At 71.5% G+C, this 57671-nt stretch carries 50 protein-coding genes (2 of these 50 cut by a window edge); 29 read left to right on the forward strand and 21 right to left on the reverse strand.

Annotated features, from left to right (window positions below; all coding sequences use genetic code 11):
* A protein-coding gene (locus FHS44_RS31010) for an ATP-binding protein (RefSeq protein WP_184721157.1) crosses the window boundary here: on the reverse strand, positions 1–382 show its 5' portion. Its footprint begins 80 nt before the window's first position; 382 of the gene's 462 nt are visible here — the first part of the coding sequence; it begins with the start codon at positions 380–382; the stop codon falls past the left edge of the window.
* 133 nt (positions 383–515) lie between these two features.
* On the opposite strand from FHS44_RS31010, the gene FHS44_RS31015 reads away from it, so the two are divergent.
* From FHS44_RS31015 to FHS44_RS31030, 4 genes are all read left to right on the forward strand, one after another.
* Positions 516–1295, forward strand: a complete 780-nt coding sequence (locus FHS44_RS31015) for a helix-turn-helix domain-containing protein (protein ID WP_312863882.1) — start codon at positions 516–518, stop codon at positions 1293–1295.
* Complete coding sequence (locus FHS44_RS31020) at positions 1286–1510, forward strand: DUF397 domain-containing protein (protein ID WP_184721159.1); 225 nt, start codon at positions 1286–1288, stop codon at positions 1508–1510. Before FHS44_RS31015 ends, FHS44_RS31020 begins: the two co-directional genes overlap by 10 nt.
* Positions 1511–1630: 120 nt before the next feature.
* Positions 1631–1861, forward strand: coding sequence for a DUF397 domain-containing protein (locus FHS44_RS31025; protein ID WP_184721161.1), 231 nt, complete (start codon positions 1631–1633; stop codon positions 1859–1861).
* Between the two features lie 109 nt (positions 1862–1970).
* The gene (locus tag FHS44_RS31030) at positions 1971–2195 is read left to right on the forward strand and encodes a DUF397 domain-containing protein (RefSeq protein WP_184721163.1); all 225 of its coding nucleotides are present in this window, start codon (positions 1971–1973) and stop codon (positions 2193–2195) included.
* A gap of 183 nt (positions 2196–2378) precedes the next feature.
* Here FHS44_RS31030 and FHS44_RS31035 read toward each other — a convergent pair whose 3' ends face one another.
* Complete coding sequence (locus tag FHS44_RS31035; RefSeq protein ID WP_184721165.1) at positions 2379–2789, reverse strand: hypothetical protein; 411 nt, start codon at positions 2787–2789, stop codon at positions 2379–2381.
* A 302-nt stretch (positions 2790–3091) separates the two neighbouring features.
* Between FHS44_RS31035 and FHS44_RS31040 the strand changes: the two genes are divergently transcribed.
* Entirely contained in the window at positions 3092–7075 is a 3984-nt protein-coding gene (locus FHS44_RS31040) for an nSTAND1 domain-containing NTPase (protein WP_184721167.1), read from the forward strand.
* Between the two features lie 110 nt (positions 7076–7185).
* Here the strand turns inward: FHS44_RS31040 and FHS44_RS31045 are convergent, their stop codons facing one another.
* Complete coding sequence (locus tag FHS44_RS31045) at positions 7186–9099, reverse strand: hypothetical protein (protein ID WP_184721169.1); 1914 nt, start codon at positions 9097–9099, stop codon at positions 7186–7188.
* A 388-nt stretch (positions 9100–9487) separates the two neighbouring features.
* Here FHS44_RS31045 and FHS44_RS31050 point away from each other — a divergent pair, with 388 nt between their 5' ends.
* The 7 genes from FHS44_RS31050 to FHS44_RS31080 all read left to right on the forward strand — a co-directional run bounded on the left by FHS44_RS31050 (position 9488) and on the right by FHS44_RS31080 (position 18923).
* Positions 9488–10642 carry an LLM class flavin-dependent oxidoreductase gene (locus FHS44_RS31050; RefSeq protein WP_184721171.1) on the forward strand — a complete coding sequence of 385 codons (1155 nt, stop codon included), beginning with the start codon at positions 9488–9490 and terminating at the stop codon, positions 10640–10642.
* 21 nt (positions 10643–10663) lie between these two features.
* Positions 10664–12229, forward strand: a complete 1566-nt coding sequence (locus FHS44_RS31055) for an ABC transporter substrate-binding protein (RefSeq protein WP_184721173.1) — start codon at positions 10664–10666, stop codon at positions 12227–12229.
* A gap of 1 nt (position 12230) precedes the next feature.
* Positions 12231–13208 carry an ABC transporter permease gene (locus FHS44_RS31060; RefSeq protein ID WP_184721175.1) on the forward strand — a complete coding sequence of 326 codons (978 nt, stop codon included), beginning with the start codon at positions 12231–12233 and terminating at the stop codon, positions 13206–13208.
* Entirely contained in the window at positions 13205–14023 is an 819-nt protein-coding gene (locus FHS44_RS31065) for an ABC transporter permease (RefSeq protein WP_184721177.1), read from the forward strand. Before FHS44_RS31060 ends, FHS44_RS31065 begins: the two co-directional genes overlap by 4 nt.
* Positions 14020–15795, forward strand: coding sequence for a dipeptide ABC transporter ATP-binding protein (locus FHS44_RS31070; RefSeq protein ID WP_184721179.1), 1776 nt, complete (start codon positions 14020–14022; stop codon positions 15793–15795). Before FHS44_RS31065 ends, FHS44_RS31070 begins: the two co-directional genes overlap by 4 nt.
* Before the next feature lie 137 nt (positions 15796–15932).
* Positions 15933–17303 (forward strand): transaminase, encoded by a 1371-nt coding sequence (locus tag FHS44_RS31075; protein ID WP_184721181.1) that lies wholly within the window; start codon positions 15933–15935, stop codon positions 17301–17303.
* Positions 17304–17714: 411 nt separating this feature from the next.
* The gene (locus tag FHS44_RS31080) at positions 17715–18923 is read left to right on the forward strand and encodes a cytochrome P450 (RefSeq protein WP_184721183.1); all 1209 of its coding nucleotides are present in this window, start codon (positions 17715–17717) and stop codon (positions 18921–18923) included.
* Here the strand turns inward: FHS44_RS31080 and FHS44_RS31085 are convergent.
* Positions 18913–20058, reverse strand: a complete 1146-nt coding sequence (locus tag FHS44_RS31085) for a PP2C family protein-serine/threonine phosphatase (RefSeq protein ID WP_184721185.1) — start codon at positions 20056–20058, stop codon at positions 18913–18915. The two genes, FHS44_RS31080 and FHS44_RS31085, sit on opposite strands and share 11 nt — an antisense overlap.
* Positions 20059–20302: 244 nt before the next feature.
* Here FHS44_RS31085 and FHS44_RS31090 point away from each other — a divergent pair, with 244 nt between their 5' ends.
* Positions 20303–20746 carry a CBS domain-containing protein gene (locus FHS44_RS31090; RefSeq protein WP_184721187.1) on the forward strand — a complete coding sequence of 148 codons (444 nt, stop codon included), beginning with the start codon at positions 20303–20305 and terminating at the stop codon, positions 20744–20746.
* Complete coding sequence (locus FHS44_RS31095; protein WP_184721189.1) at positions 20743–22035, forward strand: ArsB/NhaD family transporter; 1293 nt, start codon at positions 20743–20745, stop codon at positions 22033–22035. The genes FHS44_RS31090 and FHS44_RS31095 overlap by 4 nt, the downstream gene beginning before the upstream one ends.
* Here FHS44_RS31095 and FHS44_RS31100 read toward each other — a convergent pair.
* The 10 genes from FHS44_RS31100 to FHS44_RS31145 form a co-directional block, all read right to left on the reverse strand.
* The gene (locus tag FHS44_RS31100; protein ID WP_184721191.1) at positions 22032–23048 is read right to left on the reverse strand and encodes a FecCD family ABC transporter permease; all 1017 of its coding nucleotides are present in this window, start codon (positions 23046–23048) and stop codon (positions 22032–22034) included. The genes FHS44_RS31095 and FHS44_RS31100 overlap by 4 nt on opposite strands.
* Positions 23045–24097 (reverse strand): FecCD family ABC transporter permease, encoded by a 1053-nt coding sequence (locus FHS44_RS31105; protein WP_312863883.1) that lies wholly within the window; start codon positions 24095–24097, stop codon positions 23045–23047. The genes FHS44_RS31100 and FHS44_RS31105 overlap by 4 nt, the downstream gene beginning before the upstream one ends.
* Before the next feature lie 4 nt (positions 24098–24101).
* Positions 24102–25184: an iron-siderophore ABC transporter substrate-binding protein gene (locus FHS44_RS31110; protein ID WP_184721193.1), complete on the reverse strand. Its 1083-nt coding sequence runs from the start codon at positions 25182–25184 to the stop codon at positions 24102–24104.
* A 99-nt stretch (positions 25185–25283) separates the two neighbouring features.
* On the reverse strand, positions 25284–27047 hold the full coding sequence (locus FHS44_RS31115; protein ID WP_184721195.1) for an ABC transporter ATP-binding protein: 1764 nt from the start codon (positions 27045–27047) through the stop codon (positions 25284–25286).
* A gap of 26 nt (positions 27048–27073) precedes the next feature.
* Positions 27074–28768 (reverse strand): ABC transporter ATP-binding protein, encoded by a 1695-nt coding sequence (locus tag FHS44_RS31120; protein WP_184721210.1) that lies wholly within the window; start codon positions 28766–28768, stop codon positions 27074–27076.
* Between the two features lie 51 nt (positions 28769–28819).
* Complete coding sequence (locus FHS44_RS31125; RefSeq protein ID WP_184721212.1) at positions 28820–30064, reverse strand: pyridoxal phosphate-dependent aminotransferase; 1245 nt, start codon at positions 30062–30064, stop codon at positions 28820–28822.
* Positions 30065–30148: 84 nt separating this feature from the next.
* Entirely contained in the window at positions 30149–32200 is a 2052-nt protein-coding gene (locus FHS44_RS31130; RefSeq protein ID WP_184721213.1) for a dipeptide ABC transporter ATP-binding protein, read from the reverse strand.
* A complete protein-coding gene (locus tag FHS44_RS31135) occupies positions 32197–33111 on the reverse strand; it encodes an ABC transporter permease (protein WP_184721626.1) in 915 nt (304 codons plus the stop codon). The genes FHS44_RS31130 and FHS44_RS31135 overlap by 4 nt, the downstream gene beginning before the upstream one ends.
* 1 nt (position 33112) lies before the next feature.
* Entirely contained in the window at positions 33113–34090 is a 978-nt protein-coding gene (locus FHS44_RS31140) for an ABC transporter permease (protein ID WP_184721214.1), read from the reverse strand.
* Positions 34091–34147: 57 nt separating this feature from the next.
* Positions 34148–35857: an ABC transporter family substrate-binding protein gene (locus FHS44_RS31145; protein WP_221461515.1), complete on the reverse strand. Its 1710-nt coding sequence runs from the start codon at positions 35855–35857 to the stop codon at positions 34148–34150.
* Between the two features lie 413 nt (positions 35858–36270).
* On the opposite strand from FHS44_RS31145, the gene FHS44_RS31150 reads away from it, so the two are divergent.
* Genes FHS44_RS31150 through FHS44_RS31170 form a run of 5 tightly spaced genes read left to right on the forward strand, consistent with a single transcriptional unit; the run spans position 36271 to position 40155 of the window.
* Positions 36271–37224: a succinylglutamate desuccinylase/aspartoacylase family protein gene (locus FHS44_RS31150; RefSeq protein ID WP_184721216.1), complete on the forward strand. Its 954-nt coding sequence runs from the start codon at positions 36271–36273 to the stop codon at positions 37222–37224.
* The gene (locus FHS44_RS31155) at positions 37224–37988 is read left to right on the forward strand and encodes an SDR family NAD(P)-dependent oxidoreductase (protein ID WP_184721217.1); all 765 of its coding nucleotides are present in this window, start codon (positions 37224–37226) and stop codon (positions 37986–37988) included. The genes FHS44_RS31150 and FHS44_RS31155 overlap by 1 nt, the downstream gene beginning before the upstream one ends.
* Complete coding sequence (locus tag FHS44_RS31160; RefSeq protein ID WP_184721218.1) at positions 37985–38737, forward strand: SDR family NAD(P)-dependent oxidoreductase; 753 nt, start codon at positions 37985–37987, stop codon at positions 38735–38737. The genes FHS44_RS31155 and FHS44_RS31160 overlap by 4 nt, the downstream gene beginning before the upstream one ends.
* Positions 38734–39183 carry a RidA family protein gene (locus FHS44_RS31165; RefSeq protein WP_221461516.1) on the forward strand — a complete coding sequence of 150 codons (450 nt, stop codon included), beginning with the start codon at positions 38734–38736 and terminating at the stop codon, positions 39181–39183. Before FHS44_RS31160 ends, FHS44_RS31165 begins: the two co-directional genes overlap by 4 nt.
* Positions 39184–39243: 60 nt before the next feature.
* The gene (locus tag FHS44_RS31170; RefSeq protein ID WP_184721219.1) at positions 39244–40155 is read left to right on the forward strand and encodes a LysR family transcriptional regulator; all 912 of its coding nucleotides are present in this window, start codon (positions 39244–39246) and stop codon (positions 40153–40155) included.
* An 8-nt stretch (positions 40156–40163) separates the two neighbouring features.
* On the opposite strand, the gene FHS44_RS31175 is transcribed toward FHS44_RS31170, so the two are convergent.
* From FHS44_RS31175 to cseB, 4 genes are all read right to left on the reverse strand, one after another.
* The gene (locus tag FHS44_RS31175; RefSeq protein WP_184721221.1) at positions 40164–40772 is read right to left on the reverse strand and encodes a DUF6461 domain-containing protein; all 609 of its coding nucleotides are present in this window, start codon (positions 40770–40772) and stop codon (positions 40164–40166) included.
* 79 nt (positions 40773–40851) lie between these two features.
* Positions 40852–41754: a D-alanyl-D-alanine carboxypeptidase family protein gene (locus tag FHS44_RS31180; protein WP_184721223.1), complete on the reverse strand. Its 903-nt coding sequence runs from the start codon at positions 41752–41754 to the stop codon at positions 40852–40854.
* An 81-nt stretch (positions 41755–41835) separates the two neighbouring features.
* Positions 41836–43071 carry a sensor histidine kinase gene (locus FHS44_RS31185; protein WP_184721225.1) on the reverse strand — a complete coding sequence of 412 codons (1236 nt, stop codon included), beginning with the start codon at positions 43069–43071 and terminating at the stop codon, positions 41836–41838.
* Positions 43068–43733: a two-component system response regulator CseB gene (gene cseB, locus FHS44_RS31190; protein WP_184721227.1), complete on the reverse strand. Its 666-nt coding sequence runs from the start codon at positions 43731–43733 to the stop codon at positions 43068–43070. The genes FHS44_RS31185 and cseB overlap by 4 nt, the downstream gene beginning before the upstream one ends.
* A 129-nt stretch (positions 43734–43862) precedes the next feature.
* Here cseB and FHS44_RS31195 point away from each other — a divergent pair, with 129 nt between their 5' ends.
* Positions 43863–45986, forward strand: coding sequence for a tetratricopeptide repeat protein (locus tag FHS44_RS31195; RefSeq protein ID WP_184721229.1), 2124 nt, complete (start codon positions 43863–43865; stop codon positions 45984–45986).
* A gap of 1 nt (position 45987) precedes the next feature.
* On the opposite strand, the gene FHS44_RS31200 is transcribed toward FHS44_RS31195, so the two are convergent.
* Entirely contained in the window at positions 45988–47676 is a 1689-nt protein-coding gene (locus FHS44_RS31200) for a CDP-glycerol glycerophosphotransferase family protein (protein WP_184721231.1), read from the reverse strand.
* 220 nt (positions 47677–47896) lie between these two features.
* Between FHS44_RS31200 and FHS44_RS31205 the strand changes: the two genes are divergently transcribed.
* The 3 genes from FHS44_RS31205 to FHS44_RS31215 all read left to right on the forward strand — a co-directional run bounded on the left by FHS44_RS31205 (position 47897) and on the right by FHS44_RS31215 (position 50049).
* On the forward strand, positions 47897–48235 hold the full coding sequence (locus tag FHS44_RS31205) for a cupin domain-containing protein (RefSeq protein WP_184721233.1): 339 nt from the start codon (positions 47897–47899) through the stop codon (positions 48233–48235).
* Positions 48236–48340: 105 nt separating this feature from the next.
* Entirely contained in the window at positions 48341–48760 is a 420-nt protein-coding gene (locus FHS44_RS31210; protein WP_184721235.1) for a YciI family protein, read from the forward strand.
* Between the two features lie 11 nt (positions 48761–48771).
* Positions 48772–50049 carry an RNA polymerase sigma factor gene (locus FHS44_RS31215; RefSeq protein ID WP_312863897.1) on the forward strand — a complete coding sequence of 426 codons (1278 nt, stop codon included), beginning with the start codon at positions 48772–48774 and terminating at the stop codon, positions 50047–50049.
* Between the two features lie 11 nt (positions 50050–50060).
* Here the strand turns inward: FHS44_RS31215 and FHS44_RS31220 are convergent, their stop codons facing one another.
* Entirely contained in the window at positions 50061–51158 is a 1098-nt protein-coding gene (locus tag FHS44_RS31220) for an aldo/keto reductase (RefSeq protein WP_184721239.1), read from the reverse strand.
* A gap of 124 nt (positions 51159–51282) precedes the next feature.
* Between FHS44_RS31220 and FHS44_RS31225 the strand changes: the two genes are divergently transcribed.
* The 6 genes from FHS44_RS31225 to FHS44_RS31250 all read left to right on the forward strand — a co-directional run bounded on the left by FHS44_RS31225 (position 51283) and on the right by FHS44_RS31250 (position 57109).
* Entirely contained in the window at positions 51283–51888 is a 606-nt protein-coding gene (locus FHS44_RS31225) for a TetR/AcrR family transcriptional regulator (RefSeq protein ID WP_184721241.1), read from the forward strand.
* A gap of 111 nt (positions 51889–51999) precedes the next feature.
* Positions 52000–52392, forward strand: a complete 393-nt coding sequence (locus FHS44_RS31230; RefSeq protein WP_184721243.1) for a YybH family protein — start codon at positions 52000–52002, stop codon at positions 52390–52392.
* 1 nt (position 52393) lies between these two features.
* A complete protein-coding gene (locus tag FHS44_RS31235; protein WP_184721245.1) occupies positions 52394–53893 on the forward strand; it encodes an aldehyde dehydrogenase family protein in 1500 nt (499 codons plus the stop codon).
* Positions 53894–53933: 40 nt separating this feature from the next.
* A complete protein-coding gene (locus FHS44_RS31240; protein ID WP_184721247.1) occupies positions 53934–55145 on the forward strand; it encodes an acyl-CoA dehydrogenase family protein in 1212 nt (403 codons plus the stop codon).
* Positions 55142–55645 (forward strand): flavin reductase family protein, encoded by a 504-nt coding sequence (locus tag FHS44_RS31245; protein WP_184721249.1) that lies wholly within the window; start codon positions 55142–55144, stop codon positions 55643–55645. The genes FHS44_RS31240 and FHS44_RS31245 overlap by 4 nt, the downstream gene beginning before the upstream one ends.
* A gap of 417 nt (positions 55646–56062) precedes the next feature.
* Positions 56063–57109, forward strand: a complete 1047-nt coding sequence (locus tag FHS44_RS31250; protein WP_184721251.1) for a LuxR C-terminal-related transcriptional regulator — start codon at positions 56063–56065, stop codon at positions 57107–57109.
* Between the two features lie 24 nt (positions 57110–57133).
* Here FHS44_RS31250 and FHS44_RS31255 read toward each other — a convergent pair whose 3' ends face one another.
* A protein-coding gene (locus tag FHS44_RS31255) for a helix-turn-helix transcriptional regulator (RefSeq protein WP_184721252.1) crosses the window boundary here: on the reverse strand, positions 57134–57671 show its 3' portion. Its footprint extends 446 nt past the window's final position; the window shows 538 of its 984 coding nt (coding positions 447–984); its start codon lies off the right edge, out of view — the gene reads right to left on this strand; it ends in the stop codon at positions 57134–57136.

Raw genomic sequence — 57671 nt, forward strand, 5'->3', positions numbered from 1 at the left:
TGACGACGGTGAGGCCCCTGCCGGAGGTCGCCGTGGGGGCCGCGTTCCTGATCTGGGGGATCGTGTTTGAGGAGTCGCAGGTCTCGACCACCATCAGCTTTCCCTCCCGCATGACCGTGATGTGAACGGGAGGTGCGGCGGCGGGGTTCACGGCGCCGTGCACGATGGTGTTGGTGACGATTTCCGAGGTGAGGAGTTCGGCGGTTTCCGGAACGGTTTCCGCCGTGTTCCATTCGATGGCGATGTCGCGGACGAAGCGGCGGGCGGATGCCACGTTTCTGGCCTCGTGGGGAATGCACTTCTCGCCCAGTATGCAGAGGGCGGGGTCCACTATGTGGAGGCATCCGGTTCGTGCTGTGTACGCGTTGAGAATCTCTTCCATGGGGTTTCTCTTCCGGTCTCGGTTCTGTATGTTCAGGATGCCGAGAGCCGACTACGCTTGGTGATGAAACGATTACCAAGGTTGGGCTTTGGGGTTCAGGGCGTCGTCATTGAATTCCGGCAAGGGGGGCATCGTGGTCAACCTCTACACGCCTCAGGCGATATGGGGCAGGGAGCTGCGTCACTACCGGAGGGCCGCGGACCTCACCCAGGGACAGCTCGCCGAGCGCATCCACTTCAGCGAGTCCCTGATCAGCGGGGTCGAGACGGGGCAGCTCCCGGCCAGCCCGGAGTTCGCCGAGAAGTGTGACCGGGTCCTCGACACGGGCGGGGCACTCCACCGCCTCCTCGACTGGAGGAAGGGCCAGGTCTTCCCTTCCTGGTTTGGCAAGTGGCGCGACAAGGAGCGGGAGGCGATCGCGTTGCGTGCCTACGAGCCGCTCGTTTTCCCTGGACTGCTCCAGACGGAGGGCTACGCCCGTGTGCTGCTGCACGGTAACGAGGCGGCTGTGGAGGCTCGTTTGGAGCGCCAGGCCATCCTCGTTCGTGAGGATCCTCGGCCTCCGGTCTTCCGGTGCGTCATCGACGAGGCGATTCTCTACCGTCCGATAGGCGGTCCCGAGGTGATGAGGGCGCAGCTGGAGCATCTCATCTCGGTGGTCACCCCCCGGTTGAGTGTTCAGCTGGTTCCGCAGGGGATGCACTCGGGCCTGATGGGAGGGTTCGCGATCGCGACACTAGAGGGAGGAAAGGACGTACTGTATGCCGAGACAGCCGTGCGAGGAATCACCACAAGCGACGAGGAAGACGTTGCCGTGGCCGTGGAGCGTTTCGAGGCCATTCGGAGCGAAGCGTTGCCGATAAGTATGTCTATCGATCTCATCCAGAAGGCGGTAGAGGAAAAATGGAGTTGAGCGACGCCAGGTGGATCAAGTCGAGCCTCTCTGGTGACAACGGTGGGAACTGTGTTGAGGTTACGGAGCTGAACGGTGTTGGGCACGCTGATCTGGTCGCCGTGCGTGACTCGAAGGATCCTGAGGGCCCCAAGCTGTTCTTCACTCCTGCTGAGTGGAATGCCTTCCTCAACGGTGTGAAGGCCGGGCGGTTCAGCCGGTCTCTCGGCGGCTGAGAAACCCAAGGTCCCTCTCACCCCGGCTCTACCACGAACCACGGGGCTGGGGGTGGGAGAAACAGTTCCGCCTCCGCTGAGGATGCCGTTAGATCTCACCAAGAGGACTGCAGAGGAAAAATGGACGTGAGCAAGGTGCAATGGCGTAAGTCAAGTCTCAGTGGCAACAACGGCGGAAACTGTGTTGAGGTCGCGGAGCTGAAGGGGGTCGCCGAGGGGCGTGCCGACCTGGTCGCCGTGCGTGACTCCAAGGACCCCGAGGGCCCCGAGCTGTTCTTCACCCCCGCCGAGTGGGACGCCTTCCTCAACAGCGTGAAGGCCGGACAGTTCGGCTCGCCCCTCGGCGACTGAGAAACCCAAGGCCGCTCCTGCCCCGGCCCCCCAGTGCTGGGGTAGGAGAAACAGTCCCGTCTCCGCTGAGTATGTCGTTAGATCTCACCAAGAGGACTGCAGAGGAAAAATGGACGTGAGTAGGGTGCGGTGGCGCAGGTCAAGCCTCAGTGGCAACAACGGTGGTGATTGCGTTGAGGTCGCGGGGCTGAAGGGTGTTGGGCACGCTGATCTGGTCGCCGTGCGTGACTCGAAGGATCCTGAGGGCCCCAAGTTGTTCTTCACTCCTGCTGAGTGGGATGCCTTCCTCGACGGTGTGAAGGCTGGACAGTTCGGCCCCGTTCTCGGCGGCTGAGAAGCCCCAAGGCCAATCTCCCGCCCCGGCCACCGCGAACCACAGGGCTGGGGCGGGAGAAGCGGTATCGGCCTTCGCATCGATCTGAATGGCTGTGTCCATGTGGTGTCGGTCTACCCGGCAACCAGCACACGTCAGGAACTGCGACACCAAGTTCGGATTCGCTCTAACGGTGAATCACGGCTAGGTCCTGGGAAGTTCCTGAGACACCGTCACATTCATTATTGGGGCGATCGCGGTGAGCGTCGCGGGTCCGATGATTCGTACCCAGTAGAGTTCTGGCAGTCCATCGAATCGTGGCACCAGCTTTTCGGGCCCGGGAGGCCAGGGCTGATCGTTTCTCGGAAGGTAGGACACCGAGATCTCATTGACGAACGCTCCTTCCAGATCAGTTCCTTTGCTCATTGAGAAGTGCAGGACGTCTTCGAAAAGGATCGTCACCACTTCCCACTTCGGCGTTTGAAAGAGCTTCACGTCTAAATAGTCTCGTGTCCCGGCGACACTGAAAGTAACCGCGTCGATGAAACCTCCTGCGCAGCTTGAGAGAGTTTCTTGAAACTTCCTACAAGCCACCTCGGTCTTGCTTTCTGGCACTTTATACTCCCTCTGTGGTCGCGGCTTAAGGTGAGTTGGCTATTTTGTCCCAAAACTGCGTGCGACCCTTTTTGTTCTACCCTGTCTGAATTTTGCCCATCCGGGTTGTATGCCCGTCACCCAGCCGAATCGTAACCCCGCTGCGTTCTGGGGTCTGATGGGTAGATCCGATGCAATTTCTGTACAAGTCGGGACAGCGGGGTGAGGGCTCTATACACTCCACGTACGGCTGGCCTCGTGGCGAGGAGGGCGCTTTGCGCGAGGGGTTCCTGGAAGAGGACGAATCTGGCGTAAAGGGAATTGTGGCGCGGCGGGACTTCGCCAGGGAACTCTCTCTCGTGCGGGAGAGGGCGGGGCGCACGGTCAGAGAGGTGGCCCGCGCGACCGGTATTCCGGACAGCACCGTCGGTGGCTATTTCTCCGGGGCGCACCTGCCGTCGAGGAAAACGCTCGTTGACGTTCTTGGGGCCTGTGGCGTTGACGATCCGGACGCGGTCGAGGAGTGGGTCCGGGCGCTGGTGCGGATACGCCGGAGCCCGGGACGACGGCCCATCAGCGCTCCGGTTCCCTACCGGGGGCTGGCGAGCTTCCAGCCGGAGGACGCCGACTGGTTCCACGGCAGGGACGGCCTCGTCCGACTGCTGCGGGAGCGCGTCGCCGTACTCGCCGAGAACGGCGGCGGCGCGCTCGCGGTGGTCGGCGCGTCGGGGTCGGGCAAGTCGTCACTGCTGAGGGCGGGGTTGATCCCGGCGCTGATCAACGACGGATATGAGCTGGTTACGGAGCTGGATCACATCGGGCGCGGGCTGAACCCGGCGCCGGTCAGTGACCGGCATGAGCTGAATTCGGAGTCGACCAGTGATGGGCATGGGTCGAACCCGATGTCGAACGGTGGCGGGGACAGGGCAACCCCAGTGCCGGTCGGTGATGGGGGTGAGCTGAATCCGGTGCCGAGCGACGGGGGTGGGTGGGTCACGTTGCTGACGCCTGGTGAGCGGCCGGGGGAGCGGTTGCCTGAGGGGTGGGGGGAGGGCGGCGGGCAGGTTCTGGTGGTTGACCAGTTCGAGGAGATCTTCACCGAGTGCCGGGACGAGCAGGAGCGGCAGAGGTTCGTCACGGCGCTCACCGGGGGAACCGAGGGCGCAGGGGTGGTGGTGTTCGCGCTGCGGGCTGATTTCTATCCGCAGGCTCTGCGGCACCCCGCGCTGGCCCGTGTGCTGCAGGACTCCCAGGTCCTGGTCGGGCCGATGAGCCGTGACGAGGTGCGTGAAGCGATCGTCAGGCCCGCCCGGCAGGCCAAGGGGGACGTCGAGGACGGACTGGTCGAGCTGGTTCTGCGTGACTTGTCGCCCGCGGCCTCCGATCCGGCCGCCTCCGCGCACGACGCGGGCGCGCTTCCGCTGCTGTCGCACGCGTTGCTGACCGTCTGGCGTGACGGTGGGCGCCGCAGGCTGACCGTCGCCGGATACCAGGCGAGCGGAGGTATCCACGGGGCCGTCGCGCAGTCGGCGGAGGCGGCGTACGCGGCGCTCGACGAGCCGGGCCGCGCGCTGGCCAGACGGTTGTTCCTGCGGCTGGTACGCGTCCCCGGGGACGCCTCGGGCGACCTTCCCGGCACCCGCCGCCCGCTGCCCTGGAGTGACCTGCGGGAACACGAGCACGCGGCGCAGCTGGAGCGGATCGTCGGCGCGTTCGTCGCCCTCAGACTGCTCACCGCGGGAGCGGAGGCCGTCGAGATCACCCACGAGGCGCTGCTGTGGTGCTGGCCCAGGCTGCGCGGCTGGATTGACGCGGACCGGGCCTGGCTGCTGACCGCGCAGCAGTTGGAGGAGGCGGCCGACCTATGGGAACGGGAGAAGCGCGACCCGGCCGTCCTCTACCGGGGGACACGCCTGTCCGCGGCGAGGGCCTGGCTGGAGAGCGCCGCGCACCACCCGGTCAGCCCGCGCGTGCGCGACTTCGTCACCGTGAGCGGGCGGCGCGAACGCGGACGTGTCCGCAGGCTCCAGCAGCTCATCGCCCTGCTGAGCGTGCTCGTTCTGGTCGCCGCGGGCACAACCGTCGCCGCGGTGCGCGCCTCGGGGACGGTCGGTCACCAGCGTGACGAGGCCCTGTCGGGCAAGGCCGCCAACGAGGCCGACGCGCTGCGCGCCACGAATCCCGCGCTGGCCGCCCAGCTCGCCCTGGCCGCCTACCGGCTCGCGCCGACCAGGGAGGCGCGCGGCAGCCTGCTCAGCTCCTACACCGCTCCCTACGCCGCTCTCCTTCCCGGCCACACCACCGCCGTCTATGCCGTACGGCTGAGCCCCGACGGGCACACCCTGGCCAGCGCGAGTATGGACGGCACCGTCCGCCTGTGGGATCTGACCGACCCGCACCGGCCCGCCGCGCTGGCCGTACTCACCGGTCACACCAAGGGCGTCACCAGCGCCGTCTTCAGCGCCGACGGGCACCTGCTGGCCACCGGGGGCGACGACAGGACCGTCCGCCTGTGGGACGTGACCGACCCGCGCCGTCCCCGCGCCCTCGCCACCCTGACCGGCCACACCGACGTCGTCAGGGCTCTGGCGCTCAGCTCCGACGGCCGCACCCTGGCCAGCGTGAGTTATGACCGTACGGCACGGCTGTGGGACATCACCGACCCGAGCCATCCCACCTCGCTGGCCGTGCTGCGCGGTCCCCGCGACGGGCTGTCCTCGACGGCCTTCAGTCCGGACGGCCGCTTCCTCGTGGTCGCGGGCGCCGAGCCGGTCGTGCGCCTGTGGCGGGTCACGGACCCGCGCCATCCCGTGCGGCTGCCCGACCTGCGTGGCAACGGCGACCGGGTGCTGTGCGTGGCCTTCTCCCCGGACGGGCGTCTGCTGATGACCGGAGGGTTCGACAACACCGCCCATCTGTGGGACGCCACCGACCTCGAACACCCCAGGCGACTGGCCGCCCTTGAGGGGCACACCGGCGGGATCATCGGCGCCGTCTTCGGCGCGGACGGCCACACGCTCGTGACCAGCGGTTATGACCGTACGATCCGGCTGTGGGAGGTGGGTGATCCGAGCAGGGCCGGTGTCCCCGTCGTGCTGGAGGGCCACTCGGGCACCGTCTACTCGGTCGATCTCTCTGGGGACGGGTCCGTCCTGGTCAGCGGTGGTTTCGATGAGACGATCCGGGTGTGGGACCTGCGCAGGCCGGTTCTCGGCGGCCACGAGGGCGAGGTCAGCGCGGTGGCCTTCAGCCCGGACGGGCGCACCCTGGCCACCGGGACCTACCGGTCGGTCCGGCTGTGGGATGTCACCGCCCCCGACGGAGTACGGCCACTGGCCACCCTGACCGGTCACACCGACAACGTCGGGACGCTCGCCTTCAGCCCGGACGGACGCACGCTGGCCACCGGAAGCCTGGACGGCACGGTCCGGCTGTGGGATGTCACCGCCCCAGCGGTTCCCCGTACCGATCCGGCTGCTCCCCGTGCGGCCCCGGACGACACCGCCTTTCCCCGCACCACCTCCGCCACCCCGGTCGCCTTTCGCGATACGGCCCCGATCGTGCCCCGGGTCGTGCTGACGCCGAAGGTGGGCAACGTCTTCGCCGTCGCCTTCGATCCCGGGGGTGGGAGGTTGGCGGCGACGGGGGAGAACGGTGCGGTCGTTCTGTGGGACACCGCCGACCTGGGCCGGGCGCCGGTCGCGCTGACCGGTCATGACTCCGGCGTCTACGCGCTGGCCTTCGCGCCGGGAGGCCAGGTCCTGGCGACCGGGGGTGCCGACCACACCGTGCGCCTTTGGGACCTCACCGGCGCGCGTCCCCCGGTCACGCTGGCCGCCCACACCAACACCGTCAACGGGGTGGCCTTCAGTCTGGACGGGCGGACGATGGCTACGGCGGGGGCCGACCGCACCGTTCGGCTGTGGAGTACGGCGGCGCCGGAGAAGGGGCCGACGGCGGTTCTCGGCGGTCACGGTGACGCGGTGAACGAGGTGGCCTTCGGCCCGGACGGGCGGATGTTGGCCACGGCGGGGGCCGACCGGGCGGTCCTGCTGTGGGATTTGAAGGTTCCCGGAGGTCCGGCACTGGTCGCCACCCTGACCGGCCATCTCGGCGCCGTCTACTCCCTGGCCTTCGACTATCGCGGCCTGCTGGCCACGGGCGGGCAGGACGCGACGGCCCGGCTGTGGACCACGGAAACCGCCCTGGCCGCGCGGCGGCTGTGCGCCCTGTCCTCTCCGCCGATCACCCGGGCCGAGTGGGAGCAGCACCTGCCGGACATCCCCCCGCGCGACCTCTGCCCTTGAGAGCGGAAAACCCCGAGAGCAGGGACCCCTGAGAGCAGAAGCCCACGAGAGCAACATGGTCCTGAGGGCAAGGGGTTGTCGCAGGCGAAAGGCCGCTGAGTGAGGAAGCGTCAGTTGGTGTGGGGGTTGGGGAGGTGGTCGCCTACGTGGCCGATCCAGATCTTGCCGGTCAGGCCGCCGGAGTCGTCGTGGAAGTGGATCCTGGGTGCGGGGCAGCCCCCTTTGCGGATCTTGATGTGTGCCTCCATCATCACCTTCCCCGAGGGATGCACCTCCACGGGGACGGGGAAGGTCCGTCTGGTGCTGTATCTGCCGTTGGTGTTGACGGTCTTCGACTCGCTCATCGCGACCATCCCTGCCGGGATGGTCAGGGTGGTCGAGCTCCGGCACCAGTCGAAGAAGCCACCGGAGAAGTCGCCCGCCGACCTGGCCTGCGCGAAGGCGTCGAGTGCCCGCAGGGCGTCCCAGGTCTTGGAGGCCCAGACCCTGGCGAGCGTGGGGTAGGTGAGGTCGAGTTTGGCGGCCTCGGTGTCGGTGTCGCCGATCTCCACGTGGGCCAGTTTCTCCCGCGCCATGTTCAGGGCGTCCATGAGGCTGGTCGGCTCGAAGACGGAGTCGTCGGGGGAGCGGCCGAAGGCGGGGTTGCCCGCCCTGGCGAGTTTGCCCTCAAGCCAGCGGACCCGTTCCTGGAGCTTGCGGGCGAGCGCGACGGCCTCGGCGTACTCCTGCTGGAGGATCTCGTGCTCGGTGTGCAGGCGGTCCATCTCCCCGGCCAGCCTGTCGCTCTCGTCCTCGGCCTCCGCCAGCAGCTGGTCACCGCTCTGCCGTACGACGACCAGGTCGCGCAGGCCCTCGACGTGCGCGCCGAGGGTGCGCATCTGACGCAGGATCTCCCCGTTTCCCGAGCCGTTGCCGGAGCCACCGGAGGCGCCTGAGGAGGCCGCGAGGCCGAGGGCGGCGTCGAGTTCGCCGCGCAGTTCCCCGATCACCACGGCGGCGACCAGGCGGGCCAGCTCGTCCACGTCCAGGGACAGGGAACGCCGGTCCAGGGCGGGTTCCGGCTCGGCCACGGGGACGGCGGCCGTGGCGGGTTCGGGTTCCACGGGAGGTTCGACGGCGGGGGAGGGTTCGGCGGGAGCCGTACGGGGGGCCATCGCCATCATCCAGCGGCGCAGGCCGTCACCGGGGGAGCCCGCGGGCGCGGGACGCGGGGTCATGGCCTCGGTGAGGTCGGCGGGGGTGGCCTTGCCGACCAGGATCCTGGAGACGGCCCGGTAGGCCCGCTGCACGTCGTCGGGGAGCGCGCGCCGCGCCGTCTCGCCGATGATGCCGTCCGCGGCCAGGTCGAGCGCCTGCCTGCCCTGCTTGCGAACCATCACCCCGCCCATCGGCCGGTGCCGGTAGGGGTAGCTCTCCCCGGCCGGGTCGAACGGCGCCACGTAGGTGCGGATCCCCCCGCCGAACACCCCGAGGTCGGAGCCCATGGCCTCGTTGAAGCGCTGCTGGGCGCGCAGGTCGGCGAAGCGCGCGACCATCCCGGCCCCCGCGACCGCGCCCGCCAGGTAGTCGGCCCTGTTCCTGGCCGCCCTGGGGTCCTGCGGATCTACCGAGACGACGGCCACCGGGACGCGGCGCCTGCGCTCGGAGAGCACCGAGACCAGCCGGTGGACGGTGTCCTCGTCCACCTCCTCCGCGGTGTCGGGCAGGTGGGTGCCGCCGTCGGTGATCCTGGCGGTGCGCAGGTAGGCCTGGACGAACCCCGGCGCGTGCCCCGTGCCGGTCGTGCCGTCCCCCTCGACCGTGACGACCACCCAGCCAGAGGGGCCGCCCGCCCGCTCGGCGTAGGCGACCCGGGTGCGCAGCAGGCCCTGTCCCCGGTCCTCCTCGACGAGGTAGCGCCCGCACTCGCCAGAACGCTCCACCCGGACCCTGACGCCGTCCCTCTCGAACTCCTGTGCCGCCTTGCCCGTCTCCGGGGCGGGCAGCCCCCTGGCGGCGAGCCACTCCCCGAAGGTGCGTCGCAACCGGGGGGATATCGGCGCGGTCTTGTCCCGGAGGACCGCTTGGTACAGGCGACTGACGTTCGACGACATGGCAGCGACTTCCATACTCACGAGGGGCGCCACCCGCCGCGGGGGCGGGCGCCGCCGGAACGGCCGGGCGGGCGTCCGCGGGCTCGCCGGGGCAGGCGTGCCCGCCGACGGTGTGTAGGGAGCGGGGAAGGTCATCAGATCACGAACGTGAGGGCGACGGCAGGCAATCGGGCGATTGCCCACCGTACGGGGATCTGTCCGCCGTCCGGCACCTCCGGGCCTTCCGGCCTGCCCGGATCGGGTTACGGACGGGCCGTAATTGCAGTTATTTCCTATCTGTATAGTATGTTTTGCGCCGAATCCCCGGAAAGGAACACCGATGACCGTCCCGCCCGCCCAGCTCCTGTGGTACCTCACCGCCCCCGACGGGCCGTACCCCTGGGAGGAGCGCGGCCGATGGGCCACCGACTTCGACCACCTGCGCCACGTCGCGGAGACGATCGACCGGCTCGGCTACTACGGCGCGCTGCTGGGCACCGGCAGGGACGACGGGCTGACCGTCGCCGCGGCCATGGCCGGGGCCACCCGGAGGATGAGGTTCCTCACCGCCGTCTACCCCGGCCTGGCCTCACCCGCCAAACTCGCCCAGATCGCGCACACCATCGACCGCTTCTCCGGTGGGCGGCTGCTGTTCAACGTGGTCAACGGCAACGACGCCACCCTCGCCCAGTACGGCCTGCACCTCGGCCACGACGAGCGCTACGACTTCAGCGCCGAGTACTGGGACGCCTTCCAGCGCGTCTACCTCGGCGAGCCCGAGCCGTACGAGGGCAGCCACGTCCGCCTGGCGGGCAGGGGAGGGGCCGATGGGCCGCTGTCGCCGTGGGGCTCCGCCGTACGGCCGACACCGCTGTGGGGGGCGGGCACCTCGCCCGCGGGCGTCGCGCACTCGGCGGGCCTGCTCGACGTCTACCTCAGCTTCGCCGACACCCCGCGGCGGCTCGGCGAGAAGTTCCGCCGCGTCGGCGCGGAGGCGGCCAAGCTTGGCCGCACCCTGAGGTACGGCACGCGCCTGCAGATCATCGTGCGTGAGACCGAGGAGGAGGCCTGGGAGCACGCCGCCTCGCTGCTGCGCGCCACCTCGGTCGAGACCGCCCTCGAACTCGCCAAATGGAACCTGCCCGAGCCGATCGAGACCTACCGGAGCCAGGATCCGCTGGTCAACCGGCGTCTTGAGGCGTTGCGCTCCGGGCGTCTGCCCGACGTGCGCGACCTGGAGATCTATCCGAACGTCTGGACCGGGCCCAGCCTGTTCGGCTTCGACGTGGTCTCGCCGAGTTCGGGCACCTACCTGGTCGGCAGCGCGGAGAACGTCGCGGCCCGCATCCGCGAGTACCAGGAGCACGGCGTCCAGTCCTTCATCCTGTCCGGTTTCCCGCTGATCGCCGAGGCGCACCGGGTCGCTGACCTGCTCTTCCCCCTGCTCGACCTCGACCACGGCTTCGAGATCCCCTCGCTGCGCGCGGGCGCGTAACCCCCTCAGGAGAGACATCCCATGAACAGCCAGATCACCCGGCGTGGCTTCCTCGGCGGAGCCGTACTGCTCGGCGGGGCAGCCCTCGTCGGCTGCGCCCCGGATGCCCAGCGGCAGCAGGCAGCATCACCTGGAACGCTCCAGGACGGCACTCCGCGGAGGGGTGGCAGGCTCAGGCTCGGGGTGGTGGACGGCGACAGGGCGGGCACGCTCGACGCGCACAAGCCGCTCACCATCGGCTCGATCATCAGGGGCTTCGCGGTCTACAGCAAGCTGTGGGAGTGGAACGCCGAGATGAACTGGTCCCCGGCCCTGGCCGAGGAGACAGAGGCCAACGCCGACGCGACCACCTGGACCGTACGGCTCAGGCAGGGCCTTGAGTTCCACAACGGCAAGACCATCACCGCCGACGACGTGATCTTCTCGGCCCGCAGGCTCACCGACCCCGCGCTCGGCTCCCCCTGGGCGGCGCTGCTGTTCACCCTCGACCGCGAGCGGATCGACAAGGTGGACGAGCGGACCGTGCGCTTCCACTTCAAGGACGGCAAGGGCTTCGTGCCATTCCCCGACACCTTCACGAACTTCGGCGCCATCGTGCCCGTCGACTACGACCCGGCCAAGCCGGTCGGGGCCGGGCCGTACAAGCTGAAGGAGTTCACGCCGGGGCAGCGGTCGTTGTTCACCCGGTTCGAGAACTACTTCAAGGACGGCCAGCCGTACGCCGACGAGCTGGAGATCATCGACTTCCAGGACGAGGCGTCGCGGATCGCCGCGCTGCAGGCCGGGCAGATCTCCCTGGCCAACGGCATCGGCGCCGACCAGGTCAGATTGCTGCAGGGCGACCCCAGGGTCAGCGTTGTCGTCTCGCAGACCAGCAACTGGCAGTCCTTCGACCTCAACCTCAGCAAGGAGCCCTTCCGCGACGAGCGGGTGCGCGAGGCGTTCCGGCTGCTGACCGACAGGAAGGAACTGGTCGAACGCGCCCTGTCGGGGCACGGGCGCGTCGCCAACGACCTGTACTCGCCGCAGGACCCCACCTTCGACAGGAGCATCGCGCAGCGCCCCTACGACGTCGAGCGGGCGAAGGCGCTGCTGAAGGCGGCGGGACAGGAGAACCTCCAGGTCGAGCTGGTCTCCGGCGAGGGCGGGGACGCCGCCGCGCTGGTCTTCGCCGCCCAGGCCAAGAAGGCCGGGGTCACCGTCACGGTGAAGAAGGTCGACGCCGCCACCTTCAACGGCCCCCGGCGCCTCGACTGGACGATGAGCACCGGCGGCCTGCTGACCGAGTCGTTCCTGTCGAGTGCCCTGCACCTGGACGCCCCCGTCTCGGCCGCGAACAAGACCCACTTCTCCGACCCGCGCTTCACCGAACTGTTCGAGCAGGCCATCACCCAGCCGGACGTCGCCAGGCGCGCCGAACTGGTCCACGAGATGCAGCGCATCCAGCACGCGAAGGGCGGGCTGGTCATCTGGGGCTTCAACGACGCCCTGGACGCGGTCTCCACCGGCGTCGGCGGCGTCGTCCCGGAGCACACCCAGTTCGCGACCTGGCGGTTCGAGAAGCTCTGGGTCAAGGAGACGACCTGACATGTCACGACCGGCAACGGGCGGCAGGGGGCGGTGGCTGCTGCGCCGGGTCGCCTACGGCGCCACGGCGGTCTGGGCGACCAGCGTCGTGGTGTTCGCCGCGACCCAGGCGCTGCCCTCCGACCCGGCCATGGCGATCCTCGGCGGGGACGCGACCCCGGAGAGCCTGGCCCGCCTGCGGCTCGACCTCGGGCTCGACAGGCCGCTGTGGCAGCGCTACCTCGACTGGCTGGGCGGCGTCCTCACCGGTGACCTGGGCCGATCCCTCGACTCGGGCACCGACGTGGCGACCCTGCTCGGCGGCAGGATCGCCAACTCCCTGGCGCTGCTGCTCCTGGCGCTGAGCGTCGCCGTCGCCCTCGCGCTCGCCCTCGGGCTGTTCGCCGCGCTGCGCAGGGGCGGTCTCGCCGACCGCGTCGTCACCTCCACGGCCGTCTCCCTGCAGGCCGTACCGGGCTTCGTCGTCGCCGTCGCGCTGATCGTCCTGCTGGCCACGACCGTCTGGCCCGTCCTGCCGGCCGCCTCGTTGCTGGAACCCGGCCTCTCGCCGTTCGCCCAGCTCCACTATCTCGTCCTGCCCGCCCTGACCCTGGTCGTCGCGGAGACGCCCTACCTGCTGCGCCAGGTCCGCTCCTCGGTGGTCGAGGCCCTGGAGTCCGACTACGCGACCGCCGCCAGGCTGCGGGGCGTCCCCGAGCGCCGGGTGATCTGGCGCCACGCGCTGCCCAACGGGCTGGTGCCCGCCGTACAGGCGACGGCGTTGACCACCGGGGTGCTGCTCGGCGGCTCGCTGGTGGTCGAGGTCGCCTTCAGCTACCCGGGTCTCGGCGGCGCGCTGAACGCCGCGGTCGGCGCCCGCGACATCCCGGTGATCCAGGCCGCGGCGCTGCTCATCGCGGGCGGGGTCGTCGTCGTCAACCTCCTCGCCGACCTGGTCACCGTACTGCTGACGCCCAGGCTCAGGACGGGGGAGTCGTGACCCTCCTCCCACGTGACCGGCAGGTCAGGGCGGGGGCGCTGCTGACCGTGCTCGTCGTGCTGGTCGCGGTGCTCGGGCCGGTGGCGGCGCCGTACGCGGCCGACGAACTGGTCGGACCGGCCTACGGCGCGCCCGCGCCGGGGGCGCCGCTCGGCTACGACTACCTGGGCGCCGATGTGCTGTCGCGGGTGCTGCTCGGCGGGCGCTCGCTGGTGCTGACGACCGTCTGCGCCGCCGTCCTCGCGCTGCTCGCGGGCGCCACGATCGGCATGCTGGCCGCCTGGACCGGGCGCCTCGCCGACCGGGCCGTGCTGTGGTGCGCCGACGTGCTGCTGGCCTTCCCGCACCTGGTGCTCGTGCTGCTGGCCGTCTCGATGCTCGGCCGTTCCCGCCCGCTGGTCGTGGCGACGGTCGCCGTCACCCTGCTCCCCGGCACCGTACGGCTCGCGAGGAGCCTGACCCTCGGCGTCATGAGACAGGAGTACGTCGAGGCGGCCAGGCTCCTCGGCTATCCCCGGCGCAGGATCCTGTTCCGCGAGATCCTGCCCAACGTCACCACGCCGCTGCTGGTCCACCTGGGCGCGATGCTCACCTGGTCGGCCGGGCTGATCGCCGCGATGAGCTTCCTTGGGTACGGCGTGGCGGCCCCGGCGGCCGACTGGGGGCTGATGGTCAACGAGAACCACGGCGGCCTGCGGATACAGCCCTGGGCGGTGCTCGTCCCCGTCGCCCTGATCGCGCTGTTCGCACTGGGCGTCAACACCCTGGCCGAGGGGCTCGGCCGTACCGTCGCGCGGGTCGAGGAGGAACGGTGAGCGCCCATCCGCTGCTGCGCGTCGAGGGGCTGCGGGTCGCCCTGGACATCGGGCCCGAGGTCCTGTCCGGCGTCGACCTGACCCTCGACCCCGGCGAGATCGTCGGCCTGGTCGGCGAGTCGGGTTCGGGCAAGACCACGCTGGCCACCGCCCTGCTCGGCCACGCCAGACCCGGCGCCAGGATCACCGGGGGCACGGTCACGGTCGGCGACGTCGAGATCCTCGGGCTGCGGCCCCGGGAACTGCGGCGGGTGCGCGGCGGGCTGGTCGGCTACGTCGCGCAGGACCCGGCGACCGCCCTCAACCCGGCGCTGCGGATCGGCACCCAGCTCGCCGAGATGGCGGCCGTGCACCTGCGTGGCCGTGAGGTGACCGCCGAGGTGGGGGCCGCGCTTGAGGCCGCCGGGCTGCCCTCCGACAGGGCTTTCCTGCGGCGCTACCCGCACCAGCTCTCCGGGGGTCAGCAGCAGCGCGTGCTCATCGCGCTCGCCTTCCTGCCCAATCCGCGCCTCGTCGTGCTCGACGAGCCGACGACCGCGCTCGACGTGACCACCCAGGCGCGGGTCCTGGCCTCGGTGCGGGAGATGTGCCGGGACCGGGGAGCCGCCGCGGTCTACGTCTCCCATGACCTGGGGGTCGTGCGAGGGCTGGCCGACCGGGTGGCGGTCATGTACGCGGGCCGCGTCGTCGAGACCGCCCCTCTTGGCGCACTTTTCTCTTCTGTCTCCCCGCCGGGGGCGAGGCATCCGTACACGCGGGGGCTGCTGGCCGCCTCCCCCGACGTCGCCGTCCGCGGGGCGCCGCGGCCCATCCCCGGGCACGCCCCGTCCGTGACGGCCAGGCCGCCCGGCTGCGCGTTCGCACCGCGCTGCGTCGCCGCCGACGCGCTCTGCCGTACGGAGACACCCGGGCAGGTCGAGGCGGGACCGGGGCACGTGGTGGCCTGCCATCACCCGCTTTCCGGTGCCGTCGTCCCCTCGGAGGCCGCTGTCGTGCAGGACGTGGTGGGGGAGCCGTTGCTGCGGGCCAGGGACGTCTCCTTCTCGTACGGCTCGCAGCGGGTGCTGCACGAGGTGTCCCTCGATCTGCGGGAGGGGGCCTTCCACGCGCTGGTCGGGGAGTCCGGTTCCGGCAAGACGACCCTCGCCAGGGTGCTGTCCGGGTTCGGCGGCAACGTCACGGGTGACCTGTCCTACGCGGGGGAGCCGCTCGCGGTCTCCGGCGCCGACCGGCCCGCCGAGCTGCGGCGCCGCATCCAGTACGTGTTCCAGAACCCCTACCGCGCGCTCAACCCCCGGCACACGGTCGCCGAGATCCTGCGGACCCCGATCCGGCACCTCTTCGGCGTCCCGGGGGACGAGGCGCGGCGGCGTGCCCTGGACGCCCTCGGCAGGGTCGCGCTCAGGCCGGAGATCGCCGGGCGCCGCCCGGGGGAGCTGTCCGGGGGCGAGCGCCAGCGGGTGGCCGTCGCCCGCGCCCTGGTCTGCGAGCCCAGCGTGCTGATCTGCGACGAGATCACCTCGGCGCTCGACGTCTCGGTCCAGGCCGCCATCCTGGAGCTGCTCACGACGCTGCGCCGCGACGGCCTGACCGTGCTGTTCGTCACCCACGACCTGGGCGTGGTCCGGGCGGTCGCCGACGAGGTCTCCGTCATGCACCGGGGGAGGATCGTCGAGCACGGCCGTACGGACGACGTCCTGGACGATCCCGAGGCCCCCTACACCCGGTCCCTGGTCACCGCCGCGCGGGGAGCCGTCCGCCAGACGTGGTAACCCAGTCCTATTTCCTGGATCACGGTGGAAGGTAGCGTCGAGTTCAGGGTCCGTGCCGAGAACATCCCCGGGTGGCGACGTGCTCGGCCGTTCCCCAGACCGGCCTCGGCCGGGAGCTCGATCGCACAGGAGGAACAATGACGGATGACCGAACCGCCACCGTGCCGCAGGGGATCGACGCCCGCAGCCTCGAAGCGCTGCTGACACGCGAGCGCGCCGCCTGGATCGAGGGCAGGCCGAAGTCGGTGGCGCTGCACGAGCGCGCCCTCGCCTCGCAGGTGAACGGCACACCGCAGCACTGGATCAGGCAGTTCCCGCCGCCGGTGCCGCTGACGGTCGAGCGGGCCACCGGTGCCCGCCTGCACGACGTGGACGGGCACGACTACGCCGACTTCGGTCTGGCGGGTACGGCGGCGCTGTGGGGGCACGACCACCCCGCGATCGTCGCGGCGCTGCGTGACCAGCTCGGCCGGGGCAGCGTGATCCTGTGGCCGAACGAGGACCACGTGTGGGTGACCGAGGAACTGCGCGACCGCTTCGGCCTGCCGTGCTGGCAGTTCGCCGTCTCGGCCACCGACGCGAACCGGTTCGCGCTGCTGCTGGCCAGGGTGACCACGGGGCGGGACCGGATCCTGATGTTCAACCGGGCCTACCACGGCGCGGTCGAGCAGACCTACGCCGTGCTGACCGAGGAGGGCGTCACGCCGCTGCCCGGCGTCGACGCGGGCGGCGTGGACGTGCGGCGGACGACGAAGATCGTCGAGTTCAACGACCTCGAAGCGCTGGAACGGGAGCTCGCACCGGGGGACGTCGCCGCGGTGATCGCCGAACCGGTGATGACCAACGGTGGCGCGGTGGTCCACCCCGACCCCGGCTTCCACGCGGGCCTGCGGGAGATCACCCGCCGTACCGGGACCCTGCTGCTCATCGACGAGACCCAGACGATCCCGGCCGGTCCCGGCGGCTGCGTCCGTGAACTCGGCCTGGAACCGGACCTCATCACCATGGGCAAGTGGGTCGCCGGGGGTGTCCCCGCCGGTCTGTACGGCATGTCCGAGGAGGTCGCCGCGGCGGCGGCGCGCTACACCCAGCACGGCGACGGCGGTCTCGGCAGCACGCTGGCGAGCGGCCCGCTCGCGGTCAGGGGCATCCGGGCGGTGCTCGAAGAGGTCATGACAGAGCGGACGTACGCGCACATGACCCGCCTCGCCGACCGCTACGCCCGTGGGATCGAGGAGGTCATCGCGACGCACCGCCTGCCCTGGCACGTCGGCCGCCTCGGGGGCCGCGTCATGTACGCCTTCACCCCGGAGCCGCCGCGCAACGCCGGGCAGCCCTATCCCCGCAGTGCCGCGCTGCGTGAGGCGCTGTGGCTGTATCTGGCCAACCGGGGGATCGCGCTCGACGGGATGAGCGGCGCGGCGCTGTTCTCGCCGCTGACGGAGGAGTCCGACGTCGACCGGCACAACGAGCTGTTCGCCAAGGTGATCGCCGAACTCGTGGAGTAGGTGGAGTAGCTCGTGCGGCGGGTTCACCAAGGCCGAGGTGGACCCGCAGCCGCGACATTCCCTTGACGGCGGTTCATCCCGGGAAAGGTTTTCGCCTGATTCGCGGTCGCCATGTCACATGACCGGGTCGCGGAGACGCTTTTCGGAACCGCGCGTCCTGCCCGGTGAGAAAGCCTTCGACGCGGTGTGGGACAGGGAAAGCGGAGGTCGGAAACAGCCCGAATTGACGTCTCGAACGAGCTTTTCCACTCTTTTGTCCAGCCCCAAAAGCGACGTATGAAACGTTGACGACACCGCCATGTCGCCCCAGGGGATTAATGATTTTCACAAAAAATATCCTTGTCGGGCAAACCATTCGGTGAGAGGTTTGGGAAACGGTTCGCCGTCGATTTCAAGGGGTGCCTCTCGGCCATGGCTGATGACGTCAACGACCTCGAAGATCCCGCAGACCTTCCCAAGCTTCCTTTTCTCCGGAACAATCCCCTCGACCTGCCCCAGGCCTATCACGCGTTACGCGACGGGGAACCGGTGGCCAGGGTGTGCACCCAGGCGGGCGACGTCGCCTGGCTGGTGACCGGTTACGAGGAGGCCAAGGAGGCCTTCGCCGACCGGCGCCTCGGCCGTTCGACCCCCACCCCGGAGCGGGTGTCCAGGATCTCCAACTCGGTGCTGCTCGGCGGCCCGCGCAGCGACACCATCGAGGTGGAGAAGACCAAGCACGAGCGGATGCGCCGCCTGTTCGCCCCCGCCTTCTCCGCCCGCAGGATGAGCGCCCTCGCGCCACGCGTCAGGGAGTTCGTCGACACCCTCCTCGACGACATGGCCGAGCACGGGCCCCCGGCCGACCTGCGGGAGCGCGTCTCCCTGCCGCTTCCCGTGCTGGTGATCTGCGAGCTGCTCGGCGTGCCGTACGCCGACCGGGGGCACTTCAGGAAGCTGGCCGAGACGGTGGGGACCCTGAGCGACCCGCGCCGGGCCCAGGACGCGATGGACGCGCTGAGCGAGTACACCAGGAAGATCGTCATCGACAAGCGGGAGAACCCCGGCGAGGACGTCTTCTCCGACCTGGCCAGGGCGGACGTGCCGGACGAGGAGGTCGCCCTGCTGTCGGCCGGGCTGCTGTTCGCGGGACACGAGACGACCATCAACCAGATCGACTACGGCGTGCTGCTGTTGCTGTCCAACCCGGAGCAGCGCGACGCCCTGGTCGCGGACCCGGCGATGATCGACAAGGCGGTGGAGGAGATCCTGCGGGTCGCGGCGCCGAGCAACCACGGCCTGCCCCGCTACGCCCACGAGGACGTGACGATCGGCGGGGTGACGATCGAGCGCGGCGACGCGGTGATCATCGCCATGACGGCGGCCAACCGGGACGTGCGGGCCTTCGCCGATCCGAACCGCTTCGACATCGGGCGGGTGCCGGGCAGCCAGCACCTCGGGTTCGGCTACGCGGTCCACTACTGCATCGGGGCGAGTCTGGCCAGGGTGGAGATGCGGGAGATGATCGGCGGCCTGTTCCGCCGCTTCCCCACGCTCTCGTTGACCGTGCCGCCTGAGGAGCTCACCGAGCAGCGCGACTCGCTCACCGGAGGGGTCGACCGCATCCCGGTCACCTGGTGACCTCGGCTCCGCCTCCCGTCCGGGGGCGGGGATGGCGGCGCAGCAGCAGCATCGCCGCGTCGTCCTGCAGCGGCCCGCCGATGTGGTCGAGCAGGTCGGCGCGCAGTTCCTCAAGCGCGGCCTGGGGGTCGGAGCCGCCGAGCACCCCGGCCCGGTCGAGGAGCGGATAGAAGACGCCGGAGGCGTCACGGGCCTCGATGACGCCGTCGGTGTACAGCAGGATCTGGTCGCCGGTCCCGAACGGCACGCGGTAGGGGACGGGCTCGGTGTCACCGAGGGAGACGAGGCCGAGCGGGGGAGTCTCGGTCTCCGGCTCGGCCAGCTCGATCCGGCCGTCCCGGCGCATGATCAGGGGCGGCGGATGGCCGAAGTTCAGCAGGGAGATCTCCTCCTCGTGCACCTGGGCGAGGATGGCGGTGACGAACTTCTCGCCCCCGAGGTGGCGGGCGAGGCTGGTTTCGAGGCGGTCGCCGATGCCCGGCAGGTCGGGTTCGTCGTAGGCCGCCTCGCGGAACGCGCCGAGCGTCCAGGCGGCCGTCTCCACCGCCTGCAGCCCCTTGCCCTGCACGTCGCCGATGAGCAGGCGCACCCCGTCCGGGGTGGTGACGACCTCGTAGAGGTCCCCGCCGATCCGGGCCTCGGCGGCGGCCGAGGTGTACGACAGGGCGATGCGCAGGTCACCCGCCCGGCGCGGGACCGGGCGCAGCAGCACGTGCTGGGCCGTCTCGGCGACCATCCGCACGTTGGCGAGCTCACGTTCGCGGCGGATGCGCAGGTGCGCGGCCAGCATGCTGGCACCGGTCACGGCGGCGATCGTCGCCATCGTGAGGTTGTTCTGCCGGGTGAACAGCACGCCGCTGTAGGAGGACAGCGGCAGGCAGATGACCAGTGCCAGCGCGCCGACGAGAACGGTGCGCCGTACGCCACCGGCCACCGAGGCGAAGGTCGGGCCGAGGGTCAGCAGGGGCAGGAAGCCGAGCCTCGGCCCTGCGAGGAGGTCGGTCAGGCCGACGGCGCCCATCACCGCGAACGGAAGGATCTTGAGTATCGCCTGTGATCTGCGATGGATCTCCGGCGCCGGGGGGTGCAGGGCTGGCCTCCAGGAGTCGTCGAACGGTGAACGCCTGCTGCTCATGGTGCCGAGTGAGCATCACGATCGGCTGGCAAGTTTGCACAACTAGGGTTCGATCCTTCCCTATGTGCGGGGACTTTCCTCCATTGTGCGCGGGAGGGGCGCTGGTAAGGTCGCTCCCGGTGAGCCGGGAAGTCTGGTCGGCATGTCATGCCGTGTGCCCTGAGACGACCTGGAGATGCTCGCCGATGTTCCCGCTTCTCACCCGCCGGACCCCTGACCCGCGAAGAGCAGCGAGGACCCTCTGATGCGCGCACGTGACCTGCTGACCGCATTTCCCACGGTCACCCTGGAGACCCCGGTCGCCGAGGCGGCCCGGCTGCTGGCCGACCAGGGACTTCCCGGCCTGATCGTGGTGGACGGCGACGGCCTGCCCATCAGCATCCTGCCCGGCACCCAGGTGCTCCGCCTGGCCGTGCCCGGCTACTGCCAGGACGATCCGGCGCTGGCGCGGGTGATCGACGAGGCGCACGCCGACGTCTTCCTGCGGGCGGTCGCCGGGCGGACGGTGCGTGAGGCGATGCCCCGCGAACGCAGGGAGCTGCCGGTCACCGACCCGGACGCCACGGTGCTGGAGGTCGCCGCCCTCATGGCGCGCACCCACAGCCCGCTGGCCGCGGTCGTCGAGGACGGCCGCCTGGTCGGCGCCGTCACGCTGCGGACGCTGCTCGACCGGGTGCTGGCCGCGTGAGCGCCCTCGCCTGGCTGTCGGTCGCGGTCTTCCTCGGCGCCTACGCGCTGATCGCCACGGAACGCGTCCACCGGGTCGCCGCGGCCCTCGGCGGCGCCGGGATCATGCTGCTGATCCACGCGACCGACGCCGAGGCCGCGTTCTTCTCCCCGCACACCGGCGTCGACTGGAACGTCGTCTTCCTGCTGCTGGGCATGATGGTCATCGTCGGCGTGCTCAAACAGACCGGCGTCTTCGAGTATCTGGCGATCTGGGCCGCGAAACGGGCGAGGGGCAGGCCGTACCGGCTGATGGTGCTGCTGGTCGTCATCACCGCCGTCGCCTCCGCGCTGCTGGACAACGTCACCACCGTGCTGCTCATCGCCCCGGTGACGTTCCTGGTGTGCGAACGGCTGGCCGTGCCGGTCGCGCCGTTCCTGATCGCCGAGGCCATGGCCTCCAACATCGGCGGCACCGCGACCCTGGTCGGGGACCCGCCCAACATCATCATCGCCAGCCGGGGCGGCCTGACCTTCAACGACTTCCTCGTCCACCTGGCGCCGCTGATCGTGCTGCTGATGGTGATCTTCGTGGTGATGTGCCGCTTCCTGTTCCGTAAGGCGTTCACGCACGACCCCGCGCGGGCGGCCGACGTGATGGCGCTCGACGAGCGTGAGGCGATCACCGACAGGAAACTGCTGTGGCAGAGCCTGATCGTGCTGGCCCTGGTCCTGGTGGCCTTCGTGCTCCACCCCGTCCTGCACTACGAGCCGTCGGTCGTGGCGATCCTGGGGGCGGGTTTCCTGGTCGCCGCGACGAGGGTGACCGCGGAGGAGGCCATCTCCGAGGTGGAGTGGCCGACCCTGACGTTCTTCGCCGGGCTGTTCGTCATGGTCGGCGCGCTGGTCGAGACCGGCGTCATCGAGCAGATCTCCCGCGCCGCCGTCGAGGCCACCCAGGGAAGGACCGCCGTGGCCGCGACGGGCCTGCTGTGGGGGTCGGCCGCGATCTCGGCGATCGTCGACAACATCCCCTACGTGGCGACGATGAGCCCCATCGTGGCCGACCTGGTGAACGCGGCAGGGGGCGGCGAGCAGGCCAGGGTGCTGTGGTGGGCGCTCGCGCTCGGCGCCGACCTGGGCGGCAACGCCACCGCCGTCGGCGCCGCCGCCAACGTCGTCGTCATCGGCATCGCCGCCCGCAACGGCACCCCGATCAGCTTCTGGGGCTTCACGAAGTACGGCCTCGTCGTCACCCTCGTCACCGTCGCCGTGGCCACGCCGTACCTGTGGCTGAGGTATCTGGTCTAACCGCGCCGCCCCGTGCGCCTGACCAGCAGCCACAGGAGGTACGGCGCGCCGACGACGCCGGTGACGACGCCCGCGGGCAGCGGCACGCCGGGCACCGCGAACTGCGCGACCAGGTCGGAGGCGAGCAGCAGCGCGGCCCCGGTCAGCGCGGACGGCAGCAGGGCGACGGAGCCCGTCCCGACGACGCGGCGCGCCACCGGGGCGCTGACCAGCGCGACGAACGGCACCGGCCCCACGACGGCGACGGCCGCGGCGGCCAGGGCGGCGGCGAGTCCGAGCAGCAGCATCCGGACGCGTTCGACCCGCTCACCGAGCGCAGTGGCCGGGTCGTCGCCCAGTTCGAGGACGGGCAGCCGACGCCCGGCGGCCAGCGCGGCGGGCACCAGTACGGCCCCGCAGACCGCGAGCGTCAGCGAGGTGTCCCAGCCCGCCCTGCCCAGGCTGCCGTTGATCCACACCAGCGCCTCCTGGGCGTCGCGCACGTCGCTGCTGGTGAGGACGTACGACACGAGGCCCATGCACAGGGCGGACACGCCGATGCCGACGATGACGAGGCGGTAGCCCGCGCGACGCCAGGACAGCAGGTGGACGGCCGCGGTCGCGACCAGGGCGCCGCCGAGCACGACGGCGGTCAGCGACAGGCCGCTCAGCCCGAAGCCGATGAGCCCGAGGATCCCGGCCGCGCCCGCGCTCTGCGTGACGCCGATGACGTCCGGGCTGGCCAGGGGGTTGCGCAGGATCGACTGGAGCAGCGCGCCCGACATGCCGAGACACGCCCCGGCGAGCAGCGCGGTGAGCATGCGCGGCATGCGCAGCTCCATGATGACGAACCCGGCCATCGCGTCCGCGCGGCCGAGGAGGGCGTCGAGGACCTCCTGCGGGCTGACCGACGCCTTGCCGAGCGTGAGCCCGCACACGGCGAGCGCGGCGATCACGACCGCGAGCACGAGGGTGACCCCGGCCTCGCGCAGCCGTGCCCGCCTGCGCAGACGGCCGGTCAGGGAGGCGGTCATCGGCTTCCCTTCCCGCGCGGCCGTACCAGGGCGATGAGCAGGGGGGCGCCGACCGCCGCGACGACCACGCCGACCTGGAGCTCGCCGGGACGGGCGACGATCCTGCCGAGCACGTCGCAGCCGATGAGCAGGATCGGGCCGCAGAGCGCCGCATAAGGGACGATCCAGCGGTGGTCGGGACCCGCGAGCCAGCGTGAGGCGTGCGCGACGATCAGCCCGGCGAAGGCGATCGGCCCGGCCGCCGCGGTGGCAGAGCCGCACAGCAGCACCACGGCCAGCGCGGCCAGCGCCCGGGTGAGGCCGACCCGCTGGCCGAGCCCCCTGGCCACGTCCTCGCCCAGGGCCAGGCCGTTGAGCGGCCTGCTGACCGCGACGGCGAGGACGAACCCGGCGACGATCCCGGGCAGCGTCTGCCACAGCACCGGGAACCCCCGGGCGGCCAGCGCGCCGACCTGCCAGAAGCGCATCTGGTCGAGGGCCGAACGGTCGGTGAGCAGCACCGCGGTGACCAGCGAGGTGAGCGCCGCGCTGACCGCGGCCCCGGCGAGCACCAGCGTGACCGGGCTGGCGCCGCCGCGCCCCGCCGCCCCGGCCACGCCGTACACGAAGGCCGTCACCACGGCGGCCCCGGCGAAGGCGTACCAGAGCCTGCCGCCGTCCTGGACGCCGAACACGCTGATGGCGACGACGACGAAGAGGGAGGCGCCGGAGTTCACCCCGAGCAGGCCGGGATCGGCCATCGGGTTGCGGGTCAGCCCCTGCACGACCACCCCGGCCACGGCCAGGCCGAGCCCGGCCGTCACCCCGACGAGGGTCCTGGGCAGCCGCTTCTCGACGATCACCAGGTGGTGCGGGTTCGCCGGGTCGTAGTGGGTGAGCGCCTGCCACACCGTGCGCAGCGGCAGCGCGTTGGCGCCGACGGCGAGGCTGAACGCGCACACCGCGACCAGCGCCACGGCGAGCAGGAGCAGACCGGCGGCCAGGGGGCCGATCCGGCGCCGCAGGGGGGTGGCCTCCCGGGCGTCCCGGGAGGTGGACAGGAGGGGCACGAGGCTACGCGCCGGTCTTCCCGACGGCGGCGGCGAGCTGCGGGACGTACCGGTCGAGCATCCACGGGATGGACAGCACGGTCGGCGCGCTGCTGGCCATCACGAACGACTCACCCACGATGGGCGCGAAGCGCTTCTCCCTGATGTTGGGCATGGCCGCGATGACCGGGTCGGCGACGAACTTGTCGGCCTCCTTCTGGGAGCCGAAGTACATCACCAGCACGTCGGCGTCGATCTTGCCGACGTTCTCGTAGCTGATGCCGTAGAAGTAGGAGCCCGAGGTGGGGTCACCGTCGAGCGCGGCGACGCTGGGGCTCACGGTCATGCCGAGATCGACGAGCAGTGCCACCCTGGGGTCGCTCGCCCGGTAGATGTTGAGCTGGTCGGCCTCGTTGGCGGCGCCGTACAGGAAGGACTTGCCCTTCAGGACTGGGTTGGCCTGGGCGAGGGAGGCGACGTAGGCGGCGGTCTTCTCCCGCAGCGCGGTGGCCTCGGCGCTGCGGCCGAGGGCCTTGCCGATGATCTCGATCTGGTCCTGCCAGGGCAGCGCCCACGGCTTCTCGGGGTAGGCGACGACCGGGGCGACCTTGCTGAGCTTGGCGAAGTCGTCCTTGGTGATGCCCGAGTAGGGGGCGAGGATGACGTCGGGACGGGCCTCGACGATCTCCTCGAACGGCACCTCACCGCTGTCGGAGCTGAGCAGGGCCGGGGTGGTGCCGCCCAGTTCCTTGATCTTCTCCGCGTCCCAGGGGAGCACGCCGTCGGCGTCGCCGCCGTAGGTGTTCTTCGGCATCGCGACCGGGACCACGCCGAGGGCGAGCACGGCGTCCTGGCTCGACCAGCCCCAGGTGACCACGCGCTCGGGCTTCTTGGGGATCACGGCGTCGCCGAGGGCACTGGGGATGGTGACGGGGAAGGCGTCACCGGCGGGCGCGGCCTGGCTCCGCGAGGCGGACGCCTCGGGCGCGGCGGGGCCGGAGGGGGTGGTGGAGGCGGAACACCCGGCGAGCGCGACAGCGGTCAGCGTGACCAGCGCGGACAGCATGGTCAGCGCGTTCCTGGATCGCGACCGTACGGCGGTGAGCATGCGATTCTCCAAGTGACGGAAGAGAATTTAGGCAAGGCTTACCTTACTCATCCCTTTTCGCCCTTTTTCACCGGGGGTGGGGGAGCGGTGACAGGGAGATCATCCCGCCGTGGCGCGGGTGTCCGACCAGGCCTCCCACAGGGCGGCGTAGCGCCCGCCGAGGGCCAGCAGCTCCTCGTGCGTGCCGCTCTCCATGACCTGGCCGTCCTCCATGACGACGATCCGGTCCGCCGTCGCGGCCTGCGTCAGCCGGTGCGCGACCACCAGTGCGGTACGGCCCCGCGCGGCACGGGCCGCGGCCCTTTCGAGCGCCCGGGCACCCGCGCTGCCCGCCTCGGCCGTCGCCTCGTCGAGCACCGCGACCTCGGGGTCGGCGAGCACCAGCCTGGCCAGCGCGAGCTGCTGCACCTGCGCGGCGGTGAGCCGGTGTCCCGCCTCGCCGACGACCGTGTCCAGCCCCTCGGGCAGCGCGTCCGCCCACTCCAGCGCGCCGACCAGGTCGAGCGCCGAACGCAGCTCCTCCTCGTCGGCCCCCGGCCTGGCCAGCCGCAGGTCCTCGGCCAGCGGTCCGGCGAACACGTGCGACTCCTGCGTGACCAGCACCACCGCCCGCGCCGCGCCGGGCCGGGCGGCGGGCAGCCGTACGGTCCCGGCGGAGGGGCGCTGGACGCCCGCGACGATCCTGGCCAGCGTCGACTTGCCCGCGCCGCTCGCGCCGACCAGCGCGACCTGCTCGCCGGGGCGCAGGACGAGATCGACGCCGCGCAGCACGGGCCGTCCCGCCTCGTAGGCGTGCCCGGCGCCCGCCACGGTCACCTCCCGGCCCTGCCCCGACGCCGCCTCCTGCCCGGCCTCGGGCCCGGGCTCCGGCTCGGGGGGCAGCGTGGCGACCCCGGCCAGGCGCGCCAGCCCGGCCAGGGCCGACTGCGCGTCGTCGAGTAGCACGAGCGCGTTGTTGATCGGGCCGAACAGGCTGTGGAAGTACAGCGCGGCGGCGGTCGCGGTGCCGATGGAGGCCGTGCCGTCCCGCACCAGGAGGAACCCGGCGAACAGCACCGCGGCCAGCCCGATGTACTCGGCGATGTGCAGGCGGCTGTAGAAGCCGACCACGAGCCTGACCCCGCGCATCGTCAGCTCGATCGCCGCCCGCGAGGCCTTCGCCACCCGTCCGGTGTGCTCGTCCTCCATCCGGAAGGCCCGTACGGTCTCCGCGCCGCCGATCGTGTCGAGCAGCCGCTGCTGGATCCCCGCCGCCGCGACCCGCTGGCGGGCGTACAACGGCACCGCGTTGCGCACGTACCAGCGGGCGGTGTGCGCCTGGACCGGCACCGCGAGCAGCGCGGCGACCAGGAAACGCCAGTCGAGCAGCGCCAGGGCGCCGAGCGTCAGCACGATGGCCAGCAGGGACCGGGCGAGCTCGGGCATGGCGTTGCGCACCGACTCGGCGACCCGGGACACGTCACCGGTGACCCTGGCCGTCAGGTCGCCGGAGCCCGCCCGCTCGACCCGCTCCTGCGGCAGCAGCAGCGCCCGCTCCACGAACCGCTCCCGCAGCGCGGCCAGCATGGTCTCGCCGAGCCGAGAGATCAGCGTCAGCCCCAGCGCGGTCGCGCCTCCCTGCAGGACCGCGACGAGCACCAGCAGCACGGCGGGGGTGGTCAGCTCGGAGGCGGGACGGCCCTCGGCGACCAGGTCCACGATGTGCCCGAGGAGCGGTTGGGGGAGCAGCCCGAACGCGGTCGCGCCGACCATCACGGCGAACGCGGCCAGGGCCAGTCCACGGCGCGGTCGCAGCAGCTCCCACACGAGGGCCCGGGTCCGCGCGGGCGAAGCCGTCGGCAGCGCCTCTTCGGACAACGCCATCTCCCTGAAAGGTGTCTCCTGGTGTGTCACGTCAGGACCGCCGCGCGGTAGACCGCGTTGCCGCGGGCCAGGTCCGCGTGCGGCCCGGTCTCCACGATCCGGCCGCCGTCCAGCAGCACCACCCGGTCGGCGACCGTGAGCAGCGCCGGGCTGGTGGTGACCATGATCGTGGTACGGCCCCTGCGCAGTTCCCGGATCCCGACGGCGATCCTGGCCTCGGTGACCGTGTCCACCGCGGTCGTCGGGTCGTGGACCACCAGCACGGGCCGGTCGGCGGCCAGCGCCCTGGCCAGGGCGACCCGCTGGCGCTGCCCGCCGGACAGTGACCGGCCGCGCTCGGCGACCGCGGTCTCCTCCCCGTACGGCAGGGCACCGGCGACCTCGTCGGCCCCCGCGGCCTCCATGGCCGGGCGCAGGTCGGCGTCCTGTTCGGTGGCGGCGCCGACGTTGCCGCGCAGCGTGCCCTCGAACAGGTCGGCGTCGTGCGCGGCGACCAGGACTGCCGAGCGCAGGTCACCGGGGTCGAGGTCGCGCAGGCAGACCCCGTCGAGTTCGACGCTCCCGGCGTCGGGGTCGGCGCGCCGGTCCAGGCAGCGCAGCAGCGCGAGCGCGTCGGCGGGGTCGGTCGCGGCGACGCCGAGCAGTTCGCCCGGCGCGACCTCCAGGTCGATCCCGCGCAGCCCGGCGTGCTCGACCCCGCGAAGGCGGAGCCCGCCCAGGGGCTCCGGCGTCAGCCGTACGGCACCGGGGGCGACGGTGTGCGGCGCGGCCAGCACCTCGGCGATCCTGGTGGCCGACGCCCTGGCCTGGGCGAAGGAGGTGTTGACGCGGGCCAGCGCCTGCAACGGCCCGATCAGGAACAGCGCGAGGCCGACCGCGGAGATCAGGTCGCCCAGGCTGACCTGCCCGTCGGCGGCCAGCCGTCCGCCGAACAGGCCGACGACCGCGATGAGGAAGCCGGTCAGCGCCAGGACCACGCCGTTCTGCAGCGCCTCGGCCCTGGCGGCGCGCATCGTCGCGGCCAGGGAGTCACGGCTGGTCGTGCGGTACCTGTCCACGGCGGCCCGTTCGGCGCCGATGCCCTTGAGCACCCGCAGCCCGGCGACCAGGTCGGCGGCGACGCCGGAGGCGCGTGCGGCCCGCTCCTGCTCGGTCGCGCTGCGCCGTTCGAGCGGCCTGCTCAGCAGATGGCCGAGCCACAGCAGCGCCGGGGCACCGGCCAGCACGACCAGGCCGAGCGGGACCGAGATCCACAGCAGTACGGCGGCCCCGGACAGCAGCCCGGTGAACGTGGCGACGGCGCCGGGGATCGCGATGGCCAGCATGCCGACCCGTCTGGCGTCCTCGGTGGCGATCCCGGCGAGGGCACCGGGGAGCCGCCCGGTCTCGGCGCCCCCGCCGGGATGCAGAACCCGGTCGACGACCTCGGCGCGCAGGGCGTGCGCCGCCTCCTCGGCGGCGCGATCCGAGGCGCGGGCGCCGAACCGGTAGCTGAAGGACAGTACGAGATAGACGACGGCCAGGACCGCGAGCCAGCGCAGCAGCACGCCGAGATCACCCGCGGCGACGCCCTGGTCGACGGCCAGGCCGATCAGCACGGGCACCGTGGCCTCCCCGACCTGGTGCCCGGCGCGCAGCAGGGACCCGGCCAGGACCAGCCGCCGCTGCCCACCGAGCGCACGGCGCAGGACCACCTGTCCTGGCGACCTCGACCGCCTCACCCGCGCCCTCCCGAACCGGCCTCGGACGTCATGATTAGGGAAGGCTACCTATCAGTCAGGCAATGTCCGGTTTGAGTCAGCCATGTCGGTCAGGCTGTCATTCAGCGCCTTCACCATCCGGTCGAGGGCGGACTCCCACTGCGCCTCGTCCCTGGCGTAGCACACCCGGAACCGCCCGACCCCCGACGGGCCGAACTGGTAGCCGGGGCTCACCACGACCCCCGCCTCCCGCTGCAGGAGACCGGCGACCGCGACGTCGCTGAGGCCGAGCGCCGAGACGTCGGGCCACAGGTAGGCCGTCCCGTTGCCGGGCCGTACGACCAGGCCGTCCACCTGACGCAGCCGGTCGACGGTCAGGTCGCGGATGGCACGCAGCTCCTCGACGCGGCGCCGTACGAACTCCTGGTCGTCGACCAGCCAGCGGGTGAGCAGGTGCTGGGCGTAGGCGGGGGCGCGCAGGCAGGTCATCGCCATCACCTGCTCGATCGCGTCCACGATCTCCGCGGGAGCGACCACGACCCCGATCCGGAAGCCGCTGAGCGACTCCGTCTTGGACCCGCCCAGCATCGTCACCGTCCGCTCCGCCATGCCCGGCTGGGCCGCGAGATGGAAGAACGGGACGCCCGGGTAGACCAGCCTGCAGTACAGCTCGTCCACGACCACCAGGAAGTCATGCCGTACGGCCAGGCCCGCCAGACCACGGACCGTCGCCTCGGTGTAGACAGAACCGGTCGGGTTGTTGGGGTTGGACGTCAGCAGCAGCTTGACGCCGTCCCTGGCCACCTCCTCCAGCGCGTCCAGGTCGAGCTGCGGCCCGTCGGGGCCGTCGATCATGCCGACCCGCACCACGTTGGCGCCGAGGAAGCGCAGCATCCGTTCGACGAACAGATACTCGGGGTCGGCGAGCGCGACCGTGTCGCCGTCGTCGACCAGCGCGCTGAGCGTGGTGAACAGGCCGTTCTGGGTTCCCGCGGTCAGCACGAGGTTGCGGCCGGGATCGACCTCCACGCCGAGCAGCTCGGAGACCGGACCCGCGCAGGCCCGCCGTACCGCGTCGTCGCCCCGGTAGGCGGTGTAGGCCAGCTCGCCGTCCCCGGCCGCCCGGGTGAACGTCTCCAGCGCCCAGTCCGGGGGAGGGAAGCGCACGGTGTCGAAGTGGGTGGTGTCGAGCAGCCCGTGCCCGGCGCCGTCGAGCCGCAGGCTGAGGTCGGCCTCGCGCACGGACGTGCCGATGTAGCGTGCCCGTTCGGGCAGGTGGGTCGCGCGCAGCCGCCGTGATTCCCGCTGTGGTCGCATGAGTTTCGCTCCGTTGAGGTCGCCCGACGCGTCGCGTCGGGGCCGTGGCCGTGGTCGGTCACGGTGCCGGGTGAGGCCGGTTGGTCAGCTCGGGTGGTGGCAGGCCACGGGGTGGCCCTGGCCGCGTTCGGTCAGCGCCGGGACCCGCTCCCGGCACACCGCCCGCTCCGCCTCGCCGAGCCGGTCGAGGAAGACGGGACAGCGGCCACGGAACCGGCAGCCGGTCGTGGGACCGGACGCGCCGGGGATCTCACCGCGCAGCACGGTGTGCTCGCGGGCGCGCTCCGCACGCGGGTCGGGCACGGGGACCGCCGAGATCAGCGCCCTGGTGTAGGGGTGGGCCGGGCGGTCGAAGACGTCGTCACGCTCCCCGGTCTCCACGATCCTGCCGAGATACATCACCGCCACCCGGTCGGAGATGTGCCGCACCACCGACAGGTCGTGCGCGATGAACAGGTAGGACAGGCCGAGCGCGTCCTGCAGGTCCCGCAGCAGGTTGATCACGTCCGCCTGGACCGAGACGTCGAGCGAGGAGACCGGTTCGTCCAGGATCAGCGCCCTCGGGCGCAGCGCCAGCGAGCGCGCGATGCCGATCCGCTGCCGCTGACCGCCGGAGAACTCGTGCGGGTAGCGGCCCGCGTAACCGCCGAGCCCCACCGAGGCCAGCAGTTCGAGGGAGCGTTCGCGCCGCTCCCGCCGTCCGACGCCGTTGACCCGCAGCGGTTCGGCGATGAGGTCGAGCGCGTTCATCCTCGGGTTCAGCGAACCCATCGGGTCCTGGAAGACCATCTGCAGCTCCCTGGCCCGGCCACGCCGCCCGCGCCGCCCACCGGTCACGGCGGGCGCGCCGCCCAGCAGCACGGTGCCCGCCGTCGGCTCCTCAAGGGCCATCAGCAGCTTGCCGATCGTGGACTTGCCCGAGCCCGACTCGCCGACCAGGCCGAGCGTCCTGCCCGCGGCCAGTTCAAGCGACACCTCGGCGACCGCGTGCCGTACGGCCACCGGCCCGCGCAGGAGGCCACCGCCCCTGACCGGGTAGTCCTTGACCAGGCCCTCGGCGGTCACCAGCGGCGTCCCTGGGGGGACGTCCTGCGCCTCGTGTCCGGCGAGCCGTACCGAGGAGACGGGGACGAACACCTCCTCGGCGCTGCGTTCGCGCACCTCGGCGGAGAAGTGACAGGCCGCGACGTGCCCCTCCTCGCCGACCTGCGCCAGCTCCGGCTCACGCTCCCGGCACACGTCACGGGCCAGCGGGCAGCGAGCCGCGAACGCGCACCCGGCCGGTGGGCGGTCGAGCGCGGGCGGGGTCCCGGCGATCGGGGTCAACCGTGCCCCGGCGTCGGCGTCGAGCCGGGGCAGGCTGCCGAGCAGGCCGACGGTGTACGGCATGCTCGGCCGGTAGAAGACGTCCTCGACCGTGCCCAGTTCGACGACCTTGCCGGCGTACATCACCATCACCCGGTCGGCCTGCCCGGCGACCACCCCCAGGTCGTGGGTGATCAGCACCGCAGCCGCGCCGGTCTTCTCCCTGGCGGTGCGCAGCGCCGCGAGCACCTGCGCCTGGATGGTGACGTCGAGCGCGGTCGTCGGCTCGTCGGCGATGATCACGTCGGGGTTGTTGGCCATCGTGATCGCGATGACGACGCGCTGGCGCATGCCGCCGGAGAACTCGTGCGGGTAGTCCCCGGCCCGCGCGGCGGCGTCGGGGATGCCCACCAGGTCGAGCAGCTCGACCGCGCGGGCGAACGCGTCGGCCTTACTGATCTCCGGATCGTGCGCCCGTACGGCCTCGGCCACCTGGTAGCCGACCGAGTAGACCGGGTTGAGCGACGACAGCGGGTCCTGGAAGACGATCGCGACCGAGGCGCCCCGCACCCGGCTCAGCTCCCGCTCCGGCAGGCCGGTCAGCTCCCGGCCGCGGAAGCGCACCGAGCCGCTCACCTCGGCCCCCGGCGGCAGCAGGCCGATCGTGGCCAGCGCGCCGGTCGACTTGCCGGAGCCCGACTCGCCGACGATGCCCAGCACCTCGCCCTCGCGCAGCCCCCACGAGACCCCGCGTACGGCCTGCACCGGACCGTTCTCCCCGGGGAAGCGGACACTCAGGTCCTCGACCCGCAGGATCTCCTCCTCGCTCATGCGCGCCTGCCTGACTGGGTGGTGTCGAGGGCGTCCCGCAGCCCGTCGCCGATGAAGTTGACGCTCAGCGCGATCAGCACGATGAACAGCCCTGGGAAGTAGAACAGCCAGGGCCTGGTGGTGATGGCCGTCTGGTTCTGGCTGACCAGCAGTCCGAGCGAGGTGTCCGGCGGCTGCACGCCGAAGCCGATGAACGACAGCGCCGTCTCGGCCAGGATGGCGACCGCCACGTTCACGGTGACCGTGACGATGATCGTGCCCATCGCGTTGGGCAGGATGTGCCGGAAGATGATGTGCGGGATGCTCGCGCCGAAGCTGCGCGCCGCCGCGACGTACTCGCGCTCCCGCAGCGACAGCACCAGGCCCCGCACGAGCCGCGCCACGTACGGCCAGGTCAGCGCGGCCAGCACCAGGCCGACCAGCGCCCAGCTCTGCTCGCCGTGCGCGACGTTGCCCGCGAGCACGGCGGCCACGGCGATGGCCGGGAAGATCAGCACGAGGTCCACGATCCGCATCATCACCGTGTCGATCCGCCCGCCGTACAGACCGGCGACCGCGCCCCACACGCTGCCGAAGGCGCCGGAGACACCCGCGACGAGCAACGCGATCTCGATCGAACGCTGGGTGCCCCGAAGCACCTGGGCGAACAGGTCGTAGCCCGTCGCGTCGGTGCCGAAGGGATGCTCAAGTGACGGCGGCACCGAGTTGTCCGGGGTGAAGACGTCGTAGCTGTAGTGCCACAGCGACCCGCCGACGAAGGCGAGCAGCACCAGGCAGGTGAAGACCACCAGGCTGACCGTGGCGAGCCGGTGCCGCAGGAAACGGCGGACCATGAGCCGGTACGGCGCGCCCGGCGCCTCCTGCTTGACCTCCCCGGGAGCCCCGGTGGGGACCGGAGCCAGGATGTCCATCTCAGGCAAGGCGAATCCTCGGGTCGAGCACCGCGTAGAGCAGGTCCGCGATGAGGTTGAACAGGATGACGATCAGCGAGACGACCAGCAGCCAGCCCATCACCGCGTAGACGTCGCGTTCGCGGACCGCGGTGAGCAGGAAGGAGCCCATCCCGCGCCACTGGAAGACGGTCTCGGTGACGACGGCGCCGGAGAACAGCACCGCCAGGTCCAGCCCGACCACCGTGGTCAGCGGGATCAGCGCGGTGCGCAGCGCGTGCCGTACCAGAACGGTGCGGCGGCCGAGCCCCTTGGCGCGGGCGAGCCGCACGTAGTCGCTCTGCAGCACCTCGATGATCGAGGAACGGACGTAGCGGCTCCACGGCGCGAACGCGGTCATGGCCAGCACGATCGTCGGCAGCACCAGGTGGCCGAGCACGTCCCTGACCGTGTCCGCGAACCCGGTCGGGGCGGGGATGGAGCTGTCGCCGACCGTGTAGAACAGGCTGACGCCGACGGCGTCGTTGACGTCGATCGCCTGCTGCTTGAGCAGGATCGCCAGCCAGAAGGCCGGCATGGACAGCATCAGGAAACCGAGGAAGGTGAAGCCGTAGTCGATGACGGAGTAGCGCCTGACCGCGCTGACCAGGCCGACCACCAGGGCCAGGAGCACCGCGACGATCATCGCGAACGCCACCAGGCGGACGCTGACCAGCACCCGCTGCCCGATCTCGTGGCCGATGTCGATCCGGCTGACCGACGGCCCCCAGTCACCGCGCACGATGCCGGAGAGCCAGTGCCAGTAGCGCAGGTGCAGCGGCTCGTCCAGGCGCAGCCGGTGGGTCTCCGCCGCCAGGACGGCCGGGGAGACCGGGGGCTGCTTGGCCTTGAGATCGCCGAGCGGGTCGCCCGCGGCGCTCACCATCAGGAACGTGGCGAACGATCCGACGATCACCACGGGGACGGTGTGCAGGAGCCGCCTCACGATGTAGGCGAACAATGGACACGCTCCTCGCGTAGGCCGGTGGGTGACCCGCACCGGCGATCTCGACAGGGACTAGCGGATGCCCCACTCGCCGCCGTTGTACGGCGGGCCGAAGTAGGTGCCGTTCGCCCGGACGTTGACCAGGTTCGACTTGTAGGCGAGCAGGTCGGGCTGCTGGTACATCGGCAGGATGTAGCCGTCCTCGCTGAGCTGCCTGTCGACCCCGTTGAGGAGTTCGGCGGACTCGGCGGGGTCGGTGGCGCTCAGCGCCTTCTTCAGCAGGTCGTCAACCTTGGCGCTGCTGTAGCCGCCGAAGTTGAGCCCGGCCTTCGTCATGAACGCCTGGGAGTACTGCGAGGCCAGGAACGTCTGGCCGACCCACGTCATCGCGAAGATGTCGAAGTCCTTGCCCGGCTGGTGGGTGACGGTCTCCCCGACCGAGTCGGTGCTCTGGACGTTGACCGTGACGCCGATGGCCTTGGCGGAGGCCGCGAACAGCTCGCTGATCGTCTGCAGGATCTGGTCGTTGGCCAGGTAGCGCATCGTGATCGGCGGAACCGGCGTCCCCTTGGGATCGATGAGCCTGCCCGCGTCGATCTTGTACCCGGCGCCGGTCAGCAGCGCGGTCGCCTTGGCCACGTCACCGGAGCCCTGGTCGCCCAGGTTGTCCTGGTAGGCGGGGGTCTGCTGGGGCACGTAGATCCGGTTGCGCAGCGGAACCGCCTCGGGGTCGAACTGGCCGACCGTCTTGGAGATGGCCTGCTTGACGTCCATCGCGGTGAACAGCGCCTTGCGCAGCACCGGGTCCTGCATGACCGGGTTGTTGAGGTTCGGCAGCAGCATCTGCTTACGCAGGCCACGGACGAGCTGGTAGTTCACCCCCTTCAGGGCCTGCACGTTCCTGAGCAGGTCGACCTGCGGCTGCGGGTTGATGATCTGCACCTCGTTGTTCCGCAGCGCCGGGACCTCCTGCGTGGTGTCAGTGATCACCCGGAAGATCAGGCTGTCGAGGGTGACCGGCTTGCCGTACCACTTGGGATTGGGGACCAGCGTCGCGGCCTGGTTGCTCTGCCAGGACTTGAACATGAACGGCCCGCCGGACCAGTCGGGGAAGGAGGTCTTGTAGCGGAAGCCCTCGTTGAAGGAGGCGGCGAGCCCGTCGGGGGTGCCGTCGTCACCGAGCTTCTTGGCCACGTGCGCGGGCAGCAGCGGACTGAACATCGACTGCCAGTCGCCGAACGGCTTGCTCAGCGTCACGGTGACCGTCTTGCCGCCGTCGGAGGCGACAAGCGACTTGACGCTGTCGTACCCCATGGTCGAGGCGACCTCGCACTTCGGGCAGACCCGCGGGTCCGAGGCCCGCCAGACGTACTCGAAGTCGGCCGCCGAGATCGGCGTGCCGTCGGACCAGACCGCCTTGGGGGAGATCTTGTAGACGAGCACCTGGGGGGACGTGCTGGTCTGCTCCGCGCTGAGGAGGAGGTCCTTGTTCATCTCGACGGTCTTCAGGTCGGGCGCCGAGAAGAAGGTCGAGGGGTCGTAGACATCGGCGACGAGCTGGGTCGCCACGCCGATGTCGGCGCCGAGCGGGTTCCAGTTGAGGATGTTGCGTTCCAGGACGTAGGTGATCGAGCCACCCTTGCCCGCGGTTCCCGAGTTGACGGTGTTGGCGTCCCCCTTGACGAGGGTCGCGCCCGAGCCCCCTGCCTCTGCCTGGTTCTCTCCGTTGCCCGCTCCCGCGGAACAGGCGCTCACGAGGAGGGCCGCGAGGGCGGCGGCCACCAAAGGACCGTAACGATTTCGACGGTTCATTTCTCTGCTCCCACAGGTCCGCCGCGGCGAGGAGACGCGCGAGTCGCGGTTCCCGGCGTGATCTGCCGCGGAACCGCTGCCTGCCCCGCCGCGGTCAACCAAGTGAACGGGAACCCCCGGGAAACGGGCAAGCGCGGGAATCTGCACCGTCTCTTTTAGCTCTGCTAATGGGCTGTGACATTTCCGTGACCGGTCCCGCTCTTTTAGCGGACGTTAACTGATCGCTTTCGAAAACGTTTCTTGTGTGCTCTCAGGGCCTTTTGGCAGACTCGGCGGCCAGCGACGGGACGTCTTCCCGTGGCCGATCTGTCCGCCCCCCGACACGCCGGTACGCGTCTCCCGAAGGGGGCGGGGTGTGTCGTCCACAGTGAGGAGAACCGCCCATGGAACCGAGCGGTCAGACGCTCAAGGACGCGATCACCTGGGAGGAGCACCGCATCCCCTCGTCGATCGCGCACGGCACCGTACCCGTCCGTGTCGGCCGGGTCGGTGACGGGGGGCCGGTCGGCCTCCTGGTCGCGAGCGTCCACGGCGACGAGGGCCCGTGGGGGACCCTCGCCGTCAACCGGCTGCTCGCCGAGACGCCGCTGGCCGACCTGCGGGGCACGCTCAGGGTCGTCCCCGTCGCCCACCCGCTGGCCACCGAGGCCGACGCCAGGCAGACCCACCTGGACCTGCTCGACCTCAACAACGCCTTCCCCGGGGACCCGGGCGGCAGCCACACCCAGCGGCTGGCCGCCGTACTGGCCGAACATGCCGTGGACGGGGCCGACGTGGTCCTCGACGTGCACGGCGGCGGGAGCTGGAACATCAACTGCTTCGCCTACCGCTTCCCCGGCAGCCACGACCTGGCCGAATGGGCCGGGACGCCGCTGATTCTCGACGGCCCCGACCGGCCGACCAGCCTCACCGGCTACGCCCGCCAGGGCGGGGCCAAGGGCGTGTGGATCGAGATGGGCGGCAGGGGAGAGCACGAGGACACCCGCACCGCCGCCGTCACCGCGGGCCTGCGGTACGCGCTCGGCAAGGCGGGCGTGCTGACCGAGACCGGCACCACCCCCGTCCCGGGGGTCGTCGGCCACGACAAGACACCGCTGAGCACCGGCGCCCCCGGCATCTACCACCCCGCCCTGCGGGAGGCCGCCCTGGGCACGGTCGTCCCCGAGGGAACGGTCATCGGCAGGCTGCTCGACCCGGTCACCAGCGAGGTCGTCGAGACCTACCGGGCGCCCTTCGCGCGGACCGTCCTGGCGCTGCTGCGCCCCACCCTGGCCCGGATCGAGGGGGCGGGCCAGGTCGTGGCGATGGTCGCGAGCCTGCCGGAGGGGGAGGCGTGATGATCGAATTGACGGGAAGACACGCCGTCGTCGCGGGCAACGCCGAGGCGCTCGGCTATCCCATCGCCGAGGCCCTGCTCGCCGAGGGCATGACGGTCACCGTGATCGACGACGACGGGGACGCCCTCGACGCCTGGGCACGTCGGGTGCGCGAGGACGGGGCGGACGGGGCCACGGTGCACACCGAGGTCACCGACTTCGCCGACACGGCCGCCACGGGTGAGGCGGGACGGCGGGCGATCGCCCGGTTCGGCGCGCCGAGGTTCCTCGCCTACAACGCGGCGGTCTTCCGCGAGACGCCGCTGCTCGACCTGACCGAGGAGGCCTTCGCCGCCGAGTGCGACGGCATCCTGCACGGGGCCTTCGCCCTGTCGAAGGCCGTCTGGCCCGCCATGGTCGAGGCCCGCGACGGCAGTATCGCCTACGTCTCCTCCGGCTCCGCCCTGCGCGGCTTCGCGAACGAGGCAGCCTACGTGGCGGGCAAACACGGCCAGGAGGGGCTGATGAAGGTCCTCGCCCTCGAAGGCAAGGACCACAACGTGGCCGTCAACACCATCACGACGGGCGCGCCGATCGACGGCCCGCTCGCCTACACCTACAGCGACGCGATGCGCGCGGTCATGGTGCCGCCCGCCTCGCTGGCGCCCGCCTTCGCCTTCCTCGCGGGCATCGACGCCGACTTCGCCACCGGCCACCGCTTCGACGCCCACCAGATCTCCACGGCGATCCGTACGGCGGGTACCACGACCAGGGAGCAGAGATGATCGACGTCAACGGCCAGGTGGCCTTCCTCACCGGGGCTGCCGAGGGGCTCGGCAGGACCGTGGCCACGGAGCTGGCGGCGGCCGGGATGCGCCTCGCCCTGATGGACGTCCAGGCCGAGAAGCTGGAGCGCGCGACCCGGGAGCTGCGCGAGGGTGGCGCCGAGGTGCTGCCCATCGTGGTGGACCTGGCCGACGCCGACGCCACCCGGCGCGCCGCCGAGGAGGCCCTCGACCACTACGGCACCCCGCGCGCCCTGATCCACAACGCGGCCCTGCTGCGCGAGGTCTCGATGCTCGACGTCACCTTCGAGAACTGGCGCAGGGAGACCGACATCATCCTGCAGGCCGCCTTCGTGCTGTCCAAGGCCGTCTGGCCGGGCATGACCGAGGCCCGCAGCGGCAGCATCGTCTACGTCTCCTCGGGCTCGGCCCTCGGCGGATTCGTCAAGGAGACCGCCTACACCCCCGGCAAACACGGCCAGGAAGGACTGATGAAGGTCCTCGCCCTGGAGGGCAGGCCGTACAACGTGGCCGTCAACACCATCTCCACCGGACGGCCCATCGACACCCCGATGTCCGACTCGCACTACACCGACGAGATGCGGATCGGCATCGTCCCGCCCTCGACGCTCGCCCCGGCCTTCGCCTTCCTCGCGGGCATCGACGCCGACTTCGCCACCGGCCACCGCTTCAACGCCTACCAGGTGTCCGAGGCGATCCGGGTGGCCAGACAGCGGGCGGGCCGGTGAGCGCGCCGATCGGCACGGACCGGGCGCCCTCCCCGGCCGGGCACTACGCCCAGGCCGTACGGGCGGGCGACTTCGTCTACGTCTCCGGCCAGGTGCCGCGCACCCCCGACGGCGGCTACACCCCCGCCGACGTGGCCGCCGAGACCCGGCTGACCCTGGGCAACCTGGCCGCCATCGCCGAGGCGGCCGGCGGCGGCCTCGGGGACGTGGTCAAGGTCACCGCCTACCTGACGCGGCAGGAGTACTTCGGTGAGTTCAACACGGCCTACGCCGAGTACTTCGGCGAGCACCGCCCGGCCCGCACCACGGTGGTCGCCGGGCTGCGCGAGGTGAAGGTCGAGGTGGACGCGGTCCTCCACCTGCCCGTTCTGCCCGTTTTGCCCGCCGACGGCTCTCGACCACCCGGAGGCCATCGCTGTAAGCTGCCGGACGAGCACGAGCCGTAGGGCCACGGCGTGTCCTGCGGGTCGCGTCCCGTGGATCGCGGCGGGAACGAGGTGACATCCGTGACCAACCTGAGCCTCGCCGGCCTCCGCGCCATCGACGCCCTGGCGACCCACGGGTCCGTAACCGCCGCGGCGAGCGCCCTCGGTTACACCCCCTCGGCCATCTCCCAGCAGATCGCGCGCCTCGAACGCGACGTGCACCAGGTCCTCATCGACCGCCAGGGACGGCGGATGACCCTGACGGTCGCCGGGCGCATCCTCGCCGAGGCGGCCAGCCGCGTCGTCATCGAGCTGGAGAGCATGAACGCCGAGCTGCAGGCGCAGACGGAGACGGTCACCGGGCCGCTGCGCATCGCGGCCTTCCCCACCGCGGCGCGGGGGGTGATTCCGGCGGCGATGCGGGAGCTCGGGCAGACCTGGCCCTCCCTTGAGCTGCAGCTCGTCGAGGTCGACTCCCACCGGGCTGTCGAGTTCGTCGCCAGGGGCACCGTCGATCTCGCCGTGGCCCACGACTGGCAGGCGATGCCGCTCGAACTGTCCGAGGGGCTGCACTGCCGCCACCTGGGCGACGACGTCTCCGACGTGCTCGTCTTCCACACCCACCCGCTCGCCTCCCGCGCCTCGGTCGAGTTCGACGACCTGCGGGAGGAGAGCTGGCTCTACGAGCCGGGCTCGGTCGCCCACGACTTCCTGCTCAACGCCTACCGCGACTCGCCGGGCCAGGCCCGCTTCACCCACATGGTCAGCGAGTACGCCAGCCAGATCGAGATGGTCGGCGCGGGCCTCGGCGTGGCCCTGGTCCCCAGGATGGGCCGGGGCCCGCTGCCCGCGACCGTCCGCGCCCTCCCGGTCAGCTCGGCCCCGCTACGCCGGATCTACGGCGTGTGGCGAACCCCCACGGGCCGCCGCCCCGCCCTCACCGCCGCCCTGGGCGTCCTCGAATCGGTCTGCGTACGGCTTGAGCAGCACTGATCCGTCCGTCATGCCGGTGCCAGGTAGGTGGACTCCTCCAGCAGGCGCGGTGTCATCGTGATCCCGGTGAGGCGCTCGGCCAGGAGGAACGCCGGTCCTTGGTGGGGGTCGATGATCGGATAGACGGGGGAGTCGATCCGCTCCAGGATCTCCGCGAGTTCGTCCGGCGTCTCCTCCGAGTAGCTCTCATGGGGCCCGAACATGAACTGGATCCTCCCGTCCTTGATCCCGTGGGAATAGCCTTCCTGGTACACGTATGCGAACCGGATCCTTCCATCGTCGATCCAGTGGAAGTAGTCCATGCCGTCGACGTCGAGATAGAAGTGGGAGACGAGGCGGGTGCCCGCCGACAGCGGCATGATGATCTCTTCGGTGACGCCGAGCAGGCCGTTGGCCTCGACGAGGAGCGCCCAGTCTCCAACGGCGACGGCACCGAAGGTCCGCCGCTGGATCAGCTCGTCGAGCGTCACGTGAGAGCGGTTCTCAACCTGGACGCCGAGCCGGGTCATCAGTTCCTCGGGCGTCAGGCCACGGACGTAGGTGAAGCAGTAGGCGTCCGCCAGGTCGGGGAAACGCTCGGGGGAGAACCAGGAGTAGTCGTCAAAGGGCGCGATCATCCCGCCATGTTCGCGGTATCCACCGACAGAACAGGAGCCGTTCCATCCTGGCGCCGTACCGCGTCTCACCCGGGGTTCGTCACCGGGCGGGCAGCGGGGAGTCAGGGCCGAGGAGCCAGTGTTCGACGGCCGCGCTCATCTGCGCGCCCGCTTCGAGGGCGGCGGCCTTGGCGGCGACCGGGTTGGTGTTCTTCGCCTGGCCGAGGATCACCCCGAGCACCAGGCGGCCCCGGACCCGGGAGGCCCAGACCAGGTTGCCGCCCGCGGCGGTGCCCGAGCCGGTCTTGACGCCGATGACGCCGTGCCTGTTCAACAGCGTGTTCGTGTTGGCCAGCGTGCGCGTGTCGTCGGGGACCGCGGTCTCGGTCCGCGCGACCACCGCGCGGAAGACCGGGTCGCGCATCGCCTCCCTGGCTAGCCTGAGCTGGTCGGGGGCCGTGCTGACCGTGCTGTCCTCGTTGCCGCTGGCGCCGGTGTACTTCGTGGCCGTCATGCCCAGGCGGTGGGCCGTGGCGTTCATCCGGCCGACGAAACGCTCCTGGGAGCCGGAGTCCCAGCGGGCCAGGAGGCGGGCGACGTTGTTGCCGGAGGGCACGAGCATCAGTTCGAGCATGCGGCGCAGCCGTACCCGGCGGCCCTCCCTGAGCGGGACCGTCGACTCCTGCGGCAGGTAGGACTCGTTGGCGGCGGTGTGGTCGACCGTGACCAGCGGGCCGTCCTCGCCGGGCCTGAGCGGGTGGCGGCGCAGGATCACGTAGGCGGTCATCACCTTCGTCACGCTGGCGATGGGCACCGGCCGCCGCTCGCCGCTGACGCCCAGGCTGCCCACCCCCTCGACCGTGACCGCGGCCTGACCCTCGGCGGGCCACGGCAGCGGCGCGCCGGAGAACACGGCTCCGGACACGGACGGTACGGCCCCGCAGCCGCTCAGCAGGCCGGTCAGCAGGACGAACGCCAGGAGATAAGCCAGGACATATCGCATACGGCAAACGTTGTTCCGCTGATATGTCCGGTCCGTCGCCGCCGTGTCACCGCCGTGGCTTAATCGTGTATCAGCCGTGTATCAGGAGGGGAGCCTGAGGGTGGCGACGGCGCCGCCGTCCGGGGCGTTGGCCAGGGTCAGGACGGCGCCGATGACGTGGGCCTGGCCCAGCGCGATCGTCAGCCCGAGGCCGTGCCCCCGGCCACGTTCGGCGGCGCCGGTACGGAAACGCCGAGGCCCGTCGGCCAGCAGCTCGGCGGGGAAGCCGGGGCCGTGGTCACGGACCTCGACCACGTGGTCCCCGACCGTGATCTCCACCGGCTGGCCGCCGTGGCGGTCGGCGTTGAGGACGAGGTTGGCGAGGACACGGTCCAGGCGGCGCGGGTCGGTCTCGGCCACCGGGTTCCCCGAGACGATCACCCGCGCCTCGACCCCGACGCGGGCCGCGGAGCGTTCGGCCAGCTCGGCCAGCGGCACCCTGACCCGCTCGGCCACCTCGGCCCCCGCGTCCAGCCTGGAGACCTCAAGCAGGTCCTCAACCAGCGCGCGCAGCACCCCCACCCGGTCGCGGACCAGGTCGGCGGCCTCGCCCTCGTCGAGCAGTCCGGCCGCGGCGACCAGGCCCATCAGCGGGGTGCGCAGGTCGTGGGCGACGTCGGCGGTGAAGCGCTGCTCGGCCAGCAGCCGGTACTGCAGGCTCGCCGCCATGGAGTCGACGGCCGCGGAGATGTCGGCGATCTCGTCCCGCCCGATCCGGCGGTCCGGAGCGGCGACCCGGGCGTCCAGGTCGCCGTCGGCGATCCTGCGGGCGGTGACGGCGACCCGCCTCAGCCGCCGGTTGGCCAGCTCGGCCAGGCCGACCGAGACCGGGACCACCACCGCGAGCGCGGTCAGCGCGGCCCTGACCATGGCGCGGTCCAGGGCGCGCAGCCGCAGCAGGTCCGAGCCCATCTCCATCGCGGAGGTGGCCACCAGCCCCCCGCCGACCCGCCGCGCGGCCCACATCCACGGCTGTTCCGGCTTGCCGTCGTCGTACCAGGTGACGGCCTCCTCGCCGGTCAGCCGGACCCGCAGCGGCTCGGGCAGCTCCTCGAAGGGCTTGACCTGCTCGGTCCAGGGGGTGAACTCCTCCACGGGGGCGTTCACGCGGTAACTCTCGACGACCTTCTCGACCGCCTCAAGTGCCCGCCCCTCGCCCAGCGCCATCGAGCGGTCGACGGTCATCCGGTGGACCAGCACCCCGACCACGGCGGTCACCGCGCAGCAGGCCAGGGTGATCAGCGTCGCCACCTTCCAGCGCAGCGAGCCCGGTCTCATGACCTGCGCAGCTTGTAGCCGAACCCGCGCACGGTCTCGATCCGGTCCGCGCCGATCTTCTTGCGCAGCCGCTGCACGCACAGGTCGACAACCCGGCTGTCGCCGTCCCAGCCGTAGTCCCACACGTCGCGCAGCAGCGTGGCGCGTTCGAGCACGATCCCCGGATTGGCCGCGAACTCCAGCAGCAGCCGCAGCTCGGTCGGCGCCAGGGCGACAGGGTGGCCGCCGAGCCGTACCTCAAGGGCGGCGGGATCGACGGTCAGCTCACCGAACGTCAGCACCCCGGGCGCGGAGACGGGTGCGGCGGTACGGCGCAGCAGCGACCTGATCCTGGCCACCAGCACCGGGATGTCGACAGGTTTGACCACGTAGTCGTCGGCCCCGGCCTCCAGACCGGAGACCACGTCGGGGGAGTCGCCGCGCGCCGACATCATCAGGATCGGCACCTGGCTGGACTCCCTGACCCTGCGGCACAGGCCGATGCCGTCGAGCCCGGGGAGCATCACGTCGAGCACCAGAAGGTCGTGGTCCCCGGCCAGGAAGGACTCCAGGCCGCTCAGGCCGTCGGGGGCGGTGGCCATGCGGTAGCCGTACCGCCCGAGAGCCAGCGAGACGCCCCTGCGGATCACGTCGTCGTCCTCGACGAGCAGGATGGAGGTCACGCTGTACCTTATGCGGCCCCGGGGGAGTGCCGGTTTCCGTACCGTGCTCGTGAAGTGGCGTCTTGTTTGCGATCATTTACCGCACGGCGTGTTCCCGAGGTGTGACCAGACCTGAGGCGGTTGCTTGACATGGTGATCGAACCCGGCGACGAGCGGCCAGGGACGCGCAACGACCTTTCCGGCCAGGTCGGGGGCAGCGTCGTGCAGGCCGGAGTCATCCAGCAGCTCACCCTCGTGTCCCAGGAGTCGCCCACCGCCGGGATTCCCCGGCAGCTGCCGCCCGCGCCGCGTGGTTTCGTCAACCGGGTCAGGGAGCTTGGCGAGCTCGACCGGCTCCTTGAGAGGGCCGGTGACGACTCCGCCCCCCTGGTGGCCGTCGTCAACGGCCTCGGCGGGGTCGGCAAGAGCGCGCTGAGCAGGCACTGGGCCTACCGGGTGCGCGAGCGCTTCACCGACGGCCAGCTCTACGCCCACCTCGGCGATCTTCGCCACGAGGGTGGGGGCGCGGCGGTGAGCGACGTGCTGGGCGGCTTCCTGCGCGCCCTGGGCGTCCAGGAGAAGTGGATCCCCGCCGACCTGGCCGAGCGCGCGGCCATGTTCCGCTCAAGGACGGCCGATCTGCAGTTGCTCATCCTGCTCGACGACGTCGAGCACGCCGCCCAGGTGACGCCGGTGCTCCCTGCCTCCTCGGCGGGCGTCGTCGTGGTGACCAGCCACCGGCGGCTCGGTGAGCTGGTCGTCACCGGCGCGGTCCCGGTCCCGCTCGCCCCGCTCGACGAGGACGAGGGGGTACGGCTGCTCGCCGGGGTGCTCGGCCAGGAGCGCGTCCACGCCGAGCCGGAGGCCGCCAGAGAGCTGGCCCGTCTGTGCGGGGGACTGCCGGTGGCGCTGCGGGTGGCCGCGGCCCGCCTGGTGCAGCGGCGTGGCCGCTCGATCGGCGGGCTCGTGGCGGAGCTGGCCGACGAGCGCCGCAGGCTGGAACGCCTGACGGCGGGAGGGAGGACGGTCGTGGAGGCGGTGTTCGAGACGGCCTATCACGCGCTGACCCCCGAGGTGGGGCGGCTGTACCGGCTGCTGGGCGCGGTCCCGGTGGCCGACTTCTCGGCCCGGGCCGTACAGGTCGTGGCGGGGGTGAGCGAGCGGGAGACGGAGCGGCTGCTCGACCTGCTCCTTGAGGCGAACCTCGTCGAGGAGACCGCGTCGGACCGCTACCGGTTCCACGATCTGGTACGGCTGCACGCGGCCAGGGTCGCCGAGCAGGAGGCGCCCGGGGAGCGGGAGGCGGCGCTCGGCCGGATGGCCCGCTGGTACCGGGCGTGCGCCATGGCCGCCGACCGGGTGGTCACGACGAACCGGCTGCGCCTGGCCCCCGTCCCCGAACCGGTCGAGCCCGAGGTGACGTTCGCCTCGGAGAAGGCGGCCCTGGACTGGCTGGAGGGGGAGCGCGGCAACATGCTCGCCGTCCTGCGCGTCGCGGGACTGGCCGGATGGGACGACGTCGTCTGGCAGACGGTCGAGGCGCTGTGGCCGCTGCACCACGGCCGCAAGCACTACGCCGACTGGATCGAGGCGGGCAGGCTGGGCACCCTGTCCGCGCGGCGCGACGGGAACCCGGCCGCGGAGGCCCGGATGCGCAACCAGACGGCCAGGGCGTTCGTCGAGCTCGGCGATCTCGGGCCCGCGGACGAGGAGCTCCGCCTGGCCAGGGCCCTGGCCGAGGAGTCGGGCGACCGGCGGCTTGAGGCGACGGTCCTTGAGTCGCTCGGCCAGGTCGAGCTGGCCAGGAAGGACTTCGACGCCGCGACCGCGCGCTTCACCGAGGCCTTGGCGCTCAACGAGGCGCTGGGCAGGACCCGGGGGATGGGCCTGCAATCCTACCACCTCGGCCTGACCCACACCGCGGCCGGTCGCCCAGAGGAGGCGTTCGAGGCGTTCGGGCGGGCCAGGCGGCTGATGGAGGAGGCCGGGACCGAGAACGACCGGGCCAAGATCGACATCGAGCTGGGCCTCGTCCACCGGCTGCTCGGCAGGCCGGGGGAGATCGTGGAGCGGGTGGCGGAGGCGGCGTGGACCATGCGGGCCAAGGGCGTCCCCGTCAAGGAGGCAAGGGCCTGGGAGATCCTGGCCGACCTCACCGTCGACCTGGGAGACGAGCTGGGCGCGCACGAGTGCCTGCGCCAGGCGATCGCCGTCCACCTGAGGCTGGGAAACGCGGCGAAGGCCGAGGAACTGGGCGCGCGCCTGCCGTCCTGACTCACGACAGGACGGGGCTGACCTCGACGCGCTCCTCGACGGCCCCGAGTCGCAGCCGCAGCGTGGCCGGGAGCTCCCCGTCACGGCGTTCGGCGACGAGCCAGCCGTACAGGACGGAGGGCAGGCACGACACGTCCGTCACCCGGGACGTCTCCGGCAGGCCGAGGACGACCTCCCGCCCCTCGCGCCGCAGGAGGACGCGCACCCGGCGCTCGTCGATGACCGTGGCGGCCAGCGCGCAGCCCGGGTGGCGCCGTACGGTCTCCCACGCCCACTCGGGGGAGCCGTCGCGGTGCGTGATGACGGCCGCGCTCTCCAGCAGCCGCAGGTCCAGCTCCTCGGCGTCCACGGCGAGGTGCATCTCGCGGGGTTCCTCGTCGGGGGGACGGGCGACGTCGGCGGGAAAGCGCCGGAGCGTCACGGTCTCCCCGTCGGCCCGCGTCTCGACCAGGAACGAGGCCACCGGCCGCTCGGTCTCCCACGGCTCGTCGTACGGCTCGGCGAACGGGGTGGCGGGCGCCGAACCGGGCGGGCGGGTGAGGTCCATGAGCCGGTAGGCCACCTCGCGCAGCGACTCGCCCGCGTGGCCGAGATTGCCCAGCGTGCGGCCCGTCACCTGGGCGTAGGCGCCGGGAACGTGCGCGGAGACTGCCTTGTCGACCTGTTCGAGCAGGCCACGGCGCCGGTCGAGCCGGGGGAGGACCCCGCACAGCTCGGCGGTCGGGGAGGACGGGTCGAGCTCCTGGGTCTCCCGCCCGGAGGAGGCCAGCAGCACCGGCCGCCCCAGCGCGGCCCCGTAGAAGGTGACCGACCCGTGGTCGCCGACGACCACGTCCGAGGCGATCAGCGCCGCCTGCCACCCCCGCTCGGGAGGGATCACCGTCAGACCCGCGCCCCGCTCCCTGGCCAGCCACAGCCGCAGTTGCAGCTCGCCGTGGTGGAGCGGGATGTTCGGGTGCGTCACCAGCGCCACGCGGTACTCGTCGAGCGGAAGCTCGGCCAGCAGGTGGGACAGCACGTCCCCGTTGGAGCCGTACAGGGAGTGCTCACCCCAGGTCGAGCTGACCAGCACCAGCTTGAGGCCGTCGGGGACACCGAGCGCGCGCCGGTAGCGGTTCCTGCGCGGCAGGTGCGCGACGAGCCGGTCGAAGGACGGGTCCCCGGTGACCGTGGCGACGGTGACGGCCTCGGGACAGTAGCGCGCCAGCCGCCCGAGCTGCTCGTGGTGGGACAGGGCGATCGCCGCGGGCACCACCCGGCCGTCGCGGACAAGCTGGCTGCGCGCCAGCCCGGAGACCTCGGGGCCGTAGCCGTTCCCGGTGCGCAGCAGCCGGTTGTGCCCGGCGCCGTGCGGCATCAGCAGCAGTGGGGCGTCGAGACGGTGCAGGTCCCCGTTGGCGTTGGCGGCCAGCGCCAGGTCGAACCGGGTCGCGACCGCCTCGGCCCACGGAATGGTCCTGGCCCCCGCCTCCCGCAGATAGCCGTCGAGGCCGTCGTCGAAGGCCGATCCCTCGACGGTCGTGAACAGCGTCCGCACCCGCAGATCGGAGCCGAACATGGGCAGGACGTCGAGCAGCCGCCCCGCGGAGGTCATGTTCCTGGCCACGGCCAGGACGCTGCGGCGGGTGCGGACGGTGCCCCAGGTGCCCGCCGGAGAACCCCCCGTCCACGGCCGGTCCTCGCCGCTCACGATCCTCCGACCGGGTTCGGGCCATCAGTGATTTTTCAACGACCACGTACCCTACCCTCTGGTCCTTCGGCGCTGGAAACGAGAAGAGTTTCCCGCCGCGCGGGTTTTCCGTATTCCGTGAACACGGTTCCCAGCGACATATGAATGGCAGGGAAAAGAAGTACCGTCGGCGTGGGAGATCGGACGCCCATCACCTCGTCCGCACCGTTCAGGGGAATCTATGAACAAGCTGTCGCTGACCGCACTGGCCTCCCAGCAGCTCGACCTCGCCCGCGCCGCCTCCAGCGGGCGCAGCGCGCACACCGTGTACGGCGGGCACGAGCACTCGCTCCGCCAGACGCTGATCGCGATCGACGCGGGCCAGCGGCTCGGCGAGCACGAGAACCCCGGCGAGGCCACCGTGCACGTCCTGCGCGGCCGGGTACGGCTCAGCGCGGGCGACGACTCCTGGGAGGGCTCGCCCGGTGACCTGCTGATCGTGCCCGACGCCCGGCACGATCTTGAGGCCGTCGAGCCCTCCGTGGTCCTGCTCACCGTCTCCCTCGGCCGCCAGGGCTGACGTCCGGAAAAAAGTTTCTCCGCCGTGTCGATCCGCCGTCATGCCGTTCGACCTGTGGGTGAGAGGGTCGAGAGACGACCTCCGACACAGAGGGAGACCTTGGAGATGGCGAAGTACATGCTGATCATGCGGGGCACGGACGAGAGCCTCGCCGAGATGACGAACACCTCCTTCGAGGAGATGCTCGAAACGGTCGGGCGTTTCAACGAGGAGCTGATCAGGGCGGGCGTGCTCGTCGCCGCCGAGGGCCTGGACGACCCGGCCCAGGGCGTGGTGGTCGACTACAGCGGCCAGACGCCGGTGGTCACCGACGGCCCCTACGGTGAGACGAAGGAGCTGTTCGGCGGCTTCTACCTGATCGACGTGGCCTCCAAGGAGGAGGCGGTCGAGTGGGCCAAGCGGATGCCCGCGATGTCCGGTTCCAAGTGTGAGATCCGCCGGGTGCCCAGCATCGACGAGTTCCCCCAGGACAACGAGTGGATCATCAGGGAGCGGGCGTGGCGCGAGCGGACCGGCCAGCTCTGACCACCTTGTCGATCACCGAGCCGGTACGGCGGGCCGTCGAGGCCGTCTGGCGCATCGAGTCCGCCAGGATCGTCGGCGCGCTCGCCCGCTACACCGGCGACTTCACCCTGGCCGAGGACGTCGCCCAGGAGGCGGTCGCCGAGGCGCTCGTCACCTGGTCGCGCGACGGCACACCGGACAACCCGGTCGGCTGGCTGCTCACGACCGCGCGGCGGCGCGCCATCGACGGCTTCCGCCGTGGGGCGGCGCTCGGCGAGCGCTACGCCATGCTCGCCGGGCAGCTCACCGAGGGGGAGGCCACCTCGGGCGCGCAGGCCCCACCGGACCGGGACGACCTGCCGTGGGACCCCGAACGGATCGACGACGACGTCCTGGCGCTGATGTTCGTGGCCTGCCACCCGGTGCTCTCCCCGGAGGCCAGGGTGGCGCTGACGCTGCGGGTGGTCGGCGGCCTGTCGAGCGAGGAGATCGCCAGGGCGTTCCTCGTGCCCGTGCCGACGATCCAGGCGCGGATCACCAGGGCGAAGAAGACGATCGCCGCCGCAGCGGTGCCGTTCGAGCTGCCGCCACCGGAGGAACGGCGCGGGCGGCTCGGCGGCGTCCTCGGCGTGCTGTACGTGATCTTCACGGAGGGCTCGACGGCGACAGCCGGTGACCGGCTGCTGCGCACCGACCTCGCCTACGAGGCGATCCGCCTGGCCAGGACGCTGACCGCGCTGCTGCCCACGGAGCCGGAGGCGTACGGCCTGCTCGCCCTGTTCGAGCTGACGGCCGCGCGTTTCCCCGCGCGCACCGGCCCCGACGGGGAGGCGGTTCTCCTTGAGGACCAGGACCGGCGGTTGTGGGACCGCTCGGCGATCCGCCGTGGCCTGGCCGCCCTCGGCCGAGCCGTGGGGGCCGGGCGCGGGCTGGGGCCGTACGGGCTCCAGGCGGCGATCGCGGCCTGCCACGCGTCGGCCTCCTCGGTCGCGGAGACCGACTGGAGACGGATCGTGATCCTCTACGAGGCGCTCGGCCGGGTGGCGCCCTCGCCCGTCGTCGAGCTCAACCGCGCGGTCGCCGTGGCGATGGCGGAGGGACCGGCGCAGGCGCTGGAGATCGTGGACGAGCTGGTCGCCACCGACCGGCTGCCCGGCTCGCACCTGCTGCCTGGGGTGCGCGGTGAGCTGCTGGCCAGGCTCGGCAGGACCGCCGAGGCCCGCGCCGAACTGGAACTGGCCGCCCGCCTGTGCCGCAACGCCAGGGAGCGATCGGTCCTGCTGCGCAAGGCCGCGGCGCTGGAGGGGTGACCCCGCCGGGGTCAGGCCACCCAGTTCCGTACGGCGGGGGCGTATCCGGCGGGCTTGTCCCCGACCCTGGCCCCCGGGCTGACCAGTTCACCCTGGTAGCCCGGGGTGAACATCCGGTAGAGCGAGGGCGGCTCGACGGCGCTCGCCTCGTCGAGCGTCGCGCGCAGCTCGGCGGGGATCTCGAAGCCGAGGGCGCCCACGGTGACGTCGAGCTGGCCTACGTCGCTCGCCCCGACGATCGCCGAGGCGATCCCCGGCTGGGTGGCGACCCAGTTGACGGCGACCTGGGCAGTCGTCACCCCGAGTTCGGCGGCGACCTTCTCGGCGGCCGCGAGGATCCGCCACTCCCGGTCCGTCCACGACCGCCAGGCCGAGCCCGCTCCGTCGAGCCTGCCGGGCCCGGTCATGCCCTGTCCCTCGCGCCGGTACTTGCCGGTGAGGAAGCCGCCGCCGAGGGGGCTCCACGCGGTGATGCCGAGCCTCAGGTCGCGGCCCATCGGGACGTGCTCCAGCTCGATCGTCCTGTCGATGAGGGAGTACGGCAGCTGCACGCACACCACGGGCGGGAAGGCGCCGGTCTCGGCGAGGGTCTGGGCGCGGGCCGCGTACCATCCGGGCACGTCGGACAGGCCCGCGTAGCGGATCTTCCCCGCCCTGGTGAGGTCGTCGAAGGTCCGCATGACCTCCTCGACGGGGGTGATCCGGTCCCAGGTGTGCAGCAGGAACAGGTCGAGGTAGTCGGTGCGCAGGCGGCGCAGCGACGCCTCGACCGCCCTGATCATGTGCTTGCGGCCGTTGCCGCCCGCGTTGGGGTCCCCGGGATCGACGCCGTTGGTGAACTTGGTGGTGAGCACCACCCTGTCGCGCACCCCGGCCTCGGCGACGAGGTCGCCGATGATCGTCTCGCTCTCCCCGGCGGTGTAGAAGTCGGCGGTGTCGATGAGGTTCCCGCCCGTCTCCAGGTAGCGGCGGAAGACGGGACGGGCCTCATCCTCTGTCTTGCCGTACGCGGCGTGGAAACCGCCGGTGCCGAAGTTCATCGTGCCGAGCGCGAGCCTGCTGACCCGCAGCCCGGAGCGTCCGAGCAGGTAGTACTGGTCAAGAGACATGAGAGCCTTCCCCCGGGTTCTGAGACGGGTGATTTCCCGACCCACCCTGCGCGGCGGAAAATGGACTGTCAAGTCCAGAAATAGGGCGATAATGTGGACTGAGAAGTCCAGTCCGGAGGTGGTCATGCCCACGCTGACCCGCAAGGGAGCCGCGACCCGCCAGCGCATCCTGGAGGGCGCCGCCACGCACATCCGCGAGTACGGCGTGGCCGCGACGACCCTGGACGACGTGCTGGCCAGGACCACCACGAGCAAGAGCCAGCTTTTCCACTACTTCCCCGGCGGCCGGGAGGAGCTGCTGCTGGCCGTGGCCCGTTTCGAGGCAGACCGGGTGATCGAGGACCAGCGGCCCCAGCTCGACGAACTCACCTCCTGGCCCGCCTGGCGGGCGTGGCGCGACAAGGTCGTCGAGCGCTACCGCAGGCAGGGAGGGCTCTGCCCGCTCAACGCCGTCACCTCCCACCTGGGCGACGGCTCTCCCGGAACCCGCGCGGTGGTCACCGGGCTGATGCGCCGCTGGCAGAGCGAGATCGCCAACGGGGTACGGCACATGCAGGGCGTCGGCGAGATCGACCCGGCCGTGGACCCGGACCGGGCCGCGGCCGCCCTGCTCGCCTGCATCCAGGGCGGCGTGCTGATCCAGATGTCCACCGGCGAGACCACCCACCTGGAGGCCGCCCTCGACATGGGCATCGCCAGCCTGCGCGCGGGAGCCTTCCCCACGACCTGACCGGGCATCCCCCAGGCAGGGGATGCCCGCGAACCCCGTTCCGGTGGGATGTGGCCGCCCTCGGCCGAACCTACGTTGAGGGAAACGCACCCCCCTCACCAAGGAGTAACCGTGGGTTCGCACAACAGCGTCACCGAGCTCAACGAGTTGTTCGTCGAGGCCATGAACGCCGGGGACCTCGACCTGGCCGTGTCCTGCTGGGACGAGAACACCGTCTTCCAGACCGCGCCGGGCACCGAGCCCGTCCGGGGACTGCCCGCCCTGCGGGAGGCGCTCCAGCAGTTCATCGACACCAAGCCCCACCTGACGATCGAGGAGCTGCACCGGGTCGAGGCGGGGGACGTCGCCCTGGTCGCCCTCAGGTGGCACCTGACCGGGACCGGCCCCGACGGGGAGCCGATCGAGATGGGCGCCGTGGACAGCAATGTCTTCTGCCGCCAGGCCGACGGCACCTGGCGCATCCGCATCGACAACCCGTTCCACTCCCAGCACATCGGCTTCTGACATGACCGCGACAGGAGTCACGACAGGTCGGCTCACGCTGGCCGTACCGCAACCCCTGTTGATCGGCGGGCAGGAGGTCCGCGCCGAGCGGACCTTCCCCGCCGTCGATCCCAGCACAGGGCGCGTCTGGGCGCAGGTCGCCGAGGGTACGGCGGGCGACGTGGACCGCGCGGTCGCCGCCGCAAAGGGCGCCTTCGACGCCTGGCGGCGGACCTCGCTCGACACCCGCCAGGCCCTGCTGTGGGCCGTCGCCGAGCGGCTGACCGGCGACGCCGGGCGCTGGCCCGCCCTGCTCGCGACCGAGAACGGCAGGGCGATCCGTGAGGGCGGCCTGATCGACGTGCCGACGGCCGCGGAGATCTTCAGGTTCTTCTCCGGCGTCGTCCGCGACCTGCACGGAAGGACCATCCCCTGCGGCCCCGGCGCCCACGTCTCGACGACCCCGCGCCCGCTCGGCGTCGTCGCCGCGATCGTCCCGTGGAACTCGCCGCTGATCTCGGTCGCGCACAAGCTGGCACCCGCCCTCGCGGCGGGCAACACCGTCGTGGTGAAGCCGTCCGAGCTGGCCTCGGTCAGCACGGTCGAGTTCGTCAGGCTCGTGCAGGACCTCTTCCCGCCCGGCGTCGTCAACGTCGTCACCGGGTTCGGAGCCGAGGCCGGGCACGCGCTGGTCTCGCACCCGGACGTCGCCAAGGTCAGCTTCACCGGCGGCACCGGGACCGGACGCCGCATCCTCGGCGACGTCTCGGAACGGCTCGTCCCCGCCCTGATGGAGCTGGGCGGCAAGGGAGCCATGGTGGTCTGCCCCGACGCCGACCTCGACACCGTGACCGAGGACGTGCTCACCGGGATCTTCGCCGCCAACGGCGAGGTGTGCTTCGCCTCCTCACGGCTCATGGTGCACCGCGACCGCTACGACGAACTGCTCGACCGGGTCGCCGCCCGCGCCGAGGCGATCGTCGTCGGCGACGCCCTCGACCCCGCGACCCAGCTCGGCCCGCTGGTGACGGCCGGACACCGCGACCTGGTCGCCGCCAGGGTCCGGGCCGCCCTGTCCGAGGGAGCCGACCTCAGGGCGGGCGGACGCGTCCCCGAACTGCCCGGCGAACTGGCCGGGGGAAGCTACTACCGGCCCACGGTCCTGGCCTCCCCGGACGGCACGACCAGCGCCTCGTGCGAGGAGTTCTTCGGCCCCGTCCTCACCGTCGAGTCGTGGACCTCCGAGGACGAGGTGGTCGAACGGGCCAACCGGGTCGCCTTCGGACTGGCCAACGGGGTGTGGAGCAGCGACCTCGCCCAGGCCTACCGGCTCGCCGACCGCCTCGACTCCGGGATGGTCTGGGTCAACACCTGGTTCGCCACCCCGCTCGGCCAGCCGCAGGGCGGCATCAAGGCCAGCGGCTTCGGCAGGGAGGGAGCCACCGCGACCCTCCTTGAGTACACCGCGACCAAGGTCGTCCACGCCAGTCTCGACACCGTCCGTCCACCGATGTGGACCTGAGGCCCTCCAGAACAGATCGACCAGGAAGACAGGCACCACCATGCGCTTCGACCTCGACGAACACAGCGCGCGACTGGCCGAACTCGGCGCGGGACTCGCCGCCGAGTTCGCCCCCCACGCCAGGGAGCACGACAGCGACCGCAGCACCGCAACCGAGAACCTCGCCAAACTGCGCGACGCCGGCCTGTACGGCGTGGCCATCCCGCGCGACCTCGGCGGCCTCGGGGCCAGGACGACCCAGTGGCTGGCGACCATCGAGGCACTCGCCAAGGGCGACGCCTCGACCGCGCTCGGCTTCAACATGCACTACGTCGCGACCCGCATCATCACCACGCTCGACGCCGTACCCGCCGACGTGAAGAAGAGAGTGGCCGACCTGGTGGTGCGGGACGGCGCGCTGATCTGCGCGCCGCTGTCCGAACCGTCCGCGTCGAGCCTGCTGCCCGCGACCTACATGCCCACCCTCTCCGCGCGCCGGGTACCCGGCGGCCTGGAGGTCAGCGGCACCAAGATGTTCGCCTCCCTGTGGGAGGCCAGCGACTACGCCTTCATGTTCGCCCACCCCGAGTGGGCCGACGACCCGACCCACGTCGTCGGCTTCCTGATGCCGACCCGCCAGGACGGCGCGATCACGGTCACCGACGACTGGGACACGCTGGGGATGCGTTCGACCCGCAGCAACCAGGTCCGCATCTCCGGCGCGTTCGTGCCCGACGACCTCGTGCTGTGCGAGTTCGGCGACTTCCTCGGCAACTGGATCGTGGCCCAGGCGCACATCGCCTGGGGCGGCTACACCGGCTGCTACCTCGGGGTCGCCGAGGGAATGGCCGAGTGGCTGCAGGGCGCCCTCGGGACGCGCACCGCCAAGGGACACGTCCAGCCGATGGGCTACCACCCCACGGTCAGCACCGCCATGGGACACATCGCGGCCCAGGTCGAGGCGGCCAGGCTGATGATGTACCACGCCGCCTGGGAGGCCGACGAGAACAGCGGGCCGAGCCTGAACACCTGCGCCGCGTTCCTGCGGGCGAAGCTGATGGTCGGCACCGCGATCCACACGATCTCCACGCTCGGCACGACCGCGGGCGGCCTCAGTTCGCTGATGCGGTCCAAGGGCTACGAGCTGATGCTGCGCGACGCCATGACCGGCCCGATCATGCCGCCCAACGCGCTGGCCTGCGCGGAGATGGCGGGCCTGATCTCGATGGGACTCGACCCGGGCCAGGCACCGGCCCTGCGCACGGCGTCATGACCGGCGCCGCCCCGTGCTCGTGCGAGCCGTCCGCCGAGCCGACGCCGGAGGCCTTCAGGTCGGCGTGCGCCCAGTTCCCCACCGGGGTGGTCGTCGTCACCACGGCCCTGGACGGCACGCCGTACGGCAGCACCGTCAACGCCTTCACCTCCCTCACCCTGAACCCGCCCCAGGTGCTCGTCTGCCTGGCGGCGACCTCGCGGACCTGGACGGCTATCGAACGCTCGGGGGTGTTCGCGGTGAACGTGCTCTCCTCGGGGCAGGCGGCCACGGCCCGGCTGTTCGCCTCGAAGGACTCCGACAAGTTCGACCACGTCGACCACGTCCCCGGGGCACTCGGGGCGCCGCTGCTGACCGGGACCACGGCGCGGTTCGAGTGCCGCCTCGCGGGGACGACGCGCAACAACTCGCACTGGATGCTCATCGGACGGGTGGTCTCGCTGGCCTCGGAACCGGAACGCGAACCACTGCTCTTCCTCCACGGCCGCCTGGCGGGGTGACGGTACGGCGGGACCGCCTGAGGGGGACGCCACGGCAGCCTGTCCTGGCGCTGGCAGGGCCTCCTGGCAGGGTTTCCTGGCGGGGTGACGGCACGGCGCTTGACCGGGATGGCAGGGTCGCCTGGCCAGGTGATGGCACGGGGCTTGACCGGAGACGGCCGGGTCGCCTGGTGGGATGACGGCCCGGCACCTAACTCCGATCGGGTGACGGCAGGGTCGTCCGGCTCTCCGATCGGGTGACGGCGCGGCTACCTGGCGGGGTGGCGGGCGCTGGGCGATGGGCCGCTGGGTGACGGGTCCGCTGAGCGGACCCGTCGCTTGGCGGCCACGGCCGTCCTCCGCGAAGGTGGGAGGAAGCGGTCATGGTGGACGCTCCGGCGGCCCGCCCGGCCGTGCGTGTCGAGAGTGGAGCACGTCATGGGCAGTCCCGCCACCGATCCGGTCCGATCGCTGCCGCCCGAGCTGGTCGCGGAACTCGTGGCCGCCCCCTCCGTCGAACGGCTGCTGGACCGCTTCCTCGACTTCCTCGACGAGACGCCGGGCAGGTTCGGGTCCTTCGCCGCGGGCGTCTACGTGCACGACCACGTGACCGGACGCCCCGCCGCGAGCAGGGTCCGGGGACTCGGCGACTACTACGTGCGCAGCTACGAGCGCCACGGCCGTGACCGGGACCCCGTCGTCCAGCGCGCCCTGAGCGAGCGCCGGGTGTGCGACAGCGACTCGTTGATGCCGAGGGAGGAGTGGCTGAAGCTGCCCATCGTGCACGACGTGTTCGCCCCGCACGCCATGGCGCGGGTGCTGTGCGCCCCGCTCGTCGTCGGCGCCGAGATCGCGGGCACGCTGAACCTGGCCAGGCGGGACGGCCAGCCCGAGTTCACCGAGGCCGACCGCGACGCCGCCCACGTGGCGGCCATGGTGCTGGGCATCGCCGTCTCAGCGGTGCGCGAGCGCTCCTCGATCGAACGCGAGCGCCGCCAGCTCGCCGAGGCGCTCGACCGGTGCGGCGCGCCGGTCGTGCTGACCGACCTGGGGTTGGCGCGGCGCCACCTCAACGCGCCCGCCCTGGCCCTGTTCGACCGGCTCGGCGAGGCCCGCCCCGAGGTCGAGCGGCTGCTCGACTGCGACGGCGACAGGACGGTCGTCTCCTGGAACGCCGACGGCGCACGCCAGGCCGGACCGCACCTCACCGTCACCTCGCAGCGGCTGCCCGGCCAGCCGGACGTGATCGTCTCGGTCATCGCCGTACGCGACGGGGCCGCCCGCGTGCTCGCCCCCTCCCTGCTGGCCTCGCTCACGCCGCGCGAGGCCGAGATCGCCACCCGCGCCCTCACCGGCCGCAGGGACGGCGAGATCGCGGCCGAACTGTTCATCAGCCCGCACACGGTCAAGCATCACCTCAAGTCGATCTACGCGAAGCTCGGCGTGCACACCCGCGCCGAACTGCTCGACCACCTGCTGCGCTGAGCCCGCCGTACGGCCCGGCGCCTGTCAGCTCCCGGTCTGAGGCTCGTAGCGGGCGGCGATCGCGGTGGCGCGCTCGCGCAGGGAGTCGCGCAACCACTGCGGGGCCAGGGCCTCGGCGTCCGTGGTGAGCTGCCACAGCGCCCATCGCGCGTGTCTCCGGTCCTGGAAGGTCACCTCAAGGCGCAGCCAGCCGTCCTGGTCGGTCTCCTCGGAGAGTACGGCCAGCGCGGTGCCGACCAGTTCTTCCCGCCGCGCCGGGGCCAGCCGTACCAGCACGGTGACCTGGTCGCCACCGGTCCTGAACCGCGTGCCACGCTCCTGCCAGGCCCGGCCGAGATCGACCCGGTCCGGCCGTTGCGCGGGTTCGGCCAGTTCCTCGGCGGCCCGGACCCGCGACAGCCGGTAGGTGCGGTCCTCACCGGACCTCGTGGCCAGCAGGTAGCCCTGGCCGCGTGCGGTGACCAGGCCGACCGGGTCGACCGTGCGCCACCTCGGGTCCTGGCCGAAGGCCGCGTAGTGGATGCGCAGCCTGTGCCCGGTGAGCACCGCGCGCCGGACCTCG

This window comes from Streptosporangium saharense (genome assembly GCF_014203715.1).
GTDB classification, from domain to species: Bacteria; Actinomycetota; Actinomycetes; order Streptosporangiales; family Streptosporangiaceae; genus Streptosporangium; species Streptosporangium saharense.

What these genes read in the sequence shown, in the direction of transcription:
- FHS44_RS31020 (WP_184721159.1), top strand. Translation starts at nt 1,286, where the DNA reads ATGGAGTTGAGCGACGCCAGGTGGATCAAGTCGAGCCTCTCTGGTGAC.
- FHS44_RS31025 (WP_184721161.1), top strand. Translation starts at nt 1,631, where the DNA reads ATGGACGTGAGCAAGGTGCAATGGCGTAAGTCAAGTCTCAGTGGCAAC.
- FHS44_RS31030 (WP_184721163.1), top strand. Translation starts at nt 1,971, where the DNA reads ATGGACGTGAGTAGGGTGCGGTGGCGCAGGTCAAGCCTCAGTGGCAAC.
- FHS44_RS31050 (WP_184721171.1), top strand. Translation starts at nt 9,488, where the DNA reads ATGACCGTCCCGCCCGCCCAGCTCCTGTGGTACCTCACCGCCCCCGAC.
- FHS44_RS31055 (WP_184721173.1), top strand. Translation starts at nt 10,664, where the DNA reads ATGAACAGCCAGATCACCCGGCGTGGCTTCCTCGGCGGAGCCGTACTG.
- FHS44_RS31060 (WP_184721175.1), top strand. Translation starts at nt 12,231, where the DNA reads ATGTCACGACCGGCAACGGGCGGCAGGGGGCGGTGGCTGCTGCGCCGG.
- FHS44_RS31075 (WP_184721181.1), top strand. Translation starts at nt 15,933, where the DNA reads ATGACGGATGACCGAACCGCCACCGTGCCGCAGGGGATCGACGCCCGC.
- FHS44_RS31080 (WP_184721183.1), top strand. Translation starts at nt 17,715, where the DNA reads ATGGCTGATGACGTCAACGACCTCGAAGATCCCGCAGACCTTCCCAAG.
- FHS44_RS31085 (WP_184721185.1), bottom strand. Translation starts at nt 20,058, where the DNA reads ATGAGCAGCAGGCGTTCACCGTTCGACGACTCCTGGAGGCCAGCCCTG.
- FHS44_RS31090 (WP_184721187.1), top strand. Translation starts at nt 20,303, where the DNA reads ATGCGCGCACGTGACCTGCTGACCGCATTTCCCACGGTCACCCTGGAG.
- FHS44_RS31100 (WP_184721191.1), bottom strand. Translation starts at nt 23,048, where the DNA reads ATGACCGCCTCCCTGACCGGCCGTCTGCGCAGGCGGGCACGGCTGCGC.
- FHS44_RS31110 (WP_184721193.1), bottom strand. Translation starts at nt 25,184, where the DNA reads ATGCTCACCGCCGTACGGTCGCGATCCAGGAACGCGCTGACCATGCTG.
- FHS44_RS31115 (WP_184721195.1), bottom strand. Translation starts at nt 27,047, where the DNA reads ATGGCGTTGTCCGAAGAGGCGCTGCCGACGGCTTCGCCCGCGCGGACC.
- FHS44_RS31125 (WP_184721212.1), bottom strand. Translation starts at nt 30,064, where the DNA reads ATGCGACCACAGCGGGAATCACGGCGGCTGCGCGCGACCCACCTGCCC.
- FHS44_RS31130 (WP_184721213.1), bottom strand. Translation starts at nt 32,200, where the DNA reads ATGAGCGAGGAGGAGATCCTGCGGGTCGAGGACCTGAGTGTCCGCTTC.
- FHS44_RS31135 (WP_184721626.1), bottom strand. Translation starts at nt 33,111, where the DNA reads ATGGACATCCTGGCTCCGGTCCCCACCGGGGCTCCCGGGGAGGTCAAG.
- FHS44_RS31150 (WP_184721216.1), top strand. Translation starts at nt 36,271, where the DNA reads ATGGAACCGAGCGGTCAGACGCTCAAGGACGCGATCACCTGGGAGGAG.
- FHS44_RS31155 (WP_184721217.1), top strand. Translation starts at nt 37,224, where the DNA reads ATGATCGAATTGACGGGAAGACACGCCGTCGTCGCGGGCAACGCCGAG.
- FHS44_RS31160 (WP_184721218.1), top strand. Translation starts at nt 37,985, where the DNA reads ATGATCGACGTCAACGGCCAGGTGGCCTTCCTCACCGGGGCTGCCGAG.
- FHS44_RS31175 (WP_184721221.1), bottom strand. Translation starts at nt 40,772, where the DNA reads ATGATCGCGCCCTTTGACGACTACTCCTGGTTCTCCCCCGAGCGTTTC.
- FHS44_RS31180 (WP_184721223.1), bottom strand. Translation starts at nt 41,754, where the DNA reads ATGCGATATGTCCTGGCTTATCTCCTGGCGTTCGTCCTGCTGACCGGC.
- FHS44_RS31185 (WP_184721225.1), bottom strand. Translation starts at nt 43,071, where the DNA reads ATGAGACCGGGCTCGCTGCGCTGGAAGGTGGCGACGCTGATCACCCTG.
- FHS44_RS31195 (WP_184721229.1), top strand. Translation starts at nt 43,863, where the DNA reads ATGGTGATCGAACCCGGCGACGAGCGGCCAGGGACGCGCAACGACCTT.
- FHS44_RS31205 (WP_184721233.1), top strand. Translation starts at nt 47,897, where the DNA reads ATGAACAAGCTGTCGCTGACCGCACTGGCCTCCCAGCAGCTCGACCTC.
- FHS44_RS31210 (WP_184721235.1), top strand. Translation starts at nt 48,341, where the DNA reads ATGGCGAAGTACATGCTGATCATGCGGGGCACGGACGAGAGCCTCGCC.
- FHS44_RS31220 (WP_184721239.1), bottom strand. Translation starts at nt 51,158, where the DNA reads ATGTCTCTTGACCAGTACTACCTGCTCGGACGCTCCGGGCTGCGGGTC.
- FHS44_RS31225 (WP_184721241.1), top strand. Translation starts at nt 51,283, where the DNA reads ATGCCCACGCTGACCCGCAAGGGAGCCGCGACCCGCCAGCGCATCCTG.
- FHS44_RS31235 (WP_184721245.1), top strand. Translation starts at nt 52,394, where the DNA reads ATGACCGCGACAGGAGTCACGACAGGTCGGCTCACGCTGGCCGTACCG.
- FHS44_RS31240 (WP_184721247.1), top strand. Translation starts at nt 53,934, where the DNA reads ATGCGCTTCGACCTCGACGAACACAGCGCGCGACTGGCCGAACTCGGC.
- FHS44_RS31245 (WP_184721249.1), top strand. Translation starts at nt 55,142, where the DNA reads ATGACCGGCGCCGCCCCGTGCTCGTGCGAGCCGTCCGCCGAGCCGACG.
- FHS44_RS31250 (WP_184721251.1), top strand. Translation starts at nt 56,063, where the DNA reads ATGGGCAGTCCCGCCACCGATCCGGTCCGATCGCTGCCGCCCGAGCTG.